At 32.0% G+C, this 57,671-nt stretch carries 52 protein-coding genes and 5 tRNA genes (2 of these 57 running past the window's edge); 44 read left to right on the top strand and 13 right to left on the bottom strand.

Annotated elements, in window-relative coordinates; genetic code table 11:
• The 22 genes from WH52_RS08320 to WH52_RS08215 all read left to right on the top strand — a co-directional run.
• Positions 1–1,002 carry the 3' portion of an alanine/glycine:cation symporter family protein gene (locus WH52_RS08320; protein WP_086030485.1) on the top strand. The gene continues 579 nt to the left of window position 1, outside the view, so the window shows 1,002 of its 1,581 coding nt (coding positions 580–1,581); its start codon lies beyond the left edge, outside the window; the stop codon is at positions 1,000–1,002.
• Positions 1,003–1,012: 10 nt separating this feature from the next.
• Complete coding sequence (locus WH52_RS08315) at positions 1,013–1,918, top strand: ComEA family DNA-binding protein (protein WP_086030484.1); 906 nt, start codon at positions 1,013–1,015, stop codon at positions 1,916–1,918.
• Between the two features lie 33 nt (positions 1,919–1,951).
• A complete protein-coding gene (locus WH52_RS08310; protein WP_086030483.1) occupies positions 1,952–3,118 on the top strand; it encodes an acyl-CoA dehydrogenase family protein in 1,167 nt (388 codons plus the stop codon).
• A gap of 272 nt (positions 3,119–3,390) precedes the next feature.
• Positions 3,391–4,776 (top strand): alpha-amylase, encoded by a 1,386-nt coding sequence (locus tag WH52_RS08305; RefSeq protein WP_086030482.1) that lies wholly within the window; start codon positions 3,391–3,393, stop codon positions 4,774–4,776.
• Between the two features lie 141 nt (positions 4,777–4,917).
• Positions 4,918–5,115 (top strand): 30S ribosomal protein S21, encoded by a 198-nt coding sequence (rpsU, locus tag WH52_RS08300; RefSeq protein WP_086030481.1) that lies wholly within the window; start codon positions 4,918–4,920, stop codon positions 5,113–5,115.
• Between the two features lie 80 nt (positions 5,116–5,195).
• A complete protein-coding gene (locus tag WH52_RS08295) occupies positions 5,196–6,077 on the top strand; it encodes a tyrosine-type recombinase/integrase (protein ID WP_086030480.1) in 882 nt (293 codons plus the stop codon).
• 13 nt (positions 6,078–6,090) lie between these two features.
• Positions 6,091–6,399, top strand: coding sequence for an HPF/RaiA family ribosome-associated protein (locus WH52_RS08290; protein WP_086030479.1), 309 nt, complete (start codon positions 6,091–6,093; stop codon positions 6,397–6,399).
• Between the two features lie 99 nt (positions 6,400–6,498).
• Positions 6,499–6,572: transfer RNA gene (locus WH52_RS08285), tRNA-Thr, on the top strand.
• A 41-nt stretch (positions 6,573–6,613) separates the two neighbouring features.
• Positions 6,614–6,696, top strand: a tRNA-Tyr gene (locus WH52_RS08280).
• A gap of 22 nt (positions 6,697–6,718) precedes the next feature.
• Positions 6,719–6,791, top strand: a tRNA-Gly gene (locus tag WH52_RS08275).
• 12 nt (positions 6,792–6,803) lie between these two features.
• Positions 6,804–6,876: transfer RNA gene (locus tag WH52_RS08270), tRNA-Thr, on the top strand.
• 75 nt (positions 6,877–6,951) lie between these two features.
• Complete coding sequence (tuf, locus tag WH52_RS08265) at positions 6,952–8,139, top strand: elongation factor Tu (RefSeq protein WP_086030478.1); 1,188 nt, start codon at positions 6,952–6,954, stop codon at positions 8,137–8,139.
• 60 nt (positions 8,140–8,199) lie between these two features.
• Positions 8,200–8,272, top strand: a tRNA-Trp gene (locus WH52_RS08260).
• Positions 8,273–8,326: 54 nt separating this feature from the next.
• Positions 8,327–8,524 (top strand): preprotein translocase subunit SecE, encoded by a 198-nt coding sequence (gene secE / locus WH52_RS08255; RefSeq protein ID WP_086030477.1) that lies wholly within the window; start codon positions 8,327–8,329, stop codon positions 8,522–8,524.
• Between the two features lie 3 nt (positions 8,525–8,527).
• The gene (gene nusG / locus WH52_RS08250) at positions 8,528–9,076 is read left to right on the top strand and encodes a transcription termination/antitermination protein NusG (RefSeq protein ID WP_086030476.1); all 549 of its coding nucleotides are present in this window, start codon (positions 8,528–8,530) and stop codon (positions 9,074–9,076) included.
• A 64-nt stretch (positions 9,077–9,140) separates the two neighbouring features.
• Entirely contained in the window at positions 9,141–9,581 is a 441-nt protein-coding gene (gene rplK, locus WH52_RS08245; RefSeq protein WP_086030475.1) for a 50S ribosomal protein L11, read from the top strand.
• A gap of 20 nt (positions 9,582–9,601) precedes the next feature.
• Complete coding sequence (gene rplA / locus WH52_RS08240; protein ID WP_086030474.1) at positions 9,602–10,294, top strand: 50S ribosomal protein L1; 693 nt, start codon at positions 9,602–9,604, stop codon at positions 10,292–10,294.
• Positions 10,295–10,315: 21 nt separating this feature from the next.
• Positions 10,316–10,831, top strand: a complete 516-nt coding sequence (rplJ, locus tag WH52_RS08235; protein ID WP_086030473.1) for a 50S ribosomal protein L10 — start codon at positions 10,316–10,318, stop codon at positions 10,829–10,831.
• Positions 10,832–10,877: 46 nt separating this feature from the next.
• The gene (gene rplL / locus WH52_RS08230; protein ID WP_086030472.1) at positions 10,878–11,252 is read left to right on the top strand and encodes a 50S ribosomal protein L7/L12; all 375 of its coding nucleotides are present in this window, start codon (positions 10,878–10,880) and stop codon (positions 11,250–11,252) included.
• 239 nt (positions 11,253–11,491) lie between these two features.
• Positions 11,492–15,301: a DNA-directed RNA polymerase subunit beta gene (gene rpoB / locus WH52_RS08225; RefSeq protein WP_086030471.1), complete on the top strand. Its 3,810-nt coding sequence runs from the start codon at positions 11,492–11,494 to the stop codon at positions 15,299–15,301.
• Positions 15,302–15,402: 101 nt separating this feature from the next.
• The gene (gene rpoC / locus WH52_RS08220; RefSeq protein ID WP_086030470.1) at positions 15,403–19,674 is read left to right on the top strand and encodes a DNA-directed RNA polymerase subunit beta'; all 4,272 of its coding nucleotides are present in this window, start codon (positions 15,403–15,405) and stop codon (positions 19,672–19,674) included.
• A gap of 55 nt (positions 19,675–19,729) precedes the next feature.
• Entirely contained in the window at positions 19,730–20,038 is a 309-nt protein-coding gene (locus tag WH52_RS08215) for a DUF3467 domain-containing protein (protein WP_086030469.1), read from the top strand.
• Between the two features lie 37 nt (positions 20,039–20,075).
• On the opposite strand, the gene WH52_RS08210 is transcribed toward WH52_RS08215, so the two are convergent.
• Positions 20,076–20,762, bottom strand: coding sequence for a Crp/Fnr family transcriptional regulator (locus tag WH52_RS08210; RefSeq protein ID WP_086030468.1), 687 nt, complete (start codon positions 20,760–20,762; stop codon positions 20,076–20,078).
• Between the two features lie 99 nt (positions 20,763–20,861).
• On the opposite strand from WH52_RS08210, the gene WH52_RS08205 reads away from it, so the two are divergent.
• From WH52_RS08205 to hemN, 5 genes are read left to right on the top strand one after another with little or no spacing between them, the layout of a single operon-like run.
• A complete protein-coding gene (locus tag WH52_RS08205) occupies positions 20,862–23,234 on the top strand; it encodes a heavy metal translocating P-type ATPase (protein ID WP_086030467.1) in 2,373 nt (790 codons plus the stop codon).
• A gap of 3 nt (positions 23,235–23,237) precedes the next feature.
• Positions 23,238–23,570, top strand: a complete 333-nt coding sequence (locus WH52_RS14790; RefSeq protein ID WP_143592113.1) for a cupin domain-containing protein — start codon at positions 23,238–23,240, stop codon at positions 23,568–23,570.
• Between the two features lie 3 nt (positions 23,571–23,573).
• Entirely contained in the window at positions 23,574–24,239 is a 666-nt protein-coding gene (gene deoC / locus WH52_RS08200) for a deoxyribose-phosphate aldolase (protein WP_143592111.1), read from the top strand.
• 3 nt (positions 24,240–24,242) lie between these two features.
• Positions 24,243–24,941: a purine-nucleoside phosphorylase gene (gene deoD, locus WH52_RS08195; protein ID WP_086030466.1), complete on the top strand. Its 699-nt coding sequence runs from the start codon at positions 24,243–24,245 to the stop codon at positions 24,939–24,941.
• Positions 24,941–26,305: an oxygen-independent coproporphyrinogen III oxidase gene (gene hemN / locus WH52_RS08190; protein ID WP_086030465.1), complete on the top strand. Its 1,365-nt coding sequence runs from the start codon at positions 24,941–24,943 to the stop codon at positions 26,303–26,305. Before deoD ends, hemN begins: the two co-directional genes overlap by 1 nt.
• A gap of 3 nt (positions 26,306–26,308) precedes the next feature.
• Here the strand turns inward: hemN and WH52_RS08185 are convergent, their stop codons facing one another.
• Positions 26,309–27,010: a DUF3667 domain-containing protein gene (locus tag WH52_RS08185; RefSeq protein ID WP_086030464.1), complete on the bottom strand. Its 702-nt coding sequence runs from the start codon at positions 27,008–27,010 to the stop codon at positions 26,309–26,311.
• A 155-nt stretch (positions 27,011–27,165) separates the two neighbouring features.
• On the opposite strand from WH52_RS08185, the gene WH52_RS08180 reads away from it, so the two are divergent.
• The 10 genes from WH52_RS08180 (at position 27,166) to WH52_RS08135 (ending at position 36,681) form a co-directional block, all read left to right on the top strand.
• Positions 27,166–27,504: an EF-hand domain-containing protein gene (locus WH52_RS08180; protein WP_143592109.1), complete on the top strand. Its 339-nt coding sequence runs from the start codon at positions 27,166–27,168 to the stop codon at positions 27,502–27,504.
• Positions 27,505–27,650: 146 nt separating this feature from the next.
• Positions 27,651–27,809, top strand: a complete 159-nt coding sequence (gene ccoS / locus WH52_RS08175) for a cbb3-type cytochrome oxidase assembly protein CcoS (RefSeq protein WP_086030462.1) — start codon at positions 27,651–27,653, stop codon at positions 27,807–27,809.
• A gap of 37 nt (positions 27,810–27,846) precedes the next feature.
• Positions 27,847–30,048: a cytochrome-c oxidase, cbb3-type subunit I gene (gene ccoN, locus WH52_RS08170; RefSeq protein WP_086030461.1), complete on the top strand. Its 2,202-nt coding sequence runs from the start codon at positions 27,847–27,849 to the stop codon at positions 30,046–30,048.
• A gap of 5 nt (positions 30,049–30,053) precedes the next feature.
• Positions 30,054–30,221, top strand: coding sequence for a CcoQ/FixQ family Cbb3-type cytochrome c oxidase assembly chaperone (locus tag WH52_RS08165; RefSeq protein WP_086030460.1), 168 nt, complete (start codon positions 30,054–30,056; stop codon positions 30,219–30,221).
• Between the two features lie 8 nt (positions 30,222–30,229).
• Positions 30,230–31,144 carry a cbb3-type cytochrome c oxidase N-terminal domain-containing protein gene (locus WH52_RS08160; protein ID WP_086030459.1) on the top strand — a complete coding sequence of 305 codons (915 nt, stop codon included), beginning with the start codon at positions 30,230–30,232 and terminating at the stop codon, positions 31,142–31,144.
• 28 nt (positions 31,145–31,172) lie between these two features.
• Positions 31,173–32,594 (top strand): cytochrome c oxidase accessory protein CcoG, encoded by a 1,422-nt coding sequence (gene ccoG, locus WH52_RS08155; protein ID WP_086030458.1) that lies wholly within the window; start codon positions 31,173–31,175, stop codon positions 32,592–32,594.
• 109 nt (positions 32,595–32,703) lie between these two features.
• Positions 32,704–33,150 (top strand): FixH family protein, encoded by a 447-nt coding sequence (locus WH52_RS08150; protein ID WP_086030457.1) that lies wholly within the window; start codon positions 32,704–32,706, stop codon positions 33,148–33,150.
• Positions 33,151–33,152: 2 nt separating this feature from the next.
• Positions 33,153–33,851: a sulfite exporter TauE/SafE family protein gene (locus tag WH52_RS08145; protein WP_086030456.1), complete on the top strand. Its 699-nt coding sequence runs from the start codon at positions 33,153–33,155 to the stop codon at positions 33,849–33,851.
• Positions 33,852–33,920: 69 nt separating this feature from the next.
• Entirely contained in the window at positions 33,921–34,754 is an 834-nt protein-coding gene (locus tag WH52_RS08140) for a universal stress protein (RefSeq protein ID WP_086030455.1), read from the top strand.
• A gap of 103 nt (positions 34,755–34,857) precedes the next feature.
• A complete protein-coding gene (locus WH52_RS08135; RefSeq protein ID WP_086030454.1) occupies positions 34,858–36,681 on the top strand; it encodes a DUF885 domain-containing protein in 1,824 nt (607 codons plus the stop codon).
• Positions 36,682–36,747: 66 nt separating this feature from the next.
• Here WH52_RS08135 and WH52_RS08130 read toward each other — a convergent pair whose 3' ends face one another.
• The 3 genes from WH52_RS08130 to WH52_RS08120 are packed head-to-tail and all read right to left on the bottom strand — an operon-like array spanning position 36,748 to position 39,447.
• Positions 36,748–37,455 carry a DUF4369 domain-containing protein gene (locus tag WH52_RS08130; RefSeq protein WP_086030453.1) on the bottom strand — a complete coding sequence of 236 codons (708 nt, stop codon included), beginning with the start codon at positions 37,453–37,455 and terminating at the stop codon, positions 36,748–36,750.
• A gap of 39 nt (positions 37,456–37,494) precedes the next feature.
• Positions 37,495–38,760, bottom strand: a complete 1,266-nt coding sequence (locus tag WH52_RS08125) for a DUF819 family protein (protein WP_086030452.1) — start codon at positions 38,758–38,760, stop codon at positions 37,495–37,497.
• Between the two features lie 45 nt (positions 38,761–38,805).
• On the bottom strand, positions 38,806–39,447 hold the full coding sequence (locus WH52_RS08120; RefSeq protein ID WP_086030451.1) for a DUF2490 domain-containing protein: 642 nt from the start codon (positions 39,445–39,447) through the stop codon (positions 38,806–38,808).
• Between the two features lie 107 nt (positions 39,448–39,554).
• On the opposite strand from WH52_RS08120, the gene WH52_RS08115 reads away from it, so the two are divergent.
• Positions 39,555–40,256: a hypothetical protein gene (locus WH52_RS08115; RefSeq protein WP_086030450.1), complete on the top strand. Its 702-nt coding sequence runs from the start codon at positions 39,555–39,557 to the stop codon at positions 40,254–40,256.
• A 45-nt stretch (positions 40,257–40,301) separates the two neighbouring features.
• On the opposite strand, the gene WH52_RS08110 is transcribed toward WH52_RS08115, so the two are convergent.
• The 6 genes from WH52_RS08110 to WH52_RS08085 form a co-directional block, all read right to left on the bottom strand.
• A complete protein-coding gene (locus tag WH52_RS08110) occupies positions 40,302–43,505 on the bottom strand; it encodes a WD40/YVTN/BNR-like repeat-containing protein (protein ID WP_233131536.1) in 3,204 nt (1,067 codons plus the stop codon).
• Positions 43,506–43,600: 95 nt separating this feature from the next.
• The gene (locus tag WH52_RS08105) at positions 43,601–43,765 is read right to left on the bottom strand and encodes an Arc family DNA-binding protein (RefSeq protein ID WP_086030449.1); all 165 of its coding nucleotides are present in this window, start codon (positions 43,763–43,765) and stop codon (positions 43,601–43,603) included.
• 2 nt (positions 43,766–43,767) lie between these two features.
• Positions 43,768–44,691, bottom strand: coding sequence for an alpha/beta hydrolase (locus WH52_RS08100; protein WP_086030448.1), 924 nt, complete (start codon positions 44,689–44,691; stop codon positions 43,768–43,770).
• Entirely contained in the window at positions 44,688–45,182 is a 495-nt protein-coding gene (locus WH52_RS14975; protein ID WP_198938417.1) for a hypothetical protein, read from the bottom strand. The genes WH52_RS08100 and WH52_RS14975 overlap by 4 nt, the downstream gene beginning before the upstream one ends.
• Before the next feature lies 1 nt (position 45,183).
• Positions 45,184–45,342: a DUF4177 domain-containing protein gene (locus WH52_RS08090; protein WP_086030447.1), complete on the bottom strand. Its 159-nt coding sequence runs from the start codon at positions 45,340–45,342 to the stop codon at positions 45,184–45,186.
• Positions 45,343–45,354: 12 nt separating this feature from the next.
• Positions 45,355–46,215, bottom strand: coding sequence for an SPFH domain-containing protein (locus WH52_RS08085; protein WP_086030446.1), 861 nt, complete (start codon positions 46,213–46,215; stop codon positions 45,355–45,357).
• Between the two features lie 121 nt (positions 46,216–46,336).
• On the opposite strand from WH52_RS08085, the gene WH52_RS08080 reads away from it, so the two are divergent.
• The 3 genes from WH52_RS08080 (at position 46,337) to WH52_RS08070 (ending at position 48,339) form a co-directional block, all read left to right on the top strand.
• Positions 46,337–47,119, top strand: a complete 783-nt coding sequence (locus tag WH52_RS08080; RefSeq protein WP_086030445.1) for a S1/P1 nuclease — start codon at positions 46,337–46,339, stop codon at positions 47,117–47,119.
• Positions 47,120–47,236: 117 nt separating this feature from the next.
• Entirely contained in the window at positions 47,237–47,722 is a 486-nt protein-coding gene (locus WH52_RS08075) for a TlpA disulfide reductase family protein (protein ID WP_086030444.1), read from the top strand.
• A gap of 11 nt (positions 47,723–47,733) precedes the next feature.
• Positions 47,734–48,339, top strand: coding sequence for a thioredoxin family protein (locus WH52_RS08070; RefSeq protein ID WP_086030443.1), 606 nt, complete (start codon positions 47,734–47,736; stop codon positions 48,337–48,339).
• Positions 48,340–48,373: 34 nt separating this feature from the next.
• Here the strand turns inward: WH52_RS08070 and WH52_RS08065 are convergent, their stop codons facing one another.
• Both WH52_RS08065 and tsaD read right to left on the bottom strand, forming a co-directional pair.
• Positions 48,374–50,224, bottom strand: a complete 1,851-nt coding sequence (locus WH52_RS08065; RefSeq protein WP_198938416.1) for an LTA synthase family protein — start codon at positions 50,222–50,224, stop codon at positions 48,374–48,376.
• Positions 50,225–50,276: 52 nt separating this feature from the next.
• Positions 50,277–51,305, bottom strand: coding sequence for a tRNA (adenosine(37)-N6)-threonylcarbamoyltransferase complex transferase subunit TsaD (gene tsaD, locus WH52_RS08060; RefSeq protein WP_086030442.1), 1,029 nt, complete (start codon positions 51,303–51,305; stop codon positions 50,277–50,279).
• A 191-nt stretch (positions 51,306–51,496) separates the two neighbouring features.
• Here tsaD and WH52_RS08055 point away from each other — a divergent pair, with 191 nt between their 5' ends.
• The 3 genes in view from WH52_RS08055 to WH52_RS08045 are tightly spaced (at most 32 nt apart) and all read left to right on the top strand, a layout consistent with a single transcriptional unit that may run on beyond the window.
• A complete protein-coding gene (locus WH52_RS08055) occupies positions 51,497–55,906 on the top strand; it encodes a translocation/assembly module TamB domain-containing protein (RefSeq protein WP_086030441.1) in 4,410 nt (1,469 codons plus the stop codon).
• Entirely contained in the window at positions 55,907–56,833 is a 927-nt protein-coding gene (locus WH52_RS08050; RefSeq protein WP_086030440.1) for a DUF368 domain-containing protein, read from the top strand. It begins immediately after the preceding gene.
• A gap of 32 nt (positions 56,834–56,865) precedes the next feature.
• A protein-coding gene (locus WH52_RS08045) for a DUF368 domain-containing protein (RefSeq protein WP_086030439.1) crosses the window boundary here: on the top strand, positions 56,866–57,671 show its 5' portion. 202 nt of this gene lie beyond the right edge of the window; only the first 806 of its 1,008 coding nucleotides appear in the window; its start codon is at positions 56,866–56,868; its stop codon lies beyond the right edge, outside the window.

Raw genomic sequence — 57,671 nt, 5'->3', positions numbered from 1 at the left:
TACGGTGGGCCAATGTATTATTTAAAGAAAGGTTTAGCTGATGTTGGTAAAAGCACTTTAGGTAAGGTATTAGCTGTGATTTTTGCAGTAATGGTAGTAGGAGGTTCTTTTGGTGGAGGAAATATGTTCCAAGCAAACCAAGCAGCTCAGCAGTTTACAAGTATGATTGGAGCTGATTCATTATCAGCGGCATTAGTTTTCGGGTTAATTATGGCAGCTTTAGTGGCTATTGTTATCATTGGAGGAATTAAAAGAATTGGTAATATCACAGAAAAGATTGTTCCTTTTATGGTAGGAATTTATTTTTTAGCGGCTATCGTTATTTTAGCAGCTAATTTCTCTCATATTGGTTCTGCATTTGGTCAAATTATAGACGGAGCATTTAATGCTAAAGGAATTTCTGGTGGATTATTAGGAGTGTTAATTATTGGTTTTCAAAGGGCAGCATTCTCTAACGAGGCAGGTGTTGGTTCAGCAGCAATTGCGCATTCAGCAGTAAAAACTAAGTATCCAGCTTCAGAAGGATTAGTGGCATTATTAGAGCCATTTATCGATACTGTAGTAGTTTGTACTATGACAGCTTTAGTAATTATTATTACAAACGGAGACGGAAGTATTATGACATACGGTGTAAAATCTCCAGATGGAGTTTTAGCAACATCTAAAGCATTTGCTTCAGTGATTCCTTGGTTTCCATATGTATTAACGTTAGCAGTAGTTTTATTTGCATTCTCTACGATGTTATCTTGGTCTTATTACGGATTACAAGGTTGGATGTTCTTATTCGGACGTTCTAAAGCTTCTGATTATGCATATAAAATCTTATTCTGTTTATTTGTAATTGTAGGTTCGGTTGCAAGTTTAGGAGCAGTTACAGATTTTTCTGATGCAATGATTTTTGCAATGGCTGTACCAAATGTAATAGGATTGTTCTTCTTATTCCCTAAAGTAAGAGAAGAATTATCTAAGTATCTTAAAGCAATTGGTGTTTTGAAAGCATAAAAACAACAATATGAAAATATTTAAATCCCATTTCTGGTATAACAAACGCCAAAGAAATGGGATTTTCTTTTTAATTCTACTCATCGTTGTTTTACAATTAGTGTATGTATTTGTAGATTTTTCTTCAGATTATATTATTGATACAAGTACAAAAGAGTTAAAACAATTTCAGGCTAAAATAGATAGTTTAAAGAAAATTGAAATTGAAAAGAGAAAACCTAGATTGTATCCTTTTAATCCCAATTTTATAACCGATTTTAAAGGATATCAATTAGGTATGTCTGTTGAAGAAATTGATAGATTACATAATTTTAGAAAACAGAATAAATATGTGAATTCAATAGAGGAGTTTCAAGAAATAACAAAAGTAAATGATAGTTTACTAGCTAAAATTTCACCATATTTTAAATTTCCAGATTGGGTTGTTAAGAAAAATAGAAGAAATAAAGAATTCAAAAAAGGAAACCAAGGAATAATTAAGGAAAAGGAATTAGAAAATAAAGAGATATGGATTAGTACAAACGATATCAATAAAGCAACTCAAAAAGACTTAGAAACTATTCAAGGAGTAGGAGAGGTTATCTCGAAAAGAATGCTAAAATATCGTAATAAGTTACAAGGATTTTCATTTGAAAGCCAACTTTACGAGGTGTGGAATTTAGAGAAAGAAACTGCCCAAAGAATCTTAAAAACATTTCGAATAATAAAGAAGCCTAAAATAAAAAAGGTAAATGTTAATACTGCTTCTTTCAAAGAATTGTTGAAGAATCCTTATATAGATTATGAGTTGTGTAAAAAAATATTTGACTACAGAGATGAGGTTGCAGAACTTCAAGATATTTCAGAATTAAGAAATATTAAAGATTTTCCGTTAGATAAATACAACAGAATAATCTTATATTTGGAAGCAAAATAAGCAAACAACAACAAATTCAATTATACAACCAACATGAATAGTATGTACTTCACAGAAGAACACGAAGCTTTTCGCCAAAGTTTTAAAGATTTTTTACAAAAAGAAGTAGTTCCTCATATAGATAAATGGGAAAAAGATGGAACAGTAGAACGTTTTATCTGGAAAAAGTTTGGAGAAATGGGGTATTTCGGGTTAAACCAACCTGAAGAATATGGCGGATTAGGATTAGACCTTTTTTATACAGTAATATTTTTAGAAGAATTACAAAAAGTAAATTCTGGTGGATTTGCAGCAAATATGTGGGCGCATGCTTATTTAGCAATGACACATCTTAATAAAGAAGGTGACGATAGAATTAAAAGAGAATACTTAACTCCAAGTATCGAAGGAGATAAAATTGGGTGTTTATGTATTACTGAGCCTTTTGGAGGTAGTGATGTTGCAGGAATGCGAACTACAGCTGTTAAAAAAGGAGATAAATACGTAATTAACGGATCAAAAACATTTATCACTAACGGAGTATATTCTGATTATTTAGTGGTAGCTGCAAAAACAAACCTAGAAGACAAACATAAAGGAATGAGTATTTTTATTATGGATAGAAATACTCCAGGAATCTCATCAACCAAATTAGATAAATTAGGCTGGAGAGCTTCAGATACTGCTGAAATAGCTTTCGATAATGTAGAAATTCCTGCTGAAAACTTAATGGGAGAAGAAGGAATGGGATTTCCTTATATAATGCAACATTTTGCTTTAGAACGTTTAGTCATGGGAATTAATGCTCATGCCCGTGCAGAATATGCGGTAGATTATGTTTTAGGGTATATGAAAGAAAGAGAAGCTTTTGGAAGAAGTTTGGATAAATTTCAAGCATTACGTCATAAAGTAGCAGAAATGGCAAGTAGAGTAGACATGTGTAGAGAATATAACTATTCTATTGCTAAAAGATTAAACGACGGTAACTACGTAGTAAAAGAAGCGAGTATGAGTAAGTTATTATCTACTAAAATGGCAGATGAAGTAATTTACGAGGCGTTACAATTATTGGGAGGTTATGGTTATATGGAAGAATATCCAATGGCGCGCTTATTAAGAGATAGTCGTTTAGGTCCGATTGGAGGAGGAACTTCTGAAATCTTAAAAGAGATTATCGCAAAAATGGTAATAGACAAGAAAGAATACAAGCCAGCTACCTAAAACTTTTTAGATTGGTTTTTTTGCGAAAATACATTTCTGTATCGCAAAAATGGTAATCGATAAATAAGAATATAAGCTAGCTACTTAAAAGCTGAAATACTGAAAATAAAAACTACTCAAACTTTGAGTGGTTTTTTTGTTAAAATCTGTTTTTTGAGAATAGATGTTTGATAATTTAATAAGTTTTCAACACGAAAACGTTTTCGTGTCTATATCGATTTCGTTATTTGTTAATCTCTTTTTAACTTCAAGAAATTTTAAAACAAATAACAATGAAAACCCTTCACAAAAAAGGTTGGTTTCTATTACCAATCATTATCATTTTTTTAGGATGTTCATCAGAAAATCAAGTTGAAGAACAGCTAAAAGCTAACACATTAAAAGAAGAATACAATGCTTCAGCAAGACCAGGATTAAAACCTATAGGTTCTGGTGTAATGATGCAAGCTTTTTATTGGGATGTTCCAGCAGGAGGAAACTGGTGGAATACCGTAAAAGATAAAGTGCAAGATTGGAGTGATGTAGGAATCGATGCAATTTGGTTGCCGCCAGCAACAAAAGCACAAAACGGAGCTTTGTCAATGGGGTATGATCCTTTCGATTATTTCGACTTCGGAAAGTACAACCAAATGGGTAGTGTAGAAACTCGTTTTGGTTCAGAAGATGAATTAAAAAATTTAATAAATAAAGCTCACGACGCTAAATTAAGTGTAATTGCAGATATTGTAATTAATCATAATAGTGGAGGAGCTAGTGAACTTAATCCTGTAAATAATCAAAATTATTGGACAAAGTTTACTCCTCTATCAGGTAAATTCCATAGGACATACAACGATTTTCACCCAAACCATAATCATGCAAGTGATACTGGAGTTTTTGGAGGATTCCCAGATTTATGTCACCATCAAGTAAGAGTTCAAAATGAATTATGGAAAAATCCAGAATCAGTAGCAAAGTATTATAAAAATGTAATAGGCTTTGACGGTTGGCGTTTCGATTATGTAAAAGGATTTGAACCTTGGGTTGTAAAGGATTGGAAAAATGAAGTAGGTGGATTTACAGTTGGTGAGTACTGGGATGGAAATGCAGGTACTTTAGATTGGTGGTCTGGTCAAGCAGAAGCAAGTGCATTTGATTTTGCTTGTTATTATAGAATGAAAGATGCTTTCGACGGAAATAACTTAAATAAATTAAATGATGATATGTTAATTAAAAGAAACGCAAATAGAGCAGTGACTTTTGTAACAAATCATGATACTAATGAAATCTATCACGGAAAAATGTTGGCATATGCATACATTTTAACTCACGAAGGATATCCAACAATATTCTATAGAGATTATGAAGAATGGTTAAATAAAGAACGTTTAAATAATTTAATTTGGATTCATAATAATTTAGCAGGAGGAAGTACAAGTGTATTGTATACAGATAATGATGAATATGTTGCTAAAAGAAATGGGTATAATAACTCTGGTTTAGTTGTGTATATTAATAATGCAAATCATTGGCAAGAACGTTGGATAGAAACGAATTGGTCTAATACGCGTATAAAAGATTATACAGGGCATTCTAATTGGGAACCAGTTACTCAAGGAGGTCGTTGGGTTAAAATTCAAGTGCCGCCAAAAAGCTATTCTGTATGGGCGCCAAAATAATTTGAATATTTAATTGCTCATTTAAAAACTCTCCGTATCTTTGCAGTCCAAAAAATAATAATAACAAGTTGTTGGTTTTCAATAATAAAAAACGAATAGCTGTAAAATATAAAAGACTACAATGAAAGGAGGTGCAAACATATGTTAATCATTCCAGTAAAAGAAGGAGAGAATATCGATAGAGCGTTAAAACGTTATAAGCGTAAATTCAGTAACACTAAAACGTTAAGACAATTACGTGAGAGAAAACATTTCACGAAGCCGTCTGTAGCGAAAAGAGCTGAGAGAATCAAAGCATCTTACGTTCAAAGATTAAGAACACAAGAAGAATTAGGGTAATAATAATTCTTTTTAAGATACAAAATCCTGCATTTTTAAATGCAGGATTTTTTGTTGTTTAAAATGTTTAATTTTGAAATATGTTGATAGACGCTTTTATAGATTACTTAAGTTTTGAAAAAAAATATTCTAAGCATACCATTTTAGCTTATGAAAAAGATTTACTAGCGTTTAAAGATTTTTGTGAAGTAGAATATGATCAGACTGATATTGAAAACATTCATTACAATCAAATACGAACATGGATTGTTAGTTTGGTAAATCAGAACATTTCCAATAGATCGATAAATAGAAAAGTAAGTTCACTTAAATCTTTTTATAAATTCTTGTTGAAGATAGGGGAGATTAAAATAAATCCTTTAGCAAAACATAAATCACTTAAAACAGAAAAGAAAATTCAAGTTCCTTTTACAGTAAAAGAATTAGAAGATATATTCGAGTTAACTCAAGAAAACTCATTCGAAGATATTAGAAATCGTTTAGTTATTGAGTTATTATATAGTACGGGTATAAGAAGAGCTGAATTAATTAATATAAAAGAAAGAGATATTAATTATTACGATAATACCATAAAAGTCTTAGGGAAAAGAAATAAAGAACGATTTGTAGTTTTGTTAGATACTGTAAAACAAATACTTTTAAAGTATTTAGAATTTAAAAAACAAATTAAAACCAATGCAGAAGAATTATTAGTAACTGAAAAAGGAGTTAAACTATACGAAACACTTGTTTACAGAATAATAAATTCGTACTTTAGTAGGGTGTCTACAAAGGTAAAAAGGAGTCCGCATATGTTACGTCATACATTTGCAACACATTTACTAAATAACGGCGCATCTTTAAATACGGTTAAAGAATTACTAGGGCATTCAAGTTTAGCCTCAACCCAAGTCTATACACATAATAGCTTGGAACAACTCAAACAAGTGTATAATAAGACTCACCCTAGAGAGTCTACCTAAAAATTGTAAGATTATGAAGGTGTTCACACAATCAATAAACTTCACAGCAGACGTTAAATTATTAGACTACATTGAAAAGAAAGTAGGAGGGTTAGAAAAATTTCATGACAAGATTGTAGATGCTGAGGTCTTTTTAAAAGTTCAAAAAACAAGTGAGAAAGAAAATAAAATTACTGAGATAAAAATAAATATTCCAGGAAACGAATTAATGGTAAAAAAACAATACAAAACCTTCGAAGAAGGGGTTAGTGTTGGTATTGAGTCGCTAAAAAGACAACTTAAAAAATCAAAAGAAAAGATGCGAGATTCAGTAGTCTCATAAAAACAAATAAAAATTTATCAAAAAAGTTTTAGAAATTCGAAATTACTTTTTACATTTGCAGTCCGTTAGAAATAGCGGATTGTTTTTTTATAAACAACAGCCGATATAGCTCAGCTGGCTAGAGCAGCTGATTTGTAATCAGCAGGTCGTGGGTTCGAGTCCCTCTATCGGCTCAAAAAAACAAAAGTTCATTAAAATATTATAAGATTTTATCGGGGAGATTCCAGAGCGGCCAAATGGGACGGACTGTAACTCCGTTGTCTTTCGACTTCGCAGGTTCGAATCCTGCTCTCCCCACTAAATCTTAAAGAATTTTATTGCGGGAGTAGCTCAGTTGGTAGAGCGTCAGCCTTCCAAGCTGAATGTCGCCGGTTCGAACCCGGTCTCCCGCTCTAAACTTTACCGCCGACATAGCTCAGTTGGTAGAGCGCATCCTTGGTAGGGATGAGGTCACGGGTTCAAATCCCGTTGTTGGCTCTATTTTAGAGCTTGTTTAAAGAGAGTTTTAAAATAACACTAAATATATTTAACTAAGAATTAAAATTAATAATCATGGCAAAAGCAACTTATGATCGTTCGAAGCCACACTTAAACGTTGGTACTATCGGTCACGTAGATCACGGTAAGACTACATTGACTGCTGCTATTACTAAAGTATTAGCTGACGCAGGATATTCTGAGCAAAGAGATTTTGATCAAATCGATAACGCTCCAGAAGAAAAAGAAAGAGGTATTACAATTAACTCTTCTCACGTAGAGTACGCAACAGCTAACCGTCACTACGCACACGTTGACTGTCCTGGTCACGCGGATTACGTAAAGAACATGGTAACTGGAGCTGCGCAAATGGATGGTGCTATCTTAGTAGTAGCTGCTACAGATGGTCCAATGCCACAAACTCGTGAGCACATCTTATTAGGTCGTCAGGTTGGAATTCCACGTATCGTTGTTTTCTTAAACAAAGTTGATATGGTTGACGATGAGGAGTTATTAGAGTTAGTAGAAATGGAAGTTAGAGATTTATTATCTTTCTATGAGTATGATGGAGATAATGGTCCTGTAGTAATGGGTTCTGCTTTAGGTGCTTTAAACGGAGAGCAAAAGTGGGTAGATACAGTTTTAGAATTAATGGAAGCTGTTGATACTTGGATTGAAGAGCCACCAAGAGATACTGAAAAAGATTTCTTAATGCCAATCGAAGATGTATTCTCTATTACTGGTCGTGGTACAGTAGCAACTGGACGTATCGAAACTGGTATCATCAATTCTGGAGATCCTGTAGAGATCATCGGTATGGGTGAAGAGAAATTAACTTCTACTGTAACTGGTATCGAAATGTTCCGTCAAATCTTAGATAGAGGTGAGGCTGGAGATAACGCAGGTATCTTATTAAGAGGTATTGACAAGACTGATATCAAGAGAGGAATGGTAATCTGTAAGCCAGGTTCTATTACTCCACACGCTAAGTTCAAGGCTGAGGTGTATATCTTAAAGAAAGAAGAAGGTGGACGTCACACTCCATTCCACAACAACTACCGTCCACAGTTCTACGTGCGTACAACTGACGTAACTGGTAACATCGCTTTACCTGACGGAGTAGAAATGGTAATGCCTGGTGATAACTTAACTATTACTGTAGACTTAATCCAACCTATCGCATTAAACGTAGGTTTACAGTTCGCTATCCGTGAAGGAGGTAGAACAGTAGGAGCTGGTCAGGTAACTGAGATTTTAGACTAATTACAGTTCTAATATAAAAAAATAAGGAGTCTCTTTAATGAGACTCCTTTAAAATGAAATACGGGTTTAGCTCAGTTGGTAGAGCACTGGTCTCCAAAACCAGGTGTCGGGAGTTCGAGTCTCTCAACCCGTGCAAATTTAAAGCGAGTTGTAGTTTTTTACTGCAACTCGTTAAAAGGATTAAAACATGAACAACTTTATACAATACATCAAAGATTCTTTCGAAGAGTTAAATACTAACATGACGTGGATTTCTCGTGAAGAAGCTCAAAAGTCAACAGTAGTAGTAGCTGCTTTTACAATTGCATTTGCTTTAGCTGTAGCAGCAATTGATAAAGTTTTTCAAACAGGATTAGATAACTTTTTCGAAATGTTTAATAACTAGGTTATGGCTGATTCGGTGATGAAGTGGTATGTGGTTAGGGCAATTGGAGGTCAAGAAAATAAGGTGAAGACTTATATCGAGACTGAAATTTCGCGTTTAGGATTATCAGACTTTGTTGGTCAAGTAATCGTTCCTACCGAAAAAGTTATTCAAATAAGAAATGGGAAAAAAATTAACAGAGAGCGTGTTTATTTTCCTGGTTATGTAATGGTAGAAGCTAATTTAGCTGGTGAAGTTCCTCACGTAATTAAATCTGTAACTGGTGTTATAGGTTTCTTAGGAGAAACTAAAGGAGGAGATCCTGTGCCAATGCGTAAATCAGAAGTTAACCGTATGTTAGGTAAGGTTGACGAGCTTTCTGTAAAAGATGAAAATGTTGTTATACCTTACTCGGTTGGAGAAACTGTAAAAGTAATCGACGGACCATTTAATGGTTTCGATGGTACTATTGAAAAGGTTAACGAAGAGAAACGTAAGTTAGAAGTAATGGTTAAAATTTTCGGAAGAAAAACTCCATTAGAACTAAATTACATGCAAGTAGAGAAAATTTAATTGTTACACCTATAGAAATTGTGTTTTTAGCTTCCATTTTAAACACAATATTAAATTTTAAACAATGGCAAAAGAAGTAAGTAAATTAGTTAAACTACAAGTTAGGGGAGGTGCTGCGAATCCGTCGCCACCAGTTGGACCCGCTTTAGGTGCTGCCGGTGTTAACATCATGGAGTTCTGTAAGCAATTTAATGCTCGTACACAGGACAAACAAGGTAAAGTTTTACCAGTTGTTATTACTGTTTATACAGACAAATCTTTCGAGTTTGTTGTAAAAACACCACCAGCTGCAGTACAATTACTAGAAGCGGCCAAAATTAAAAAAGGTTCTGGAGAACCAAATAGAAAGAAAGTAGCAAGTGTTACTTGGGATCAAATTCGTGGAATTGCAGAAGACAAGATGGTAGATATGAATGCCTTCAAAGTAGAATCTGCAATGAGAATGATCGCTGGTACAGCTCGCTCTATGGGATTAACAGTAACAGGTGATGCTCCTGCTGAGTAAACTTAAAAGCAATTTAGAACATGGCAAGATTGACTAAAAAACAAAAAGAAGCTCGTGCTAAAGTTGATAGCTCTAAAGTTTACAATTTAAGCGAAGCATCAGCTTTAGTAAAAGAAATTACAAATGTAAAATTTGATGCATCTGTAGATTTAGCAGTGCGTTTAGGAGTAGATCCTCGTAAAGCTAATCAAATGGTACGTGGAGTTGTAACATTACCTCACGGAACTGGTAAAGATGTAAAAGTTTTAGCATTAGTTACTCCAGATAAAGAAGCAGAAGCTAAAGAAGCTGGTGCTGATTATGTTGGATTAGATGAATACCTTCAAAAAATTAAAGGAGGTTGGACAGATGTAGATGTTATTATTACTATGCCATCTGTAATGGGTAAATTAGGTCCTTTAGGACGTGTGTTAGGTCCTCGTGGTTTAATGCCAAACCCAAAGACAGGTACAGTAACTATGGACGTTGCAAAAGCTGTTAAAGAAGTAAAAGCTGGTAAGATTGACTTTAAAGTTGATAAAACTGGTATCGTGCATGCTGCAATCGGTAAAGCATCTTTTGGTGCAGATAAGATTGAAGAAAATGCAAATGAGTTATTACAAACACTTATTAAATTAAAGCCAACAGCGGCAAAAGGAACTTATATTAAGAGTATATTCATGTCTTCTACTATGAGTCCTTCTGTAGCTATAGATGTAAAATCTGTATCGTAAGGCAGTTAAAACTTTTCAATTATGACTAGAGAAGAAAAATCACAAGTAATTCAAGATTTAACAGCACAATTAGCAGATACTAATACTATCTATTTAGCAGATATTTCTGGTTTAGATGCTATTACTACATCTAACTTACGTAGAGCTTGTTTTAAAGCTAACGTAGAATTGGCTGTTGTTAAGAACACATTGCTTGCTAAAGCAATGGAAGCTTCTGATAAAGACTTTGGAGACTTACCAAGTACATTAAAAGGTAATACTTCATTAATGATTGCTGAGGCTGGTAATGCACCTGCTAAAGTAATTAAAGAGTTCCGTAAAAAATCAGAGAAGCCTTTATTAAAAGGTGCATTTGTAGAGGAAGCTATTTACGTAGGAGATGATCAATTAGACGCTCTTGTAAATATCAAATCTAGAGAGGAACTTATTGGAGATATTATTACATTATTACAATCGCCTGCTAAGAATGTTATTTCAGGATTACAATCAGGAGGTAGTAAGTTATCTGGTATCTTAAAGACATTATCAGAAAAATAAAAAAGCGCACTAATAAACTAAAATAAAAATTTAAAAAACAAGTAAAATGGCAGATTTAAAAGATTTCGCAGAACAATTAGTTAACTTAACAGTAAAAGAAGTTAATGAATTAGCAGATATTTTAAAAGAAGAGTACGGTATTGAGCCAGCAGCAGCAGCTGTAGCAGTAGCAGGACCTGCAACAGGTGGTGGTGATGCAGCTGAGGAGAAGACTGAGTTTGACGTAATCTTAAAAGCAGCAGGAGGTTCTAAATTAGCAGTTGTAAAATTAGTTAAGGAATTAACTGGTTTAGGATTAAAAGAAGCTAAAGGAATCGTTGATAGCGCACCAGCTCCAGTAAAAGAAGGAGTTTCTAAAGATGAGGCTGAAGGATTAAAGAAGTCTTTAGAAGAAGCAGGAGCAGAGGTAGAGTTAAAATAAGCTCACTCTCCCGAGTTTAACATCGGGAAAAAACAATAAAGGTTTAGGTATTAGAAACTTAGGTTTCTAAGCCTAAACCATTTTGTGTATATATTCGTTCGTTATTTTAGTGACCATATTTTAAGTTTACTAATTCGATTATATATAGCTGATATTCAGTCAGTAATAGCAATAAAAATTGCGGTATTGAACCTATAGGTTTCAAAAAAAATATTTTTAATTTAAAAATAGTATCTCTTTTGGCAACGATAAACACTACTGAAAGAATTAACTTTGCATCTTCTCGTTTAGGAGCAGATTATCCTGATTTCTTAGATATTCAGGTAAAATCATTCCAAGACTTTTTCCAGTTACAAACTAAAGCAGAAGAGCGAGGTGAAGAAGGTTTATACAAAACCTTCATGGACAACTTTCCAATTACCGATACGCGTAACCAATTCGTATTAGAGTTTTTAGACTATTTCGTAGACCCACCAAGATATAGCATTCAAGAATGTATTGAGCGTGGATTAACACATAGTGTACCATTAAAAGCTCGTTTAAAGTTATACTGTACCGATCCAGAACACGAAGATTTCGAAACAATCGTTCAAGACGTGTACTTAGGTACAATTCCTTATATGACAAACTCAGGTACCTTCATTATTAATGGTGCAGAAAGAGTTGTTGTATCACAATTACACCGTTCACCAGGTGTATTCTTCGGACAATCATTCCACGCTAATGGAACAAAACTTTACTCAGCCAGAGTAATTCCATTTAAAGGATCTTGGATTGAATTTGCTACCGACATCAATCAGGTTATGTATGCCTATATTGATAGAAAGAAAAAATTACCAGTAACAACATTATTCAGAGCCATAGGTTTTGAAAGAGATAAAGATATTTTAGAAATTTTTGATTTAGCTGAAGAAGTAAAAGTTTCAAAAGCTGGATTAAAGAAAGTATTAGGGCGAAAGTTAGCTGCAAGAGTATTAAAAACATGGCACGAAGATTTCGTAGATGAAGATACAGGAGAAGTAGTATCGATTGAGCGTAACGAAATCATTTTCGACCGTGATACAATTTTAGACAAAGAACACATTGATGAAATAATCGAGGCAGGTGCAAAAACTATCTTACTTCATAAGGAAGATAATCACATGGCAGATTATGCAATCATTCACAATACATTACAAAAAGATCCTACAAACTCTGAAAAAGAGGCTGTAGAACATATCTATAGACAATTACGTAATGCTGAACCGCCAGATGAGGAAACTGCAAGAGGAATTATTGATAAATTATTCTTCTCTGAGCAACGTTATAACTTAGGTGAGGTAGGACGTTTTAGAATGAATACGAAACTTGGTTTAAATGAAGATATAGACCAAAAAGTATTAACTAAGAACGATATCATTACTATTATCAAATACTTAATTGAGTTAATCAATTCTAAGGCAGAAGTAGATGATATCGATCACTTATCTAACCGTCGTGTTAGAACTGTTGGTGAGCAATTAGCAGGTCAATTTGGTGTAGGTTTAGCTCGTATGGCACGTACAATTCGTGAAAGAATGAATGTTCGTGACAACGAAGTATTTACTCCAATCGACTTAATTAACGCTAAGACTTTATCATCAGTAATTAACTCATTCTTTGGTACGAACCAGTTATCTCAGTTTATGGATCAAACAAATCCATTAGCAGAGATTACTCATAAGCGTCGTTTATCGGCATTAGGACCTGGAGGTTTATCAAGAGAAAGAGCAGGATTCGAGGTACGTGATGTTCACTATACACACTATGGTCGTTTATGTCCTATTGAAACTCCTGAAGGACCAAACATTGGTCTTATCTCATCTTTAGCAGTATTCGCTAAAGTTAATAACTTAGGATTCATTGAAACTCCATATAAGAAAGTAGAAAATGGAGTAGTTGCAAATGAAGAACCTATTTATTTATCTGCAGAAGAGGAAGAAGGTATGAAGATTGCACAATCTAACTTACCTATTAATGAAGATGGATCTTTCGGAACAGATAGAGTTATTGCTCGTGAAGAAGGTGATTTCCCAGTTGAAACTCCTGAGGCTATTAATTATATGGACGTTGCTCCAAACCAAATAGCTTCTATTTCAGCTTCGTTAATTCCGTTCTTAGAGCATGATGATGCGAACCGTGCATTAATGGGATCGAACATGATGCGTCAAGCAGTTCCATTATTACGTCCAGAGTCTCCAATTGTTGGTACAGGTTTAGAGCGTAGAGTAGCAAAAGATTCTCGTATCTTAATCAATGCTGAAGGAGCAGGTACAGTACAGTACGTAGATGCAAATAAAATTACAATTAAGTATGACAGAACTGAAGAAGAGCGAATGGTTAGCTTCGATTCAGATGAAAAATCATATGACTTAATTAAATTTAGAAAAACTAACCAAGGTACTAACATTAACTTAAAGCCAATCGTAAAAGTTGGAGACAGAGTTGAAGAAGGTCAAGTACTATGTGAAGGATATGCTACTCAAAAAGGAGAGCTTGCTTTAGGTAGAAACATGAAAGTAGCCTTCATGCCTTGGAAAGGATATAACTTCGAGGATGCGATTGTAATTTCTGAGCGTGTAGTACGTGAAGATATCTTTACATCGATCCATATTGATGAGTATTCTTTAGATGTTCGTGATACTAAATTAGGAGCAGAAGAATTAACAAATGATATTCCTAACGTTTCTGAAGAGGCTACAAAAGACTTAGATGAAAATGGAATGATTAGAATTGGAGCAGAAGTGAATCCTGGTGATATCTTAATTGGTAAGATTACACCAAAAGGAGAATCTGACCCAACTCCAGAAGAAAAATTATTAAGAGCTATCTTCGGTGATAAAGCAGGTGATGTAAAAGATGCATCATTAAAAGCTTCTCCATCATTAAGAGGAGTAGTAATTGATAAGAAATTATTTAAGAGAGCGGTAAAAGATAAGAACAAACGTGCAAGAGATAAAGAAGCTATTGCAGCTTTAGAAGCATCTTATGTATCTAAATTCGAAGACTTAAAAGACCGTTTAGTAGAAAAGTTATTCACTTTAGTTACAGGTAAAACATCTCAAGGTGTATTTAACGATTTAGGGGAGGAAGTATTACCAAAAGGTAAGAAGTTCACTCAAAAGATGTTAAACTCTGTTGATGACTTTACACACTTAAGTGGAACTTGGACTACTGATAAAGATTTAAATAAATTAGTAGTAGAATTAGTTCACAACTATAAAATTAAAGTAAACGACTTACAAGGTATGTTACGTCGTGAGAAGTTTACTATTTCTGTAGGAGACGAATTACCATCAGGTATCTTAAAATTAGCTAAAATTTACATTGCTAAAAAGCGTAAATTAAAAGTTGGTGATAAGATGGCAGGACGTCACGGTAACAAAGGTATTGTTGCTAAGATTGTACGTGCTGAGGATATGCCATTCTTAGAAGATGGTACACCTGTAGATATCGTATTAAACCCATTAGGGGTACCATCTCGTATGAACATTGGTCAGATTTATGAAACTGTACTTGGATGGGCAGGTCAAAAATTAGATCAAAAATATGCAACTCCAATTTTCGATGGAGCTAACATTGACGAGATCAATGCTTTAACAGACGAAGCAGGTATTCCTCGTTATGGTCATACATACTTATATGATGGAGGTACAGGTAAACGTTTCGATCAACCTGCAACGGTAGGAGTAATTTATATGATTAAGTTAGGACACATGATTGAAGATAAGATGCACGCGCGTTCTATTGGTCCTTACTCATTAATTACACAACAGCCATTAGGAGGTAAAGCACAGTTTGGAGGTCAGCGTTTCGGAGAAATGGAGGTATGGGCACTTGAAGCATATGGTGCATCAAGTATCTTAAGAGAAATCTTAACTGTTAAGTCCGATGACGTATTAGGTAGAGCAAAAACTTACGAGTCTATCGTTAAAGGAGAAGCAATGCCAGAACCAGGTTTACCAGAATCATTTAACGTATTAATGCACGAACTTAAAGGTTTAGGATTAGACGTTAGGTTAGAAGAATAAGCACAGTGAAATGTCTCAGGGTTTAGGCTCTGAGGCAAATCATTTTTTCAATAGCAGTCTTTTTAAAAGGCTATTTTCAATTATAATTCGAATCCATTATCATGGCAAGAAAAAACGAAAAATACACTGTTAAGAAGTTTAACAAAATTACAATTGGTTTATCTTCTCCAGAAGCAATTTTAGAAGCTTCAAAAGGAGAGGTTTTAAAACCAGAAACAATTAACTATCGTACGCACAAACCAGAGCGCGACGGATTATTCTGTGAGCGTATCTTTGGTCCTGTAAAGGATTATGAGTGTGCGTGTGGTAAATATAAACGTATCCGTTATAAGGGTATCGTTTGTGACCGTTGTGGTGTTGAAGTTACTGAGAAAAAAGTACGTAGAGATAGAGTTGGTCACATTAATTTAGTAGTACCAGTTGCTCACATTTGGTACTTTAGATCATTACCTAACAAGATGGGATATTTATTAGGATTACCATCTAAGAAGTTAGATATGATTATTTACTATGAGCGTTACGTAGTAATTCAACCAGGTATTGCTAAAAATGCAGAAGGAGAACCATTACAAAAAATGGATTTCTTAACTGAGGAAGAGTATTTAGATATCGCGGATGAACTTCCACAAGATAACCAATACTTAGACGATTCTGACCCTAATAAGTTCATCGCTAAAATGGGAGCAGAGTGTTTAGAAGATTTATTAGCACGTATCGACTTAGACGAATTATCATACCAATTACGTCACAAAGCAAATACTGAAACTTCTAAGCAACGTAAAAACGAAGCATTAAAGCGTTTAAATGTTGTTGAAGCATTTAGAGATTCTCAAAAGAATAGAGAAAACAATCCAGAGTGGATGATCATGAAAGTAGTTCCGGTAATCCCACCAGAATTACGTCCATTAGTTCCATTAGATGGAGGTCGTTTTGCTACTTCAGATTTAAATGATTTATACCGTCGTGTTATTATCCGTAACAACCGTTTAAAGCGTTTAATGGAGATTAAAGCTCCGGAAGTTATTTTACGTAACGAAAAACGTATGTTACAAGAATCTGTAGATTCATTATTCGATAACACACGTAAAGCTTCAGCAGTAAAAACTGAATCTAATAGACCATTAAAATCATTATCTGATAGTTTAAAAGGTAAGCAAGGTCGTTTCCGTCAAAACTTATTAGGTAAGCGTGTTGATTATTCAGCTCGTTCGGTAATTGTTGTTGGACCAGAATTAAGATTATTCGAATGTGGATTGCCAAAAGATATGGCAGCAGAATTATACAAACCTTTCGTTATTCGTAAGTTAATCGAAAGAGGAATTGTTAAGACTGTAAAATCTGCAAAGAAAATTATAGATAGAAAAGAACCAGTTGTTTGGGATATTTTAGAAAATGTAATTAAAGGACACCCAGTTTTATTAAACCGTGCTCCTACCTTACACCGTTTAGGTATCCAAGCATTCCAACCTAAATTAATCGAAGGTAAAGCAATTCGCTTACATCCATTAGCATGTTCGGCATTTAATGCGGATTTTGATGGGGATCAAATGGCGGTACACTTACCATTAGGACCAGAGGCTATTTTAGAAGCTCAGTTATTAATGTTAGGTTCTCACAATATCTTAAACCCTGCAAATGGTGCGCCTATTACAGTACCATCTCAGGATATGGTATTAGGTCTTTATTATATGACCAAAGAGCGTAAATCTACACCAGAAGTGCCAATTAAAGGAGAAGGATTAACATTCTACTCACCAGAAGAGGTAAACATTGCTTATAATGAAGAGCGTGTAGATTTAAATGCAGGAATTAAAGTTCGTACTCACGATATTGAAGATGGTAAGCCAGTAACTAAAATAATTGCTACTACTGTAGGTAGAGTATTATTTAATGAGGTTGTACCACCAGAAGCTGGATATATCAATCAAGTTTTAACTAAGAAATCTTTAAGAGGTGTAATTAGTGGAATTTTAAAAGTAACTGATATACCTGCAGTTGGAAAGTTCTTAGACGAAATTAAGAACATGGGATATAAATTCGCTTTCCAAGGTGGATTATCATTCTCATTAGGTGATATCATTATTCCAGAAGAAAAACACGCTATGATTGCTGAGGCAAACAAAGAAGTGGATGGAATTGTGATGAATTATAACATGGGTATGTTAACGCAAAAAGAGCGTTATAACCAGGTAATTGATGTTTGGGGATCTACCAACAACCGATTAACTGAATTATCTATGAAGCGTTTACGTGAAGATCAACAAGGATTTAACTCAGTATTTATGATGTTAGATTCTGGAGCACGTGGATCGAAAGAGCAGATTCGTCAGTTAACAGGTATGCGTGGATTAATGGCAAAGCCGAAGAAATCTACAGCAGGTGGTGGAGAAATTATTGAAAACCCGATTTTATCGAACTTTAAAGAAGGGTTATCAATTTTAGAGTACTTTATCTCGACGCACGGTGCTCGTAAAGGTCTTGCCGATACAGCATTAAAAACTGCCGATGCAGGATATTTAACACGTCGTTTAGTAGATGTATCTCAAGATGTTATCGTAAACGAAGACGATTGTGGTACTTTAAGAGGATTAGAAGTTACTCCATTAAAGAAGAATGACGAAATTGTAGAGCCATTAAGCGAAAGAATTTCTGGTCGTACTGCTTTATATGATGTATATCACCCAACTACTGATGAAGTATTAGTTGCTGCAGGAGAATTAATTACTCCTCAATTAGCTAGTCTTGTTGAAGCATCTGGTTTAGATAGAGTAGAAGTACGTTCGCCATTAACATGTGAGGCTAAACGAGGAATTTGTGCGAAGTGTTACGGACAAAGTATGTCTAACGCTAAGAAAGTTCAAATCGGTGAAGCTGTAGGTGTAATTGCAGCACAGTCTATTGGAGAACCAGGTACACAGTTAACCTTACGTACGTTCCACGTTGGAGGGGTAGCTGGTAACATTTCAGAAGAAAATAAATTAATCGCTAAGTTCGACGGTAAAGTTGTAATTGAAGATTTACGTACAGTAAAATCTAAAGATGCAGCTGGAGAAGAAATTGAAATAGTAATTTCTCGTACCGCTGAAATTAAGATTTTAGATAAAAAGACAGGAATTACATTAAGTACAAATAACATTCCTTACGGTTCTATCATTTTTGATAAAGATCGTAAAGAAATTAAGAAAGGTGATGCTGTTTGTCAGTGGGATCCATTCAACGGTGTAATTGTTTCTGAATTTGGAGGAAAAGTGAAATTCGACAACTTAGAGCAAGGTATTAACTACTCTGTAGAAGTTGATGAGCAAACAGGTTTCCAAGAAAAAGTAATTACTGATTCTAAGAACAAAAAGATCATTCCATCTTTAATTATTGAAGATGCTGATGGTAATGCTTTACGTTCATACAGTTTACCAGTAGGAGCTCAATTAATCGTTGAAGATGGTGAAGCAGTAGAAGCAGGTAAAACGTTAGTTAAGATTCCTCGTAAGTCTGGTAAGGCAGGGGATATTACAGGAGGTTTACCACGTGTAACAGAATTATTCGAAGCACGTAACCCATCAAACCCAGCGGTAGTAGCTAAGACTGATGGTGTGGTATCTTTCGGTAAAATTAAGCGTGGTAACCGTGAAATTATTATCGAGTCTAAGACAGGTGAAATTAACAAGTACTTAATCAAGTTATCGAACCAAATCTTAGTGCAAGAGAATGACTTTATTAAAGCAGGAATGCCATTATCTGACGGAGCAGTTACTCCAGTAGATATTTTAAATATCAAAGGACCTGCTGCAGTACAAGAATACTTAGTAAACGAAATTCAAGAAGTATATCGTTTACAAGGGGTGAAGATTAACGATAAGCACTTCGAAGTAGTTGTACGTCAAATGATGCGTAAAGTTAGAATTATTGATTCTGGAGATACGTTATTCTTAGAAAACCAATTAGTTCATAAGAATGACTTCATTGAGCAAAACGATGCAATGTTCGGAATGAAGGTTGTTGAAGATGCTGGAGACTCTGAAAACTTAAAAGCTGGACAAATCATTACAGCTCGTCAGTTAAGAGATGAAAATTCAGTTTTACGTAGAGCAGATAAAAACTTAGTAGTAGCACGCGATGCTCAACCAGCAACTGCTGAGCAAGTATTACAAGGTATTACAAGAGCTTCGTTACAAACGAAGTCGTTTATCTCTGCTGCGTCATTCCAGGAAACTACTAAAGTATTAAACGAAGCCGCAGTAAACGGTAAAGTAGATACCTTAGAAGGATTAAAAGAAAATGTAATTGTAGGTAAGCGTATACCTGCAGGTACAGGAATGAGATCTTACGATAAAATAATCGTAGGACCTAAAGATGAAATTGAAAACAGTTTATAATTTAATATAAGACCTCTAAATTTTTAGAGGTCTTTTTTTCTTTAAACTAATTTATATGGAAGAAAATAAAGAACCACAATTAAATATAGAATTAGATGAAAATGTTGCTGAAGGAACGTATTCTAATTTAGCAATCATCAATCATTCTGTATCAGAATTTATAGTAGATTTTATTAATATTATGCCAGGTGTACCAAAGGCTAAAGTGAAGTCTAGAATTATTTTAACACCACAGCATGCTAAGCGCTTAACAAAAGCACTAGCAGAAAATGTTCGAAAGTTTGAGCAAGCTCACGGTGAAATAAAAGATTATGAGCAACCACCAATTCCAATGAATTTTGGAGGAACAACAGGTGAAGCATAAACAAAAAAGTCGTCAATTTAATTGACGACTTTTTTGTTTATAAACCTGTAGATATATCTTGAAGCTGTTGAGTATCTAGTACAAAAATTTGTTTGCCTTTTAAGGCAATTAGTTTCTTCTTCTTAAATTCAGAAAGTAATCGTATTGCAGATTCAGTAGCAGTACCGATAATGTTAGCAATATCTTCTCTAGTTAAAGTTACGTCAATAGCACCATTTTCAGTTTTATTAAACTTACTATCTAAATAAAGTAATGTTGCCGCTAAACGTTGTTTAACAGTTTTTTGAGCCATGTCTACAATTACATTATCAGCATTTTTTAATGATAAAGCCATGTTTTTGAGAATGTCCATTGTGAAATTGTGATTCTTTTGTAAATCGTTAACAATTTCATCTCTAGGAATAAAACAAACTTCCATATCATTTACAGCAGTAGCTTTTAAGTTAGCAACTTCATTATTAATTAAGCTGCGTTCACCTAATAAATCGCCTTTTCTAATTAAGTGAACAATCTGTTCTCTACCATTGTCACTCATCTTAGAAACTTTACAAATACCGTCTTTCACACAAAAAACACCATTAATATGTTGCCCCTCTTCAAATAAAACTTCACCTTTTTTAATTATTTTAGAAGTTTTACAAGCAGAAATTCTAACTAGCTCATCTTTAGTAAGCTCTTTTAATGAATTAAACTGTCTAATAATACACTGTTCGCACTTGCTCATTGCAAATTTTTAAGATAATCAAAGATACTTAAAAGCTGATAAATATCATATTTAATCCTACTAAAAGAGCCGAAATTTGCCATAGGCAAACGAGTAAATATGGAAAACACTAAATGTTTTCATTGTGGAACGAACTGTGATGTTGAGTTAATAAAGTTTAATGAAAAAAGTTTCTGTTGTAATGGTTGTAAAACTGTTTACGAAATTTTTTCAGAAAATGATTTAACTTGTTATTACGATTTTCAGAATAACCCAGGAGCAATTCCACAAGAAATAAAAGGTAAATACGATTTTCTTGATAATGAATCTATTATAGATAAATTATTAGAGTTTAACGATGGGAATACTCAAGTAGTAAATCTATACATTCCGCATATACATTGTAGTTCTTGTATTTGGGTATTAGAAAATTTACACAAACTCCAAGAAAATGTTAGCTCTTCACAGGTTAACTTCCCTAAGAAAACGGTAAGAATTACCTATAATTCAGATAAAACATCCCTGAAAGAAATTGTTTTACTGTTAAGCTCGATAGGATATGAACCTTATATTTCTTTAGAAGATTATGAAGTAGGGAAAAAGAAGGTAGATAGAAGCTTAATTTATAAACTAGGAATTGCAGGTTTTTCATTCGGAAATGTAATGTTCTTGTCTTTTCCTGAGTATTTTGAAGTTTCTGAATTTTGGTTAGAACAATACAAAGGGATTTTTAGATGGTTAATGTTTGTTTTTTCATTACCAGTAGTTTTTTATGCTTCACAAGATTATTTTATTTCAGCTTATAAAGGATTACGCTCTAAAATTTTAAATATTGATGTCCCTATAGCTTTAGGAATAACTGTACTGTTTATAAGAAGTACCTTTGAAATTTTATTTGATTTAGGAACAGGATTCTTCGATTCATTAACAGGGTTGGTTTTCTTTTTATTATTAGGAAAATTCTTTCAGCAAAAGACTTACAATTTTTTATCATTTGAACGTGATTACAAATCCTATTTTCCAATAGCGGTAACTAAGCTTACTTCGGAAGGAAAAGAAGAAAATATTCAAATTTATGATGTTAAAAAAGGAGATAGATTATTAATTAGAAACCAAGAGTTAATTCCTGTAGACGGAATTTTAATCAACGGAAATGCCCAAATTGATTATAGTTTTGTAACAGGAGAAGCTTTACCAGTAACCAAAAAATCAGGACATAAGCTATTTGCAGGAGGAAAACAATTGGTTGGAATCATAGAGATGGAAGTATTGGCATCTGTTTCACAAAGTTATTTAACACAATTGTGGAGTAACGATGTTTTTCAAAAAGACAAACAATCATCTTTTAAAACCTTAACAGATAAAATAAGTCAGCATTTTACCATTGTTGTATTATTAATAGCTTTTGTGTCTACTGCATTTTGGTTGTACTACGATTCAAGCAAAGCGTTGAATGTATTTACTGCGGTGTTAATTATTGCGTGTCCGTGTGCTATTGCCTTGGCAGCTCCGTTTACCTTAGGAAATATGCTCCGTATTCTAGGAAAGAAAAAATTCTATTTAAAAAATGCCACAGTAATAGAGCAATTGGCAACATCAAACGCTATTATTTTTGATAAAACAGGAACGTTAACTACTAATAAAAAAAACCAAATAACTTATAGAGGTAATGATTTAAGCACTCATGAAAAATCTATTTTAAAAAGCACTTTACGAGCATCTAATCATCCGTTAAGTAGAATGTTGTACAATTCTTTATCAGAAGAAACAATCTCTGTAAAAGGTTTTAAAGAATATACGGGAAAGGGAATAGAAGCATCTTACGAAGAAACGAGGTTAAAAGTAGGCTCTTCATCATTTGTAAAAAATGAAAAAGAAAAAATAAATTTAGATACCTCTGTGCATATAAGCGTTAATAACGAATACAAAGGAAAATACTTGTTTAAAAATGCATATAGAGAAGGCGTACAAAACTTATTTTCAGAATTAAAATCAGATTATGAGCTAGCCGTAGTTTCTGGTGATAATGAAGGAGAAAAACAGTTTTTAGAAGAGTTATTGCCAGAGAAGACTTCCTTTTTATTCAATCAAAAACCAGAAGATAAACTAAAGTATGTAGAAAATTTACAAACAAAAGATAAGCAAGTTGTAATGATTGGTGATGGATTAAACGACGCAGGAGCATTAGCTCAAAGTAATGTAGGAATAGCTTTGTCTGAAAATATCAACGTGTTTTCACCCGCTTGCGATGCAATTTTAGATGCTTCAAAATTCAACCAAATAGGAAACTATATAAAAGCCTCTAAAAAAGCTATTCGTATTATAAAATATAGTTTTTTACTATCACTATTATACAATATTATCGGATTGTATTTTGCTACAACAGGGCAATTAAAACCAGTAATAGCGGCAATTTTAATGCCCTTGAGTTCCATTAGTATTGTGATGTTCACAACTATTGCAACGAATATTTTAGGAAGAAAAATAAAATAACTTATGAAGACAGTATCCTTTTTAAAAGATATAGAATACAACGAAAAGAAACCAGCAGTAAGATTGCTGTTAGAAACTGATTTTTCAAAAGAAATTCAAATAGTGTTTCAAAGAAATCAGCTAATGAAAGATCATAAAGCACCTTTTCCTATCACGGTACAAATTCTTCAAGGAAGTATAGATTTTGGTGTTTTAGGAGAAATAAAGCAATTACAAACAGGAGATTTAATTTCATTAGAAGCAGGCGTAATACACAATTTAGTAGCTGTTGAAAATAGTGTAGTTCGGTTAACATTGTCTAAATTTGATACTATAAACAGAGTAAAGAACGTATAAACTATGGATATTAATAAATATATAGATCACACCTTATTAAAAGCAACAGCAACCAAAGAACAAATTGTAAAGCTATGTTCGGAAGCAAAAGAATATAATTTTTATGCAGTTTGTGTAAACGGATGTTATGTAGCATTAGCCAAAGAAGAATTAGCAAATTCAAATGTGAAAGTAGCAGCAGTAATCGGTTTTCCATTAGGAGCAATGACTACAGAAGCTAAAGTTTTTGAAGCTAAAAATTGTATTGAAAACGGAGCTTCAGAAATAGATATGGTTATCAATGTCGGAAAATTGTTAGATGGAGAATTAGACTATGTAGAGAATGAAATTCGACTGATAAAACAAGCTATTGGAAAAAATGTTTTAAAAGTGATTTTCGAAAATTGTTATTTAACCAAAGAACAAATAAAAAAAGCGAGTCAACTAGCTGTAAATGCTGGGGCAGATTTTGTAAAAACATCTACAGGATTTGGAACTGGAGGCGCAACTTTTGAAGATGTTCAGATCATGAAAGATATAGTAAAAGAGAAAGCTGAAATTAAAGCGGCTGGAGGAGTGAGAGATGCAGCTACAGCAAAAAGATATATAGAAATGGGAGTTACTCGTTTAGGAACTTCATCTGGAGTTTCATTAGTAACTAAAGGAGTTTCAGATAAAAATCAGTATTAAAAAATGAGCGTACATATAGGAGCAAAAAAAGGGGAGGTAGCAGAAACGGTTTTATTACCTGGAGATCCAATGAGAGCAAAATGGATTTCAGAAACCTTTTTAGAAAATCCAGTTTGTTACAACGATGTTCGAGGAATGTTAGGATTTACAGGAACTTACAAAGGAAAAAGAGTTTCAGTTCAAGGAACAGGAATGGGGATTCCCTCAACTTTAATTTATACCCACGAATTGATTAATGAATACGGAGTTAAAAACTTAATCCGTGTGGGTTCTGCAGGATCATACCAAGAGAATGTGAAAATTAGAGATATTGTTATTGCTATGGCAGCATCTACAAATTCTGGATTAAATACAATTCGTTTTAACGGAGCAGATTATGCACCTACTGCAAGTTTCGAATTATTTCAGAAGGCATTAAATACAGCAAATTCAAAAGGAATAAACATTAAAGCAGGGAACATTTTAAGTTCAGATGAATTTTATGCAGATGAGTTTGAAAGCTATAAAAAGTGGGCAGACTATGGAGTATTATGTGTAGAAATGGAAACAAACGGGTTGTACACCGTAGCAGCAAAGCATAAAGTAAATGCGTTGTCAATTTTAACCATTTCAGATAGTTTGGTTACTGGAGAAAGAACATCTGCTGATGAAAGAGAACAAACTTTTAAAGAAATGATAGAAATAGCTTTAGGAACTTTATAATGAAGAATTCACTAATACAAAAATATAACATTCCAGGGCCACGATATACAAGTTATCCAACCGTTCCGTATTGGGATGATACAACATTTTCAAAAGAAAAATGGATAGAAACGTTCAAACAATCGTTTAAAGAAAGTAATTCATCAGAAGGAATTAGTTTATACATTCATTTGCCATTTTGTGAGAGCTTGTGTACGTTTTGCGCATGCCATAAACACATAACAAAACGTCACGAAGTTGAAGAACCGTATATAGAAACCGTTTTAAAAGAATGGGATTTATATATTGATTTGGTTGATGAGATTCCATTGATAAAAGAAATTCACTTAGGTGGAGGAACGCCAACATTCTTTTCTGTAGAACAACTAGAAAAGTTAATTAACGGACTTTTTAAAAAAGCAAAGAAACATCCAAATCATGAGTTTAGCTTTGAAGGGCATCCAAATAATACTACTAAAGAGCATCTTCAAACATTATACAATTTAGGATTCACTCGTGTTAGTTTTGGTGTACAAGATTACAATCCGAAAGTGCAAGAAGCAATCCATCGAGTGCAACCGTTTGAGAATGTGGCAAAAGCTCATCATTTGGCAAAAGAAATAGGATATACTTCTATTAGCCACGATTTGGTTTTTGGACTTCCTTTTCAAACCAAAGAAAATGTAATTCATACCATAAATAAGACAAAAGAATTACAACCTGATAGAATTTCATTTTATAGTTATGCCCACGTACCTTGGGTAAAAGGTGTGGGTCAACGTGGATTTAATGAAGACGATTTACCTAAAAATGAAGAGAAGCGTGAGTTGTATGAAATAGGTAAAGAATTGTTTGCAGAAATGGGCTATATAGAAATAGGAATGGATCATTTTGCATTACCAACAGATAGTCTTTATAAAGCTACAGAAGAAAAAACACTACACCGAAATTTCATGGGATATACAGCCAATAAAACACAATTAATGGTTGGCTTAGGAATGTCATCAATTTCAGATTCTTGGTATGGATTTGCACAAAATGTAAAAACGGTAAAAGAATACCAACAGATAGTAAATGAGGGAGAAATTCCAGTATTTAGAGGGCACATTTTATCAGAAGAAGATTTAATTATGAGAAAACATATTCTAAATATTATGTGTCATTTTACAACCTCATGGGAATCAGAAGAGTTAAAAATCGATAATGTAAGTACTCATATTGATAAATTACAAGAGATGATCAATGATGGATTGGTTTGTGTTGAAGAAGAACATTTAACAGTTCCTGAAAAAGCGAGACCTTATGTACGTAATATCTGTATGGCGTTTGATAAAAAATTACACCAAAAAAAGCCTGAAACGAAATTGTTTTCAATGACGATTTAAAAGTTAAACATTTAAAAATACTCCCATTAAGTAAATAGAGCCAAATAAAATAATTGTAAAAAACAACAAGGTAATAAGTGTTAGTGAGATAGTTTCGAAAGTATTGTTTTTTCGATTAAAAATTCTAAAAATTAAAACTGCTAGTGTTATGTATAAAACAGGGTCAAACATTAATGGCCTTTTAGATAGTATATAACTAATACTACATAATAAAGTAGCTTGTCCCATAACAACTGCATTAATGACTAAGTGTTCAGGGTAACTATATCTTTTAAACAACATTCTTGTTATTCCAGATAAAGGAATGATAAAAAGAATCCAAAAATAATTAAAATAGGCTCTAAAAACCTTTCCGCCATTGTAGGCAGTACTTTGTATTGATTGAAAATTAGCATTAGAAGGAATTTTACTTTTTGAAACTTTAAAAAAGGCTTCAATAATTAGATAAATGGTAATAGATAAAATAAGAAATGATATAGGGTTTAAAATATTTTTTCGTTTCCCTTTTATATAACTATGTATAAACTTTTGAGGATTAATAAACATTAATTTCATATTCAATAATAATCCTTTATCCATATTAGTTATTGAAAGAAAAGCGTAGTTTACCATAGAGGTAAAAGTGATTTTTTTTACATCTTTCTTTTCACCACAATTAGGGCAATAATTATTCTCATGTTTTAAACCACAGGATATACAATTCATTAGGAAACTTTTTGTAAAAATATAAAAATGAATTACATAAGTTTTTTTAACTTTTTTAAAGTTGTAATTTATTGTTTTTTAAATGTTTATGATTTATGTCATTGTTTTGTGTTTTAATTATAGGTAATTTTAAATAAACTTAAAACTCTTAAACTATGGGAACAATAACTAAAACGAATTGGACAAAGAAGGAGTTATATACTTATCTTTTCATTTATTGTATGAATGCTGATTTTATAGAAGCGCCAGAAGAGCTAGAAAAAATTACTTCTAGAGTAGATAATAATACATATCAAAAAATACATTCAGAGTTTGATGTAGATAATGATTATGTGAGTATTCAAAAAATAAAAGTAACACTCAATGGTTTAAATATTTCTGAGGCAGAAATTGAGGTACTTTTTGAAGAAATAAAAGAATTATTTCTTGCCGATGGTAAGTATGAAGTTTTAGAACGAAATTTAATGCTAGGATTAAAAAAAGTTCTAAAGTAAAATATTAAGATTAAAACTTTTGTAATGAGTCTGTTAATAGCAGACTCATTTTTATTTGCTAGAGAAAAAAAACTCAAAACATGATTTTTATCATATTTTAAGAAAACCTTCACAAGTACCTTTGACGTATAATTATCAGGCAAGATATGAGCGTTATTTACTTACTACTTTCACTAAGTATTTTAGTGGCAATTGTTTTTTTTATTGCATTTATCGTTTCAGTAAAAAAAGGTCAGTACGACGATTCGTATACGCCTTCAGTTCGTATGTTATTTGATGACGAATTGGTTAAAGAAGATAAATAGAAAACTAACAAATTAGATATTAAATTCAAATTAAATTATGGAAATGCAGCAATTTTATTACGATAATAAAATCGTAAAAAAGTTCATTTACGCCACATTACTCTGGGGAATCGTAGGTTTCTCGGTAGGTTTATTGTTGGCTTTTATGTTTTTATTCCCAAATATTACTGACGGAATTTCGTGGTTAAGTTTCGGGCGTTTACGTCCACTTCATACCAATGCAGTAATTTTTGCTTTCGTAGGAAACGCAATTTTTGCTGGAGTGTATTATTCATTACAGCGATTGTTAAAAGCAAGAATGGCAAGTGATTTTTTAAGTAACTTTAATTTTTGGGGATGGCAATTAATAATTGTTGCAGCAGCCATTACACTTCCTTTAGGATATACAACTTCAAAAGAATATGCAGAATTAGAATGGCCAATTGATATAGCAATTGCTTTAGTATGGGTAGCATTTGGAGCTAATATGATTTGGACTATCTTCAAAAGAAGACAACGCCATTTATATGTAGCCATCTGGTTTTACTTAGGGACTTTTGTAACTGTTGCAGTACTTCATATTTTTAATAGTTTAGAATTACCAGTAAGTTTCTTAAAAAGTTATTCTGTTTATGCAGGAGTTCAAGATGCCTTAGTACAATGGTGGTATGGACACAATGCCGTAGCATTTTTCTTAACTACTCCGTTCTTAGGGTTAATGTACTACTTTGTTCCTAAAGCGGCAAACAGACCTGTATATTCTTATAGATTATCTATTGTACACTTCTGGTCGTTAATCTTTATTTATATCTGGGCAGGACCTCACCATTTATTATATTCATCGTTACCAGATTGGGCGCAAAACTTAGGAGTAGCTTTTTCTATAATGTTAATTGCTCCTTCTTGGGGAGGTATGATTAATGGACTATTAACCTTAAGAGGTGCTTGGGACAAAGTAAGAACAGATCCTGTTTTAAAGTTCATGGTAGTTGCTATTACAGGATATGGTATGGCAACGTTTGAAGGACCAATGTTATCTTTAAAAAACATTAACGCCATTGCTCACTTTAGTGATTGGGTAATTGCTCACGTACACGTTGGAGCACTAGCTTGGAACGGATTTTTAACCTTCGGAATGTTGTATTGGTTAATTCCAAGAATGTTTAAAACAAAATTATATTCTACAGCATTAGCAAACTTCCATTTTTGGATAGGTACATTAGGTATCATAATGTATGCATTACCGATGTATGTAGCTGGAGTAACACAAGCTTTAATGTGGAAACAATTTAATCCAGATGGAACTTTAACGTACGGTAACTTCTTAGAAACAGTTCAAGAAATTATTCCAATGTATTGGATGCGTGCTATAGGAGGAAGTTTATTCATCTTAGGTGCTATTGTAATGCTTTATAATGTTGTAAAAACTGTAAAGTCTGGTACAGATGTAACAGATGAATTAGCAGAAGCACCAGCGTTAACTAAAGTGTCTAAGCACAGAACTAGTACAGAAACTTGGCATACTTGGTTAGAAAGAAGACCAGTAAAGTTAACGATCTACGCAACGATTGCAATTTTAATAGGAGGAGTTGTACAAATAGTACCAACCTTGTTAGTAGAGTCTAATATACCAACAATATCAAGTGTAAAACCATATACACCTTTAGAATTAGAAGGACGTGATATTTACATCCGTGAAGGTTGTGTTGGATGTCACTCACAAATGGTACGTCCATTTAGATCAGAAGTAGAGCGTTATGGAGAATACGCAAAAGCAGGAGAATTTGTATATGATCATCCATTCCTTTGGGGATCTAAGCGTACAGGACCAGATTTATTAAGAGTAGGAGGCAAATACTCAGACAGTTGGCACTTAAACCACATGTACGATCCACAAAGTACTTCACCAGGATCTATTATGCCAGCATATCAATGGTTGTTAAGAAACGAGCTAGATAAAAGTGATGCTGAAGCTAAGATGAGAGCCATGGTAAGTTTAGGTGTTCCTTATACAGAAGAAGATATAGCCAATGCGCAAGCAAGTATGGATGCTCAAGGAGCTAAAATTCAAGAGAATTTGCATCAAGATCCAGACTTTGCTAAAACATATGCTGCAGATAAAAAGTATGCACAAGAAAATGGGCAGAAATTTATCGAAATGAAGGATAGAGAAATTGTGGCGCTTATAGCTTATTTACAGCGATTAGGAACCGACATAAAAGTAAAAGATATTAAAGAACAATTAAGTGCTAAAAATTAGAAGTTATGTTAAAATTTATTAAAGGGCATATGGAGAGTATTACAGGTATTGAAATTTACCCAATTATCTCATTAACAATATTCTTCTCTTTTTTCGTCATTTTATTTTGGTGGGTATTCACCGCTAAAAAAGAGTACATAAATAAAGTAAGTAGTTTACCATTAGATAAATAGAAAAAAACATGAAAAAATATTTTCAATCACTAGCCTATCTAGTATTCATAGCTGTTACTTTTTGGGCAATAACTAAAGCTATACAGGTTTATGAAAAACCATTTAGCTTGTATGAAAATCCGTTAGTTTGGATTGCGGTTGTAGCATTGGTATTGGTAATTTTAATGAAAGAATTATTAAATATCGTTGCTCAGAAAAAAGCAGAAGATTTAATCTTAGAAAAAGAAGGAATTAATCCTGCTGAAGTTGATAACTGGGCTTGGTACAAAAAATTAATTAAAAGATGGACTAAAGCAAAAGCTATCGAAGAGGAAGATGAAATTATCTTAGACCATAATTACGATGGAATTAAAGAGTTAGATAACTCGCTTCCACCTTGGTGGGTATATATGTTCTATGCAACAATGATTTTTGGAGCAGTATATCTTGTAAGATACCATGTTTTAGGGGCTGATAGTCAAGAGATGGAGTATAATAAAGCTATGGCAGAAGCAAGAAGAGAATTAGATGCTTTTAAAGCAACTTCAAAAGATGCGGTTATTGATGCTGCAACAGTTACAGCATTAACTTCAGATAGTGATTTAAGTAGAGGTAAAGCTGTATTTAATTTAAACTGTGCAGCTTGTCACGCTCCAGATGGTGGAGGGGGTATAGGACCTAACTTAACCGATAAATACTGGGTTTTAGGAGGAGGAATTAAAAATGTATTTACAACAATAACCAATGGAGGTAGACCAGGAAAAGGAATGGTAGCATGGGGTAAAACATTAAAGCCTAAAGATATTCAAAAAGTAGCAAGTTATATTTTAAAGTTTCAAGGAACAACACCTGCAAAACCTAAAAAAGCAGAAGGAGAGTTGTACGAAGAAGAAACTAGTACAGAAACTGAAACAGTAGAACAAGCAAAAGATAGTATACAATAAAGTTGTATTTGGTTTTTAATAGTTGATTATGGAAACACTCAAGAACGAACATTTTAGAGATAGCATAAGTACGGTAAATGAAGAAGGTAAGCGTTCTTGGGTGTATCCTAAAAAACCAAGTGGTAGATTCTATAAATACCGAACTTATGTAAGCTATTTTTTACTAATAATTTTATTAGCTTCTCCTTTTATAAAGATAAACGGAAACCAATTTTTACTCTTTAATATTTTAGAGAGAAAGTTCAATATTTTTGGATTTCCCTTCTGGCCACAAGACTTTCATCTATTGGTAATATCAATGATTATAGGAGTGGTGTTTATCATATTATTTACAGTAGTTTTTGGTCGTATTTTTTGTGGATGGATTTGTCCTCAAACCATTTTTATGGAAATGGTTTTTCGAAAAATTGAATATTGGATTGAAGGAGATAGAGGAAAACAAATCCGCTTAGATAAACAACCTTGGAATGCTGACAAGATTAAAAAGCGATTGTTAAAATGGAGTATCTTCTTTATTATTTCCTTTTTAATAGCCAACGTCTTTTTAGCGTATTTAATAGGAGGAGATGTTTTAATAGAATATATAACAGGAAATCCGCTAGACAATATCAGCACACTTATATCACTACTTATATTTACAGCAGTATTTTATTTTGTGTTTGTATGGTTTAGAGAACAGGTATGTTTAATTGCTTGTCCTTATGGTAGACTACAAGGAGTATTGTTAGATAATAAAACGATTAATGTAGCTTATGACCATGTACGTGGAGAAGGAGAAAATGGAAGAGCGAAATTTAAAAAGAAAGAAGATAGAAAAGAATTAGGAAAAGGAGATTGTATAGATTGTTTTCAATGTGTTCATGTTTGTCCTACTGGTATTGACATTCGAAATGGTACGCAATTAGAATGTGTAAACTGTACTGCTTGTATTGATGAATGCGATCATATGATGGAAAAAGTAGGGTTGCCAAAAGGATTAATACGATATGCAAGTGAAGAAAATATCGTTAAAAAAGTACCTTTTAAATTCTCTACTCGAATGAAAGGGTATACGGGAGTTCTTACAATTTTAATAGGAGTTTTAATAGGAATGCTCTTTTTAAGAAACGATGTAGAAGCTACTATTTTAAGATTACCAGGGCAATTATATCAGCATAAAGAAGACGGAATTATAAGTAACATTTTTACATTCAAAGTAATTAATAAAACTACTGAAGAAATTAAAGATGTGCATTATGAATTATTATCACATAAAGGAAAAATAGAAACGGTAACACATCAAGATTTTGTAGTTCCAAAACAAGGATTGGCAGAAGGAACATTGTTTATAGAGCTACATCAATCGGAAATGAAAGGTGAAAAAGTAACCTTAAGAATAGGAGTATTTAGTGGAGACAAATTAATAGAAACTACTAAAACCAACTTTTTAGGGCCAAGAAGTTACCGATAATTTAACTAGTCATTACGAGTATGTCAGTTCGAGTGTTTTTCTTGAAGAAGAAAAGAAAAATGTATCGAGAACACAACTGAAGATTCGTAGGGAGATAAAAAACAATAAAATGAAAATTAACTGGGGCACGGGTATCGTTATTGCGATTATAGGATTTATTACATTCATTATGTATTACGTAGTTACTATGACAACAAGTAAATCGTTCGATCATGATTTGGTTACCGATAAGTATTATCAAAAGGAATTAAGTTATCAGCAAGAAATTAATGCATTAAAAAATGCTGCAGACTTAAAAGAAAATATTTCAATAAGAAAAACAGAAAAGGGATTGTTTATAAATTTCCCCGAAGATTTTGACATAAATAAGATAAGGGGAAAAGTGTTCCTATACAGACCATCTAATAAACAATTGGATTTCGAATTGCCAATTTCACTATCCAATAATTATTTGCTCGTGCCTGAGAACCGTTTGTTAGGTGGTCGTTGGAACATTGAGGTATCTTGGAAATATCAAGATAAAAATTTTTTATTTAAAGAAGAAATTATATACTAGTAATGCTATTTTCGGCCCTTATATTTGGTTTGTTAGGAAGCTTTCATTGTGTAGGTATGTGTGGGCCTATAGCGTTTATGTTACCAGTAAATAGGCATAATAAGGTTCAGCAATTTTTTCAAATTACAAGCTATCATTTTGGTCGCCTTTTTACCTATGCTACTATAGGTCTTTTATTTGGCCTTTTAGGAAAGGGATTTAACTTTTTTGGATTTCAACAGCAAATATCAATATTTGTAGGAGTTCTTATGATTGTAAGTATTGTAATACCTCAATTATTTGCAAAGCTTAAAGTTACTAACTCACTATCAAAATTAGTTATAAAAGTAAAGTCTTCTTTAGGAAAAGAGTTACAAAGAAAAGATAATAATACCTTTTTTACGTTAGGTTTTTTAAACGGATTATTGCCATGCGGTTTAGTATATATGGCAGTTTTTGGAGCTATAACGTCAACCAATATTTCGTCTGCAATTCTCTATATGGTATTATTTGGTTTAGGTACTATTCCATTAATGACTTCAGTTGTATATGTGGGAAATTTCACTAACGGATTACTTCGAAATAAAATACAAAAAGCCATTCCTTACGTAGTTGTTTTTATTGGAGTTTTATTTATTCTTCGAGGCTTAGGTCTTGATATACCGTATATTTCTCCAATGCCAATTACCGATACAGTAGGAGAAGTAAATTCTTGTCATTAGCTGATTTATATCATAAAATTTCATCAAATAGTGAGTTAACTTTATCCTAGAATTTAAAACTCACTTAAAATGAAAAAAATAATTGTCCCTGTAGATTTTTCAGACTATTCAGAAAGAGCTTTACAAACTGCAGCGTTCTTTGCAAAAGAGCAGAATGCTGAAATTGTAGTAGTTCATATGTTAGAACTTTCTAATGCAGTAATTAACCAATCTCAATCTTATATTCAAGAAGAAGCGGTATTCTACATGAAGTTGGCAGAAAAAAGATTTAAAGAGTTTTTAAATAAGCCATACTTAGAAGGAATAAAAATTACCCCAATTATAAAGCACTTTAAAATTTTTAGTGAACTAGATGTATTAGCAAGAGAAGAAGAGGCAGATTTAATTATTATGGGCTCAAAAGGAACTAGCGGAATGCAAGAAATATTTGTTGGTTCTAATACCGAAAAAGTTATTAGACATTCAAAAACTCCAGTTTTAGTAATTAAAGAAGAAGCTATTACAAGTTCATTAAAGAAAGCTGCATTTGCATGTGATTTTTCAGACGATGATATCGATCCGTTATTAAAGGCAGAAAAGTTATTTAGTACTTTAAAATGTCCGTTAGAGTTGGTGTATGTAAGAACACCTTATGTGAAGTTTAAGAGTACAAAAGAACTAAATGAAAGAATAAAACTTTTCTTACATAAACTACAAGATTCGGGTCTTACTGAAGACAAAATTCATGTTGTTTCAGAATATTCGATTGAAGAAGGGTTGAGGTATTTTGTAACACAAGAGAATGTAGATGTTTTAGTAGTTGCTACACATGGTAAAAAAGGATTTACACATTTCTTTGAAGGTAGTATTTCTGAAGACGTAGCAAATCATAGTAATTTCCCTGTTTTAAGTTTTAAAATATAACAGAGTTAGTATTTGTAAAAGAGCTTAGTTTTTACTAAGCTCTTTTGTTTACATCTTATCATGACTAGTAATTTTGTATCTTCCGTCCATTAAATTATTATTCATGAAAATTAAATATTATTCAGTAGCCTTATTTCTAGGAATACTATTAGTTTCTTGTAAAAAGGAAAATAAAACTGAACCTCTTAGCAAAGAAAAAATTGCAACCGAGTCGAAAAAAGCAAATGCCTTTTTCGACAAACAATTTAAAGAGAATTTAGATCGTCACCCTATGTATCAAACCTATTTAGGTATTAAAAAAGATGCTGATAAATGGAATGACATTTCTGATGAATTTGCTAAAAAAGAATTAGAGCATGCAAAAACAGCATTGGCTTGGTTACAAGACTCAGTAAATGTAAAGGCTTTAGATAATGCTACTAAACTAAGTTACGATTTATTTAAACAGCAATTAGAAAACCAAATAGCCGATTTTAAGTATCGTTTTCATACCTATCCTGTAAATCAAATGCACGGGATGCAAGCAGAAATTCCAGCATTTTTAATTAATATGCATCAAATTTCAAATGAAAAAGATGCAGAAAATTATATCGCTCGATTACAAAACTTAAAACCTTTATTTGAGCAATTAGTAACAAATTTAAAAGAGAAAGAAGCAAAAGGAATTATGCCTCCTAAGTTTGTTTTTGCAAAAGTATTAGAAGATAGTAGAAACTTAATTAAGGGAACACCATTCGACAAATCTGGTAAACCAAGTACATTAGAAAATGATTTTAATGCTAAAGTAAACAAACTAGATGTTGATGCTAAAGTAAAAGAGAGTTTAAAGAAAAGAGCTAAAGAGGCAATGGTAAAAGCTGTTTTACCAGCTTATCAAGGTTTAATTGAAACTCTTGAAGCTCAAGAAAAGGTAGCTTCAACTGATGATGGTGCATGGAAATTACCAGAAGGAGAAGCTTTTTTTAATAATGCCTTAAAAAGAACAACGACTACCGATTTAACTGCTGAAGAAATTCACCAAATAGGATTAAAAGAAGTAGCAAGAATTCATGACGAAATGCGTGCTATTATGAAGAAAGTAGGGTTTAAAGGTACTTTAAAAGAGTTCTTTAAATTTATGAAAGAAGACAAGCAGTTTTATTTTGAAGATTCTAAAAACGGTAGAGAAGAGTACATGACTAAAGCTACTCATATGATTGATAGTATGAAAACTCGCCTTGACGAATTGTTTATTACAAAGCCAAAAGCTGCTTTAATAGTAAAAGCTGTAGAACCATTTAGAGAAAAATCGGCAGGAAAGGCATTTTATCAGCAACCAGCTTTAGATGGATCGAGGCCTGGAACATATTATGCAAATATGTATGATATGGCGAGTATGCCTTCTTATCAAATGGAAGCATTAGCATACCATGAAGGAATTCCAGGACATCATATGCAAATTGCCATTGCTCAGGAGTTAAAAGACGTACCAATGTTTAGAAAGTTCGGAAGATATACAGCTTATGTTGAAGGTTGGGGGCTATATTCTGAGTTTATTCCAAAAGAAATGGGCTTTTATGCAGATCCGTATTCAGATTTCGGTCGTTTAGCAATGGAGCTTTGGAGAGCTTGTCGTTTAGTTGTAGATACAGGAATTCATGCAAAAAAATGGACTCGTGAAGAAGGAATAAAGTATTATACAGATAATACTCCGAATGCAGAATTAGATGCTATAAAAATGGTTGAACGTCATATAGTAATGCCTAGTCAAGCAACAGCTTATAAAATAGGAATGCTAAAGATTTTAGAGTTACGTAAAAAAGCGAAGGATGCTTTAGGTGATAAATTCGATATTCGTAAGTTTCACGATGTAGTTTTAACAAACGGTCCGTTACCATTAAATGTATTAGAAACTAAAGTAGACGAATACATTTCTTCGGAAAAATAAAAACTCTCATAAAATAAAAAACTCGATGTTTACACATCGAGTTTTTTATTTATATAAAATCTTTGATTATTTAGCTTCTTTAGCTTTTACTTCATCAACAAATTTTTGTAATCTTTTTCCGTAATTAGAATTTCTAACTTTATCACTTAAGCTATTATTAATAGTATCTAATAACTTAATATTAGCATCAAATAATTCTGTTAAAGCTATATAAGGAGCCGCTTCGCTATCAGCATTAGAAATAGCAAAATTTGTAGTAAATAAAAATCTACGACGTACTAATTTTTTATAGTCATCTTCTAATTTTTGTACTCTCTCATCATCATTCGTTTTACGAGCTTCAATATCTTGCTTAATAAAATCTAAACGTTTTAAAGTAAATTGCTTGTTTATTTCACCAAATTTTTTCATTACTTCTTGGTTTTTAGAACCAGTAATTTCTGGTTTAAAACCAAACTCTTCAATATTGTCGTTAATTGTAATTTCTCCTTTTTCTCCAAAGAACATAAGACGCTTGTCTTTAGTTTTACCACCATCAAAAGTTAAGTAATACATCACAGGAGACTCAACATTGTCTGTTAAAGCGAAAGTATCTTCTCCTTTAAGTGTTACTGAATCAACAGAAACAATTAAAGTATCTTTCATTTTTTGTAAATACAAAGTTCCTTTTTTAAGTCCTTTGATTTGACCTTTAACAATCATGTTGCCTTCTTTCTTAGAAGAACAAGCAAAAGCGATGATAGCAATTGCAAAAAGAGCAATAATTTTCTTCATTGGGTTCAAAATTTTGAAATGCAAATATGCAGAATTCTCTTAAACTTTAGAGGCAATTTCCATTAAAATTGTACAAAGTATTGCACCGTAAGTTCCTACAACATAGCCAAACACAGCTAATAAAACACCTACACTGGCTAAAGACGGGTGAAATGCAGCCGCAACTACAGGTGCACTTGCAGCACCACCAACATTGGCTTGACTACCGACAGCTAAGAAAAAGTATGGAGCTCTAATTAATTTAGCTACTAATATTAATAAACCTGCATGAATTGCCATCCAAACTAATCCTATGACAATTAACCCTGGATTTTCAATGATTTTCGATAAATCCATTTTCATACCAATAGTAGCAACTAAAACGTAAATAAAAATGCTTCCTATTTTACTAGCTCCAGCACCTTCGTAGTTTTTAGCTTTGGTAAATGATAGTCCTATTCCTATGGCGGTTGCTATGGTAATCATCCAAAAGAATTTTGAAGAAAAAGATGATAATGCTGAAGATTTATCGGCAACAGCTTCAAAATTATTTTTTAAAAACGAAGAAATGTTTTCTGCTCCGAAATGAGCAAAACCAACAGCACCAAAAACCAATGCTAACATAATCATATAATCAGTTAAAGTTGGGTTTCTCTTAATACTATCGGCAAATGAACTTACTTTTTGTTTTAATTCTTCAATGGCAGAATTATCGGCTTTTAACCAATTATCAATCTTGTTAGATTTTCCTATTCCAATTAAAATTAATGCCATCCAAATATTAGCAACTACAATATCAACCAATACCATTCCGCCATATTTTTGTGGATTGTATTGATAAATTTCTAACATGGCTGCTTGGTTAGCTCCCCCGCCAATCCAACTTCCTGCTAAGGTCGATAAACCTCTCCATACAGCATCGAAACCAACACCGCCAACGGTTTCAGGAGATACTAACGATATTAATAATATTGCAATTGGCCCTCCAATAATAATTCCTATAGTACCTGTAAAAAACATGATTAATGCTTTTGGTCCTAGATTAAATATTGCTTTTAAATCAATACTTAAGGTCATTAAAACTAAAGATGCAGGTAATAAATATCTACTAGCTATGTAGTATGTTTTTGATGTATCGGCAGAGATAATTCCTAAGGAATTAAAAATAGCAGGAATTAAATAACACATTAAAAGTCCTGGAACAATTTTGTAGAATTTTTTCCAGAAACCGGTTTCTTTACTTTCAGTATAAAATACAAAACCTAAAGAAAGCATAAGTATACCAAAAACAATTGCGTCGTTGGTAAAAAGAGGTTGATTTTCCATAAATAGTTGTTTTGTAGCTAAAATAGAGAATTCTTTTTTGAGGTATTAGTGATTAAGCGCTACACCAATTTGTATTCTATCAAAAGTTCTATCATTAGCATCTCTAATATTCATATATCCTAATTGAAGTTTTACCATTTTAGATACTTTGTATTTAAAACCAGCACCTAACCAATTTTGATTAAAGTTTTCACCTTCAAAATCCATAAAAATCTCATCATATAAATAAGTAGACCATTTTCCTGAAATAGGATAGCTTAAACCTAATTGATAACGTAAAAAATGTCCAGTTCCTGATTCAAAAAAACGTTGTTCTGCTCTTAAACGATGTGCCAAACCTAATTTAGCTATAGCATGTTTAACGTTGAAATCTTCATAAATTCTATTTTCATAACCGTCACCACCATTTAGGTCATAAGTTTGATCAGTATTTAAAAATGCTTGACCAACAGTAATGCTTAAGTTTTTGTTTATTTTATAGTTTACCCCCAAACGAGATATAAATTGTTGTAAGTCATCTCCAACTTCAAAAAAACGGAAATGAGCCATAGTTTTTAAACTGAATTTTTCTGATAATTTATGTGTCCCATTGTACATGTACCAAACACCTAATTCTTTTTCTGCTTTTGTTTGACTATTAATTGTAATTGAGATTAAGAAAATAAATAGTAAAATAAATTTCTTCATGATATAATTATAAAACTTAAGATTGAAGCCAAAAATAGGGAAAAGATAATTCTTGAAGCTCTTATTTTAAAAATAGTACATTTACCTCTTTTAAAAATTAAATTATTGTGGAGGAAGAGTTAGAAAGATTATCAATATCAGAGTTAAAAACTGAATTATTTGCTTTTTTAAATTTTGAAAAGGGAATTCCGTTGGCATATGTTTCTATGTTTAAAAAGCCATATAAAACGATTCAAACATACTTAAATAAAGATAGACGCCATATAATAAACCCACTTAAGTATTTGTTATTAAGTGTAGCAGCTTATACGCTATTAGTAAATTATCATAAAGGTTTTCAGAATTTTAAAACTGAAGCTAATAAAGCTAACGAAAAAGGCTTTGAAAGTTTAAAAAACCTTTTCAATGAAAATTTATATGAAAAGTTTTTAATGGCTCAGGACTTTTATTTGTCCTCTATAAATTTAGTGTATTTATTCGCTGTGCCTGTAGTTGCATTAATAACATATTGGTTTTTTAAGAAGTATAATTATATCGAAAATTTAGCGATTCATTGCTATATGTTTGGTACAGCAAATTGGACAAGTTTTCTAGTGATGTTGCTAACTTTTGCTTTTGATGTTTCAGGAAACATTATGTATTTGCTGATGCTTTTTACATATTCAATAATTTCATATTTGCTAAAGAATATTTACCAATTAAAATGGATAACTGCTTTAGCTACTCAATTGTTGTTACTATTTGTTTTTATGATTATAGGACAACTATGTTTAATAGGAATATTTTTGTATTTTATAATCTTCACATAAAAAAAGAGCCTGTTACAAATAACAGGCTCTTTTTTTTAGTAGAAGCTATTCTACAGAAAAACTCTTTGTTTTCTTAAATGGAGATAACTGAATTTTTTCAATAAACTCACGATATTCTTTCCAGTCTTTATTAAAGAAAGCATTAGTATTATTTACTGCTTTTTCTAAAGCTTCTTTAAACTGATTGATTAAACGAGTTTCTGTAGCAGTTTGTTTTCCAAAGCGACTACCTACATACCAACGAGCAGTTCCTAAACGTTGACTTACATTTGTTTCAGGATTTCGAGTAATACCTTGTCTCTTATCAACTTTCCCTAAGTAAGCATTAATCAGAGTATCTATTTTTTTACTAATCTGAGTAGATTTTTTAATAGCATCTTTGTATTTCTTTTTATCCTCTTTTGTTAATTTGGTTTTGTAATTAGCTACAATTTTTTTGCTTTGTACTAATTGTTTCACCGCATCTGCCATTGTTTTTTGATATTTTTCTAGAGACTTACTAGTACCATATTTTTCTGAAATATCATTAGAGTTTATTTGTAATCTAGGGTCGAACTTTACAGTGATATCTTGTTCTGAAGTTTTATCACCAAAAGTAATTTTTAAACGATATGTTCCTGGTTTAACGCGAACTCCTCCAGGTTCTCTTCGTTGTTTTCTAATAGTTCTCGATGGTCTAGCAACCCCCTTTTCGTTATAAAACCAGTACATTTTATGAACACCATTTTCTTTAGGAGCTTTTTGTTTTAAAGTTCTAATTAATCGATTTCCGTCAAAGATTTCTAGCTTTATAGAATCGTATTTTACTACGGCTTTCTTTTCAGTATTATTGGTGTTTTTCTTAGTTTTTTTACCTTCTTTTTTCTTTTCTGGTTTATTTACATAGTAAGAAATCATAGCACCACGTTTGCGGTTTTCTCCATTGTAAATAGCATCTGCACCAAATCTACTTCCTGTTGGTTGTTGATAAGCGGTCATGTAAGCAGTTGGAGGCTCAAATAACTGAATGTTGTTTTTTAATACAGTATTGTTTTTTGCCATTTCACGTAGCGGACGAATATCATCTAAAACCCAAGCGGCTCTACCAAAAGTACCTATAACCAAATCATGTTCTCTTGGATGAATTACTAAATCTTTTACAGAAACAGTAGGAAAACCTTTTGTCCATTTCGTCCATTTTTTACCTGCATTTAAAGAAACGTATAAACCGTCGTCCGTTCCTAAGAATAATAAGTTTGATTCAATAGGATCTTCTACAATGCTTAAAGCATAACTTTTTACATCATTTTCATTTATAATACGTTCCCATGTTTTTCCATAATCTTTAGTTCTATAAGTATATGGTGTATAATTGAATCGTCTGTAATCATTAGCAACTAATAATGCTTCTCCTTTATTTTTGTTGGAAGCTTTTATTTGTGCAATCCAACTATTTGCAGGTAACCCTTTGATGTTTTTAGAAATATTGTTCCAAGTTTTTCCTCCGTCTTTTGTGATTTGTACTTGACCATCGTCTGTACCAATCCACAGCATATCTTTTTCTAAAGGAGAAGGTTCTACAACCAAAATTGTACAATGATTTTCTGCACCTGTAGCATCCATGGTTAATCCACCACTTTCCGATTGCTTTTGTTTAGATTTATCATTCGTAGTTAAATCGGGAGAAATGATTTCCCATGTTAATCCTTTGTCGGTTGATTTATGTACGAACTGACTTCCGAAGTAAATAGTTGAATTATCAAAAGGATCAATATTTATTGCTGAATTCCAATTGAAACGTAATTTAGTTTTTGGATTTGGATGTGTTGGTCTTACTGTATAATTATTACCTGTAACATGATCGTAACGAGACACGAATCCTTGTTGACTCATCGTCCAGCCGTAACGAGAATTATCTTTGTCTGGAACTACATCAAATCCGTCACCAAAACTAATTTCTTGCCAATATGAATTACGGATTCCTTGAGATTTCCATACATAAGCAGGACCTCTCCAAGAACCATTATCTTGCATTCCTCCATAAACATTGTACGGATATTCGTTGTCTACATTAATATGATAGAATTGAGCTACGGGTAAATTACCAATGAAACGCCAAGTTTTACCTCCGTCTTTGGTAATGTTTAACCCGCCATCGTTTCCATCAATCATAAACTTACCATTTTTAGGATGAATCCACCAAGCATGGTGATCTGGGTGTACTCCGTTAGAAACTCCATAAGCAGGCATTAATTGTTTGAAAGATTTTCCACCGTCTTGAGAAACGTTTACATAGGTGTAGATCGAATACAAACGGTTTTCGTTTTGTGGGTCTACATAAATTTCAGAATAATAAAAAGGGCGGTTACCAATACCTCTATTTCCTGATTTATTATTAATCATTTTCCATTTGAATCCACCATCTTCACTTTTGTATAAAGCATTCTTTTTAGCTTCTACTAAAGCATATACAACATTCGGGTTAGATTGTGAAATTGCAACACCAATTCTACCTAAATCTCCTTTAGGAAACCCTTCTTTGTTGGTTACTTTTTTCCAATTATCGCCACCATCGTGTGTAATGTATAATCCGCTTCCTTTTCCTCCAGATTTAAAGAACCAAGGATCGCGTTTGTGTTCCCACATGGCTGCAATTAATTTGTTTGGATTAGAAGGATCCATCACTAAATCAGCAGCTCCTGTTTTTATATTGTTGAATAAAATTTGTTTCCATGTTTTACCACCATCAGTAGTTTTGTACACGCCTCTTTCCTTGTGTTCTCCCCAAGGTGAACCTATAGCGGCAACATATACAATATCTGGATTGTTTGGGTGGATGATAACACGATGTATATGACGTGTTTTTTCAAGTCCCATTAATTTCCATGACTTACCACCGTCTAGTGATTTATAAATTCCGTATCCACCATTTAAACTGTTACGTGGATTTCCTTCACCTGTACCAACCCAAATAACACTTGGATTGGATTGTTGAATAGCAAGAGCACCTACAGAGGCAGTTACTTCATTATCAAAAATAGGTTCCCATTTTACGCCACCAGAAGTAGACTTCCAAACTCCACCCGATGCAGTTCCTACATACATAATATCTGGATTTTTTTCTACTACATCAATTGCAGTAACACGTCCGCTCATTCCTCCTGGACCAATGTTACGTGGTTTCATGTTTTTCACCAAATCCATTGAGAATTCTTGTGAGAATACAATAGAAGCCATGGCGAAAAAGAATAGTGTAAATATTTTTTTCATGTAAATGTTAGTTGATTATAAAATTTGAAGATACAAAATAGAAAAGCGCTCTATACTTTTGTAGAACGCTTTTAACATATGATTAAGAAAAATAGTTATTCTTCTTTCTTTTTTGGTGCACGATTGGCTTCTTTTAAAGCTTTCATAAGCATCCATTCAATCTGACCATTGGTAGATCGAAATTCATCAGAAGCCCATTTTTCAATAGCCTTCAGCATATCTTCATTTAATCGCAATGCGAATGCTTTTTTCTTTGCCATGGTTATTTGTTTACAAAGGTAACAATGGTTTTTATTAATTCTTTAGATAGAGGAAAATCTGCTTTAAAATACGAAGTTTTGTTATCAATAACAGAATTTACTTCTTTTAAAACATGATTCATTTTATCAATAATTACTAACTCTGATTTTAAATTAGCTTGATGTAATTTTCTAGCTTCCTCTACTTTTACTTGTAAATCACTTGTTCCGTTAATAATTAAAATAGGAATGTTAAGTTTTTTTATTTCTTCGGAAGGATTGTATTGCATCCAAGATTTTATAAAAGGTTGATTTCTTTTATGTAAAAGAGAAACCAGCATAGGGTTCACTTCTTTAATCTTATCAGTTTCATTTAATTCTTTAAAATGTGCTTTAGCAATTGAATCTAGATAAGGGGCTTTCTCGCTAATTTGTTTTATGATAGCTTTATCTGCAGCTAGTGAGGGACCAGCAATAGAGATTATCTTATCTACATTTTTTGAAGCTAACATAGCAACCAAAGAGCCTTGGCTGTGTCCTATTAAAATAATTTCAGAAAAGCGATTGTCTTTTTTAAAATGATTTATAACAGTGTTTACATCAGAAACATAATCTTCAAACAATACTCCTTTTAGTAAAACAGCTCTGTTGTTTTTGTTAGCAGTTCTTTTATCGTAACTAAAAAAAGCAATGTTCTGTTGGTTTAAACTATCTCTTAATTGTTTAATATAATTAGCATTTATTCTTGGGGCTTGATTACCATTTCTATCTACATTTCCAGAACCGTGTACCCAAATTAATAAAGGAGTTTTTTCTTTGGTAAAACTTAAAGTTCCTGCTAGTTCAATGCTATCGTTTTTTATTAATATTTCTTCAGTTGTAACTTGTGCGAAAGAAAAGATTATACTGATAAAGAAAATAATGATATGTAATGTTGCTCGTATCATGAGTTTAAATTTTGATAATATTTAATTACTTGTTTAGCGTTATTTTCTTGTTGAGTACCTATCAAGAGTTTTTTACCAGATTTTAATTCTAATTGAATTCCAATATCTCCAGAAACATTGATTGCTGTTCCTTTTCCTTTATTCCAAAGAGCTCCTCCTTTTAATCCCCAACCACCGTATTCTGAAATCGGATCGTATTTTCTAACATAGACTTTTTCAATTTCATTCCACTTAATTAATCTAGATTTTAAATGAAACGGAAAGAATTGATAATGAATTCCTTTTTCGTCTATTCTCGTTTTTAATTTAAAGAAGAAAATAAATCCAGTAGCAAAAAGTATTAAAACTAATGTCCAGCTTAAATTTAATAAACTGGTTTTACCATGTAAATATTCACGAATAATCATAATTACAGGAACAATAGTACTTACAGCCAATAAAACTATTAACCATAATTGCATAAATCGTTGTTCTTCTTTAAAAATTCTCATATTATCGGTTTTTGTCTCTTTCAAAAACTACTCGTGTAGATTGTTCTGCAATATGAATTACTTTCCAACCATTTCGAGCATGTTCATTTAAAAAATCTTCTAAGTTTTTATTGTTTTTTGAAAAACTAACCTTCCAACTTTCGACTTTGTATTCTTTCATATATGTTATTTTTTAATGACTTAAAGTGCCAGTATTAACAACTGGAGAAGCTTCTTTGTCCCCACATAAAATAACTAATAAATTACTAACCATAGCTGCTTTACGTTCTTCATCTAGTTCTACTATTTCTTTTTTGTTAAGTTCTTCTAAAGCCATATCTACCATATCTACAGCTCCTTGTACAATTTTATGTCTAGCGGCAACAATAGCGGTAGCTTGCTGACGTTTCAACATAGCACTAGCAATCTCTTGAGCATAAGCTAAGTAACCAATTCTTGCTTCCAAAACTTCAATACCAGCAATAGATAATCGTTCTTCTAATTCTTTTTCTAAAGCATCGCTAACTTCATTTACACTAGAACGAAGTGTTATATCTTCTTCATGACCTTCATCAGCGAAATTATCATAAGGGTACATGCTTGCTAATTTTCTTACAGCTGCATCGGTTTGAACACGCACAAAATTTTCATAATTATCAACATCAAAAGCAGCTTTAAAAGTTTCAGTAACTCTCCAAACTAAAATAGTAGAAATCATTACTGGGTTTCCTAATTTGTCATTAACCTTTAAACGTTCACTGTCAAAGTTACTAGCTCGTAAAGAAATGGTTTTCTTTTTATATAATGGATTTGCCCAATAAAGTCCGTTTTGTTTTACAGTACCTACATATTTACCAAAAAGTAAAATAACTTTTGATGAATTTGGGTTTACTAAAATAAATCCGAATGATAAAATAAAAGCTACTACTGAAACTAATATAAATATTGGGTTTTCTGTATTAACTGTAAAGTATATTCCTAAAATGAATAATGCAAGTACAATTACAAACATTAAATATCCGTTCGCTGGTTTAATAATTTTTTCACTGTCCATAGGTTGTTGTTTTTAAAATGATATCAAAATGATATTGTAAATATATAAAATTAAATTTAAATCTTAAAATCACCATAAATATTTTTTATACCTTAGCTTAAAATTCTAATTAAATTAACTGATGATTACACGTTTTTTATTTGTTATATGTTTAAGCTTTTTAAGTTCAACAATATTTTCAAATAATGATATTTGGGGGCCAACAGGTCATAGAGCAACAGGAAAAATTGCTGAAAAGCATTTAACAAAAAGAGCTAAGAAGAAAATAGATAAATTGCTAAAAGGAGAAAGTTTAGCATTTGTTTCGACTTATGCAGATGAAATTAAATCTGATAGAAAATATAGTAAGTACTACCCTTGGCATTATGTAAATATGCCATTAGATACAGATTATGAACATGCTGAAAAAAATCCTAAAGGAGATTTAGTTACAGGAATAAATCATTGTATTAAAGTTTTAAAAGATGAAAATAGCACAGAAGAAGATAAACGTTTCTTTTTAAAGATGTTAGTTCATTTGGTTGGAGATTTACATCAACCACTTCATATTGGTAGAAAAGAAGATAAAGGAGGAAATACTATTCAGGTTCAATGGCATAGAAAAGGAAGTAACTTACACAGAGTTTGGGATGAAAATATGCTGCATAAGTGGGATATGAGTTATATTGAATTGGCGGAAAATGCTCAAGATTTATCGAAAGCTCAAATCAAAGAAATTGAAAAAGGTGATGTTTTAGATTGGGTAAAAGACACGCATCAATTAACTAAGAAAGTATATAGTTCTGCTAAAACAGGTGATAAACTAAGTTATCGTTATTCGTATTTGTATTTTCCAGTTGTTAGGCAACAATTACAAAAAGGAGGAATTCGTTTAGCAAAACTCTTAAATGAAATTTTTTGTTAAACAACAGGTTTTTAATATAAAAAACATCAAGCTCAAATCATTTTGATTTGAGTTTTTTTGTTAATGTTTCGTTAATTAATAAATGAGAAAAGCTCGTTTTTTCTAATTTTAAAAATCATGAAAAATCTATTAAAACTACTTGTGTTATTATTAGCTTTAGGATGTAGTAAACCAAAAAATAATTCTTTAGCAATTTTTGATTATAAAGGTTTACAGCCTTTGCTAGAAAAATCTGATAATATAACTTATGTTGTCAACTTTTGGGCAACTTGGTGTAAACCGTGTGTTAAAGAATTGCCAGCTTTTGAAAAATTAAAAAAAGAATATTCTGAAAAAGGAGTAGAAGTAATCTTGGTAAGTCTTGATTTTCCTAATCAGATAGAAAGTTCATTAAAACCATTTATAAGAAAAGAAAAATTACAATCGAAAGTTGTAGTTTTGGATGATCCAGATCAAAACAATTGGATTCCAAAAATCAATGAAAAATGGTCAGGATCTATTCCAGCTACTTTAATTTATAATAAAGATAAAAGGGAGTTTTTCGAACGATCTTTTACTTACGAAGAATTGGAAGGAGAATTAAAAAAGTTTATTAATAAATAAAATCAATATACATGAAAGCAATTAAAACAATAGGAGTATTAGCACTGTTTTTAGTTACAGTAGCTTTTACGATAAAAGATGGATATAAAGTTGGTGATAAAGTAGAAGACTTTTCTTTAAAAAACGTAGATGGAAAAATGGTTTCCTTGTCTGATTTTGACTCAGCAAAAGGATTTATTGTAGTTTTTACATGTAATCATTGTCCGTATTCTAAAATGTATGAAGATAGAATTATAGCATTAGATAAAAAATACAAAGAGAAAGGTTATCCTGTAATAGCAATTAATCCTAATGACCCAAAAGCATCTCCTGGAGACGATTTTGAATCGATGATGGAAAGAGCAAAATCGAAAGGATTTACATTTCCATATCTATTTGACAAAGGACAAAAAGTGTATCCTAAATTTGGAGCAACAAGAACTCCACATGTTTTTATTTTAAATAAAAATAAAGGAGATTTAAAAGTAGCTTATATCGGAGCGGTTGATAATAATGCTAGAAATGCATCAGATGTTTCTGAAAGATATGTTGAAACTGCAGTAGATGAGTTATTAAGTGGTAAGGAAGTAACCAATAAAGAAACCAAAGCAATTGGTTGTTCAATAAAAGTACAATAATAAAAAAGGCTAGTTTAAAACTAGCCTTTTTTATTTACCGTGTCATAAAATCTTGAAAAGCTTCTTGGGTAATAGAAAAACCTAAAGAATCTAAATTTCGAGTATTTCCTTCTTGTATTACTGGTTTGTTACTGATATAATCGTAGACGAAAGTTCCATCTTTGGTTACTGTTCCAAATCCTTTATTAAAAATATAATGAGCGTATTGATTTGAGTTCTCATTAAATATATTTTTACCCCAAGTGAACTTCGATTTACCTCCATTTAATAGATCAAGAAGCGTATATGCAAAATCAGATTGAGCAGCAACTGTATTCACAGTAATTCCTTTTTGTTTTAGAGCACCTCCTAGCCACAACATTGGTATTTGAAAACGTACCGGTGCATTAAAATATCCTTTGTGCTTTGGTAGTGGGTGACCATGGTCTGACATAATTACAACTAAAGTATTACCCCACCAAGGTTGTTTTTTAGATTCTTCTATGAATTTACCAATGGCTTTATCGGTATATGCTTGAGAGCTTCTGTATAAATTATCTTCAGAATCTTTCCCAAACTTATAAGTATCTGGAAATTCAAAAGGCTCGTGACTTGTTAAAGTAAGTGCAGTAACAAAAAATGGTTCTTGTTGAGGTTGAGCTAAATCTTTAGAGAGTCTTTCTAAAAATATATGATCGTGAGCTCCCCATTTAGAATTCCAATTTTCTTTATCGAACTCACTTCCGTCTACAACCTTATCAATATTTCCATTTCTAATGTACGTATTAATATTTCCGAAGTTAATATCACCTCCATAGTAAAAAGAGGTATTATAACCGATGCTTTTCATTTCTTTTTGTAGAATAGGAAGATTACGAGTTTTATGTGGCATTTTTATAATACTCGAAGTTGCTTGCGGATAGTATCCACTCAAAATAGCCACTAAACCTTTGTCGGTTCTATCCCCATTTCCATAGAAATTTGTGAATAAAATTCCTTCTTTTGAAAGCTTGTTTAGGTTTTCAGTCACATTAGGTTCTCCACCTATTGATCCTACAACTTTTGAAGATAAGCTTTCCCAAACGATAAGTATAACGTTAGGTTTGTCAGTTTTTAAAATTGAATCTAAAGAAGAATTTTGTAAATCAGAATTTCTTCTCTTAATAATATTTTTGGCAATCTTTGAATCGAATTTTTGATAAGGATTTTTATCTTCAACTTTATGGCTTAAAGTGTTTCCAAAATTCCAAGCATAGTTTACAGCAGCATGATTGGCAAACATATTTTTAGAAAAATATACATTACTTTGATTGATTGGGATTAATTGCAACCCACCACGTAGAGGAATTATTAAAGACCCAAATAGTAAAAGAAAAACTGGAGTTTCCCAAATTTTACCTTTCTCTAGGTTAAAAGTAATAGCATTAATTATTTTATTAAATATGTAAACAAAACCTAATGAAAGTAGTAGCCATCCTAAAATACCTCCAATTAATTCAAAGGTAGAAATAGAGGCCAGCATTATTTTCGGAGTATTAATGTAATTTAATAAGGTGGAATCTACTCTTGCTCCCCAAGAGGCATATAAACCTATATCGATTAACATTAACAATGTTGTTAAAAATAGAATAGGAAACGTATACGTTTTTAGAATAAATTTTATGAATCTCTTTGGAATCCAGATACTAAAAATTATTAATAAAAAAGGGAACAAACTCAAATATGAAGCAAAAGACATATCGAGTCTAATTCCGAAGACAAAAGTGTTTACAATGCTTACAAAATCTAATTCGCTTGTTTTGTCATGATAAAATGAAAGAAATAAGAAGCGAGCAATAAAAAAATAACCTACCCAAGTAAAAAAGTAGAGTAGGTTTACTAAAAATCTATTTTTGAAAGTTTTCATTTGTGAGGGGAATTACAACATATGTTGTGTTTTTTTTTATTAAAAGAGTGATTTACTCCGTAACTTTTAAACGAGCTTGAGCCGTTACTGAAACATCAGAATACGTTTTGTTTAAATATTTTAAATATCCAGTAATTGCAATCATTGCAGCATTATCGGTAGTGTATTCAAATTTAGGAATATAGGTTGTCCATCCCCAATGCTTTTCTGCTTGTTGCAAACGTTTTCTAATTTCTGAATTTGCTGAAACTCCACCAGCAATAGCAATATGTTTTATACCAGTTTGCTTAACTACATTTTTAAGTTTGTCCATTAAAATTTCTATAATGGTATGTTGAATAGAAGCACAAATATCATAAAGATTCTCTTTTATAAAATCAGGATTCTCTTTTACATTTTTCTGAATGAAATAAAGAATTCCAGTTTTTAAGCCGCTAAAGCTAAACTCTAAATCACCAACTCTAGGTTTGGTGAATTTAAAAGCTTTAGGGTTTCCTTGTTTAGCGTATTTGTCAATTAATGGACCACCAGGATATGGGAGTCCTAGAATTTTAGCAGACTTATCAAAAGCTTCACCAACGGCATCGTCAATAGTTTCTCCTAAAACTTCCATTTCAAAATGATTGGTTATTTTTACTATTTGAGTATGACCACCACTAATGGTTAAGCATACAAATGGAAAAGGTGGAATTTTAGCATCTTCTTCCTCAATAAAATGTGCCAAAATATGCGCTTGCATATGATTTACATCTATTAAAGGAATATCTAAACCTAAAGCAAGTGATTTTGCAAAAGAAGTTCCGACTAATAAAGAGCCCATTAATCCAGGTCCTTTTGTAAAAGCAATGGCGCTTAAGTCTTCTTTTGTAATTCCAGCTTGTTCAATAGCTTGTTGAACCACAGGAACTATGTTTTGTTGATGTGCTCTAGAAGCTAATTCAGGAACCACACCACCATATTTAGCATGTACTTCTTGATTAGCTACAATGTTACTTAGCACTTTTCTGTTACAAATTACCGCTGCACTTGTATCGTCACAAGACGATTCAATTCCAAGTATATAAATTGGTTTTTGACTCAAAATTTTCTTAAAAAATAAGTTTAGAAAGCAAAAATATTGAATATTAGTTAAAATTGAACGTTCTTTGTGCTAATTGGCAATGTTTTTGATTTAGCAAACTACTTTTGTTAATCATTTAATACTATAAAACAATAAAAAAAGGGGGTAAAATATTATTACGTATTCTAAAGTACATTGTACTTTTTTTGTTGTTGATAATTGTTTTATTTTCAATTCCAGCTGTTCAAACTCAATTAGCTAAAATAGTTACCAAAGAGGTAAACAAGAGTTTAGGAATAAACTTAGTTATAAAAAAATTAGACTTATCTTTTCTAGGAAGTGTTCAATTAAAAGGAATTGAAATTCGAGACCATCATAAAGACACTTTAATTTTTGTAAATAGGCTAAGTACTTCGCTGTTAAATGCAAAAAAGATTTTAGAAAATCAGGTTGATTTAGGGAGTGCAACATTAGAAGGTGTTAACTTTCATCTAAAAAACTATAAAGGAGAAAAAGAAGATAACCTCAGTGTATTCTTAGAAACTTTTGAAGACGGGAAACCTAAAGATCCAAAGTCTACTCCTTTTGTATTAAAGACTTCTAATATTTATATAGATGGATTAAACTTTAAGCTTATTGATTTAAATAAGAAAGATTCACTTGAGTTTTCAGCTTTAAATGGAGGAGGTAATTTACAAGATTTCTCAGTTGTTGGTCCTAATGTATATATGAAAATAAGAGGACTCTATTTTACTGAAAATAGAGGCGTGAAAGTAACCAATATTACAACAGATTTTACGTATACAAAAACCAAAATGTTGTTTAAGAACGCTTTATTAGAGACGAATAATAAGTCGAAAGTAAAAGCAGATATTAAACTTTCATATAAGAGAAAAGATTTAGCAGATTTTAATGATAAAGTAAACATTGACGCAACTTTTCATAAAAGTGCATTGTCGATTAAAGATTTAAAAAAGTTTTACAACGAGTTAAGTAGTAATGACCTGTTAACTTTTACAGGTAGTGTTAATGGGGTTCTCAATAATTTTAGCGTAAACAAACTAAACATGTACTCTAAAAGGGGCATGAAAATAAAAGGAAACTTAGGTTTTGTTAATGTTTTAAACACAGATAGAGGTTTTGTTTTCGATGGAGATATAGAGAATGTTACGGCAAACTATCAGCAGTTAAAAAACACATTGCCTAATCTTTTAGGGAAAACACTACCAACTGAATTTAGAAGACTTGGAAATTTTACATTATCAGGATTGTTAAAGGTTACTCCAGAACAAATGGAAGCTACTTTAGCGATAGATTCTGAGATTGGAACTACGATTTCTGATTTACAATTAACCGAAATAGATGATATTGATCACGCTTCCTATTCAGGAGAAGTAGAATTTATAGATTTTGATTTGGGTAAATTTACTAATGATCCTATTCTAGGAAAAATAACATTGCAAGCAGATGTTAGTGGAAGTGGTTTTAGTGTAGATAATATTAATACTATAATAATAGGAGAGGTAGATAATCTTGATTTTAATGGCTATAATTATAAAAAATTAAGTGTAAATGGTCAGTTTCAAAATAAGAAATTTGATGGTTTGTTACATGCAAAAGACGAAAATTTTAAACTAGAGTTTGAGGGATTAGCAGATTTTTCTTCAGAAATTAATAAGTTCGATTTTAAAGCAAAAATAGCAGAGATTGACCTTAAAAAAACCAACTTGTTTACAAGAGACAGTATTTCAAAAATTAAAGGAAATGTTAAGTTAGATATTTCAGGGAATACTCTAGATAATATTGTTGGTAAAGCTACTTTTAATGAATTGATTTATACAAATCAAAAAAGAAGTTATCCGTTTAAGAATTTCTCAGTAATTTCTTCTGTAAAAGATAGTATAAAAACAATTAAAGTGGCATCTGCAGATATTGTAAATGGAGAATTGAAAGGAAAATTTACTTTTGAAGAACTATTACCTATTACAGAAAATGCATTAGGAAGTGTTTATACGAATTACGAACCGCATCCAGTAGCAAAAAATCAATATTTAGATTTTGATTTTACAATTCATAATCAGATTGTAGATATTTTTCTTCCTCAGATTTCTATTGGAGAAAATACTCGTTTAAAAGGAAGAATAAACTCTGATAAAAACTCAATGAAACTTACATTTTCATCTCCAAAAATTGATGCATACGGAAATGTTGTGAATAAGCTGTTACTTAGATTAGATAATAAAAATCCGTTATATAATACGCACTTAACAGCCGCAGAAGTTAATAACAAGTTTTATAATATTAAAAAACTGAATTTACTTAACAGAACAAAAAACGATACACTTTTCTTTAAATCTATTTTTAAAGGGGGAGATAAAAATTCAGAGAACTTTAATTTAGATTTCTTTTATACAATTGATGAATTAAAAAAATCGGTTGTAGGAGTACAAAAATCGATGTTAAGTTATAAAGGTTTTGATTGGACTATAAATCCAGGAAACAATAATAACAACAAAGTTGTTTTCGATTTAAAGAAAAAAGATTTTGAATTTAGTCCGTTTTTATTAACATCAAAAGATCAAAAAATTGAATTTAAAGGAGCTTTAAGAGATAGTACTTACAAAGATTTACAAGCAAGATTTACAAAAGTTAAATTAGAAAGTTTTTTACCACCAGTAGATAGTTTAAAACTAAACGGAAAATTAAACGGAGTTATCGACTTTAAAGAAGATAATGGAGCTGTATCACCAAAAGGAAATTTACTAGTTGAAGAATTTCAAATTAATAATTTTGAACAAGGAGATTTAGCATTAAACGTAACAGGAAATAACTCATATGAGAAATTCGATGTTAACTTGTCTTTGGTTCATAAAAAGGCAAAAAACATATCAGCAACAGGAGGTTTAGATTTTAGCGGAAAAAGACCAACTATAGATTTAGAAGTGTTCTTAAAAGATTATCAATTAGAAGCATTTAGCCCTTTAGGAGAAGAAGTACTTTCTAAATTAAGAGGTAGAGTTTCTGGGAATTTTACAGCAACAGGATTTTTAAGAAATCCGGATTTTTACGGAACTCTAAATTTTGAAGATGCAGGTTTAAAGTTTCCTTACCTAAATGTAGATTTCGACTTAAAAGGAAATACTACGGTTGAATTAGAGAAGCAGCAATTTAAATTGAATAATGTAATTCTTACCGATACCAAGCATGATACCGAAGGATATTTGTCAGGAAGTTTTGCTCATGAGAATTTCGAAAAATGGTTTTTAGATTTAAAACTTAATACAGAAAACTTATTAGTTTTAGATACCAAAGAATCTGAAGAAGTACCGTATTATGGTACAGGATTTATAAAAGGAGATGCACGTATTACCGGACTTACAAGCAATTTAAGTATTAGAGTGGAGAATGCAAAAACACAACCAGGTACTGTTTTTGTAATTCCTTTAAGCGACGTAAAAACTATTGATAATTATAAATTAATAAGGTTTAAATCAGATAAAAAAGAACTTACCGATAAAGAAAGAGCAATTGAAGATATTAAAGGATTAAATCTTACTATTTTTCTAGAAGTAACAAACGATGCGCTAGCTCAAGTTGTAATTGATAAAGTTGCAGGGAGTGATTTAAAAGGTAGAGGAGAAGGAAATTTATTTATTGAAATTGATACTCGAGGAAAATTCAACATGGTTGGAGATTTAAATGTAGACGAAGGAGTGTATAATTTTAAATATGCAGGAATTTCAAAACCATTTAAGGTACAAAAAGGAGGTAATATTTCTTGGACAGGAAATCCGTTAGATGCCGAATTAGATATTACTGCTGTGTATAGAACCAAAGCAAACCCAGCACAATTGCTAGATAATATTAATTCGAGTCGTAAAATTCCAATTGACTTATATACTAAAATTACTGGAAGCTTATTTGAGTCAAAACAAGAGTTTGATATTAAAATTCCGAATGCAAATTCTACCGTAGCATCCGAATTAGAATTTGTTTTAAACGATAATGATATTAATACAAGAACGCAGCATTTTGTGTCGCTTTTAGCTTTAGGAACTTTTTATAATGAAGATAGATTAGGTAGTAATGTTGCTGCAGGTTTAACAGGAACAGCTTCAGAAATTGCCTCAAGTATTTTATCAAATTTATTAAATAAAGATGGAAGTAAATTTCAAGTAGGAGTTGGATATACTCAAGGAGATAGAGGGAATATTAACAATTTAAATACAGATGATCAGGTAGATGTTTCATTAGCAACTCAAGTAAGTGATCGTGTAATTGTAAACGGTAAAGTAGGAGTTCCTGTAGGTACGAATACGCAAACCAATGTTGTTGGGGAAGTTAAGGTTGAAGTACTGTTAAATGAAGAAGGTACTTTAAGAGGAACGGTTTTTAATAGACCTAATGAAATACAAAACAACGTAGAAGAAGAAGGGTATACGCAAGGTGTAGGTATATCATATCAAGTAAACTTTAATAATTTATCTGAACTTGGTCAAAAATTAGGGTTGAAGAAAAAGAAAAAGGAAAAAAAGGAAAAAGAAAAAGACACTGTAAAAGTTAAAAAGAATAAATTCGTACGTTTTAAGAGTAAAAAGAAAGATACAACTAATCAAAACTAAATGAATCGATCTATTAAAGACTATATGTTAATTGCTGGAAAAGGGTTAGCAATGGGAGCAGCCGATGTTGTTCCAGGAGTTTCTGGAGGAACTATTGCATTTATATCAGGTATTTACGAAGAGTTATTAACTTCAATAAGTAGTATAAATTTAAACTTACTTTCAGTATTAAGAAAAGAAGGATTTAAAGCTGCATGGAAACAAGTAAATGGAAATTTCTTAGCATCATTGTTTATAGGAATTTTTATAAGTATTGTTTCATTAGCAAAAGTAATTTCTTGGTTATTGGAGAATCACCCAGTTTTATTATGGTCTTTTTTCTTCGGATTAGTATTGGCAAGCGTATTATACATTGCTAAACAAATAACAAAATGGAATGTGTTTTCAGTCTTACTACTAATTATAGGTGCAGCATTGGCGTATTATATAACGACATTAAATCCGTTGGTTAGCGAAAATTCATCACCTTTATTTATGTTTTTAGCTGGCGCAGTAGCAATTTGTGCTATGATATTACCAGGTATTTCAGGATCGTTTATCTTAGTTTTGTTAGGAGCATACAAGCCAGTTTTACAAGCAGTAAATAATAGAGATTTCGTTACAATAGCTACAGTTGGTTTAGGGGCAGTTGTTGGGTTGTTAACTTTCTCGAGAGTTTTAAAATGGTTGTTTGCACATTATAAAAACTATACATTGGCTATTTTAACAGGGTTTATAATTGGATCGTTAAATAAAATTTGGCCTTGGAAAAAAGTGTTAACCTACAGGACGAATTCACACGGAGAACAAGTTCCTTTTAATGAATTATCAGTTTCTCCTTTTTCATTCGATGGAAATCCACAGTTAATGCAAGCAATAGTTTTAGCAATTGTTGGGTTCGGATTAATTCTTTTACTAGAAAAAATAGCAGTAAAAAAGCAAGCATAAAATCACTAACTTCGTTCAACTAACTAAACCAAATGTATAAAGAGCGATCACTAATGCAAAAAGTTAATCTTTTTTTAAAAGGATTAGCTATGGGAGGAGCTAATAAAGTTCCTGGTGTTTCTGGTGGTATGGTTGCTTTTGTAATGGGGTTTTATGAAGAGTTAATCTTTACTTTTCAACGTATAAATGGTAAAGCTTTTAAGCTGCTTTTTAGCGGTCGATTTAAAAGTTTTGCACAGTATACCAATATTCAATTTTTAATTTTTGTAATGCTAGGTAGTATGTTTAGCTACTTTAGTGTTTCATTAATTTTAGATTACTTTCTAAAAAATTACGAACTCTATGTTTGGGCGTGGTTCTTTGGAATGATAATCGGCTCTATTTACTATATCTCTAAAGATTTTGGAGATTGGAAACTAAAGAACGTTTTAGCACTTATTATTGGAGCATCTGTTGGATTAGCAATTAGTTTTATGACTCCTGCCAAAGAAAATGACAACTTATGGTTTGTTTTTTTATGCGGAATAATAGGAGTTTCAGGTATGACTTTACCAGGACTTTCTGGTTCGTTTATCCTTATTTTATTAGGAAATTATGTGCTACTTTTAGTTGATAGTGTAAATGTGTTTGGTAATGTAATTACTCAATTGTTTTCTGGTAATTTTGATGTGTTAAAAGATGTAGTAAAAGTTCGTTATTTAAAAATTATTGGCGTTTTTACTTTAGGGTCAGCATTCGGATTGGTTTCAATTTCTCACGTGTTAGGGTATGTTTTAAAACGATGGCATCAAATAGTTACTGCGCTAATCATTGGCTTTATTACAGGCTCTTTAGGAAT

The organism is Tenacibaculum holothuriorum (assembly GCF_002120225.1).
Lineage (GTDB): Bacteria > Bacteroidota > Bacteroidia > Flavobacteriales > Flavobacteriaceae > Polaribacter > Polaribacter holothuriorum.
This window is presented reverse-complemented; position numbering and strand designations above follow the sequence as displayed.

Bases quoted from the DNA above. Each gene is read 5' to 3' on its own strand.
- rpoC (WP_086030470.1), top strand. From the start codon at position 15,403: ATGGCAAGAAAAAACGAAAAATACACTGTTAAGAAGTTTAACAAAATT.
- WH52_RS08120 (WP_086030451.1), bottom strand. From the start codon at position 39,447: ATGAAGAAATTTATTTTACTATTTATTTTCTTAATCTCAATTACAATT.
- WH52_RS14790 (WP_143592113.1), top strand. From the start codon at position 23,238: ATGAAGACAGTATCCTTTTTAAAAGATATAGAATACAACGAAAAGAAA.
- WH52_RS08305 (WP_086030482.1), top strand. From the start codon at position 3,391: ATGAAAACCCTTCACAAAAAAGGTTGGTTTCTATTACCAATCATTATC.
- WH52_RS08160 (WP_086030459.1), top strand. From the start codon at position 30,230: ATGAAAAAATATTTTCAATCACTAGCCTATCTAGTATTCATAGCTGTT.
- WH52_RS14975 (WP_198938417.1), bottom strand. From the start codon at position 45,182: ATGAGAATTTTTAAAGAAGAACAACGATTTATGCAATTATGGTTAATA.
- rplJ (WP_086030473.1), top strand. From the start codon at position 10,316: ATGACTAGAGAAGAAAAATCACAAGTAATTCAAGATTTAACAGCACAA.
- WH52_RS08185 (WP_086030464.1), bottom strand. From the start codon at position 27,010: ATGAATTGTATATCCTGTGGTTTAAAACATGAGAATAATTATTGCCCT.
- WH52_RS08150 (WP_086030457.1), top strand. From the start codon at position 32,704: ATGAAAATTAACTGGGGCACGGGTATCGTTATTGCGATTATAGGATTT.
- secE (WP_086030477.1), top strand. From the start codon at position 8,327: ATGAACAACTTTATACAATACATCAAAGATTCTTTCGAAGAGTTAAAT.
- nusG (WP_086030476.1), top strand. From the start codon at position 8,528: ATGGCTGATTCGGTGATGAAGTGGTATGTGGTTAGGGCAATTGGAGGT.
- WH52_RS08050 (WP_086030440.1), top strand. From the start codon at position 55,907: ATGAATCGATCTATTAAAGACTATATGTTAATTGCTGGAAAAGGGTTA.
- ccoG (WP_086030458.1), top strand. From the start codon at position 31,173: ATGGAAACACTCAAGAACGAACATTTTAGAGATAGCATAAGTACGGTA.
- deoC (WP_143592111.1), top strand. From the start codon at position 23,574: ATGGATATTAATAAATATATAGATCACACCTTATTAAAAGCAACAGCA.
- WH52_RS08085 (WP_086030446.1), bottom strand. From the start codon at position 46,215: ATGGACAGTGAAAAAATTATTAAACCAGCGAACGGATATTTAATGTTT.
- hemN (WP_086030465.1), top strand. From the start codon at position 24,941: ATGAAGAATTCACTAATACAAAAATATAACATTCCAGGGCCACGATAT.
- WH52_RS08110 (WP_233131536.1), bottom strand. From the start codon at position 43,505: ATGAAAAAAATATTTACACTATTCTTTTTCGCCATGGCTTCTATTGTA.
- WH52_RS08215 (WP_086030469.1), top strand. From the start codon at position 19,730: ATGGAAGAAAATAAAGAACCACAATTAAATATAGAATTAGATGAAAAT.
- ccoN (WP_086030461.1), top strand. From the start codon at position 27,847: ATGGAAATGCAGCAATTTTATTACGATAATAAAATCGTAAAAAAGTTC.
- WH52_RS08070 (WP_086030443.1), top strand. From the start codon at position 47,734: ATGAAAGCAATTAAAACAATAGGAGTATTAGCACTGTTTTTAGTTACA.
- rplK (WP_086030475.1), top strand. From the start codon at position 9,141: ATGGCAAAAGAAGTAAGTAAATTAGTTAAACTACAAGTTAGGGGAGGT.
- WH52_RS08180 (WP_143592109.1), top strand. From the start codon at position 27,166: ATGGGAACAATAACTAAAACGAATTGGACAAAGAAGGAGTTATATACT.
- WH52_RS08205 (WP_086030467.1), top strand. From the start codon at position 20,862: ATGGAAAACACTAAATGTTTTCATTGTGGAACGAACTGTGATGTTGAG.
- WH52_RS08210 (WP_086030468.1), bottom strand. From the start codon at position 20,762: ATGAGCAAGTGCGAACAGTGTATTATTAGACAGTTTAATTCATTAAAA.
- WH52_RS08130 (WP_086030453.1), bottom strand. From the start codon at position 37,455: ATGAAGAAAATTATTGCTCTTTTTGCAATTGCTATCATCGCTTTTGCT.
- WH52_RS08100 (WP_086030448.1), bottom strand. From the start codon at position 44,691: ATGATACGAGCAACATTACATATCATTATTTTCTTTATCAGTATAATC.
- WH52_RS08310 (WP_086030483.1), top strand. From the start codon at position 1,952: ATGAATAGTATGTACTTCACAGAAGAACACGAAGCTTTTCGCCAAAGT.
- ccoS (WP_086030462.1), top strand. From the start codon at position 27,651: ATGAGCGTTATTTACTTACTACTTTCACTAAGTATTTTAGTGGCAATT.
- WH52_RS08125 (WP_086030452.1), bottom strand. From the start codon at position 38,760: ATGGAAAATCAACCTCTTTTTACCAACGACGCAATTGTTTTTGGTATA.
- WH52_RS08080 (WP_086030445.1), top strand. From the start codon at position 46,337: ATGATTACACGTTTTTTATTTGTTATATGTTTAAGCTTTTTAAGTTCA.
- WH52_RS08075 (WP_086030444.1), top strand. From the start codon at position 47,237: ATGAAAAATCTATTAAAACTACTTGTGTTATTATTAGCTTTAGGATGT.
- tuf (WP_086030478.1), top strand. From the start codon at position 6,952: ATGGCAAAAGCAACTTATGATCGTTCGAAGCCACACTTAAACGTTGGT.
- WH52_RS08315 (WP_086030484.1), top strand. From the start codon at position 1,013: ATGAAAATATTTAAATCCCATTTCTGGTATAACAAACGCCAAAGAAAT.
- WH52_RS08295 (WP_086030480.1), top strand. From the start codon at position 5,196: ATGTTGATAGACGCTTTTATAGATTACTTAAGTTTTGAAAAAAAATAT.
- deoD (WP_086030466.1), top strand. From the start codon at position 24,243: ATGAGCGTACATATAGGAGCAAAAAAAGGGGAGGTAGCAGAAACGGTT.
- WH52_RS08065 (WP_198938416.1), bottom strand. From the start codon at position 50,224: ATGAAAACTTTCAAAAATAGATTTTTAGTAAACCTACTCTACTTTTTT.
- WH52_RS08105 (WP_086030449.1), bottom strand. From the start codon at position 43,765: ATGGCAAAGAAAAAAGCATTCGCATTGCGATTAAATGAAGATATGCTG.
- WH52_RS08165 (WP_086030460.1), top strand. From the start codon at position 30,054: ATGTTAAAATTTATTAAAGGGCATATGGAGAGTATTACAGGTATTGAA.
- rplL (WP_086030472.1), top strand. From the start codon at position 10,878: ATGGCAGATTTAAAAGATTTCGCAGAACAATTAGTTAACTTAACAGTA.
- WH52_RS08135 (WP_086030454.1), top strand. From the start codon at position 34,858: ATGAAAATTAAATATTATTCAGTAGCCTTATTTCTAGGAATACTATTA.
- WH52_RS08140 (WP_086030455.1), top strand. From the start codon at position 33,921: ATGAAAAAAATAATTGTCCCTGTAGATTTTTCAGACTATTCAGAAAGA.
- WH52_RS08145 (WP_086030456.1), top strand. From the start codon at position 33,153: ATGCTATTTTCGGCCCTTATATTTGGTTTGTTAGGAAGCTTTCATTGT.
- rpsU (WP_086030481.1), top strand. From the start codon at position 4,918: ATGTTAATCATTCCAGTAAAAGAAGGAGAGAATATCGATAGAGCGTTA.
- rplA (WP_086030474.1), top strand. From the start codon at position 9,602: ATGGCAAGATTGACTAAAAAACAAAAAGAAGCTCGTGCTAAAGTTGAT.
- WH52_RS08290 (WP_086030479.1), top strand. From the start codon at position 6,091: ATGAAGGTGTTCACACAATCAATAAACTTCACAGCAGACGTTAAATTA.
- WH52_RS08090 (WP_086030447.1), bottom strand. From the start codon at position 45,342: ATGAAAGAATACAAAGTCGAAAGTTGGAAGGTTAGTTTTTCAAAAAAC.